We start from the raw sequence: 55,082 nt of genomic DNA on the forward strand, positions 1-55,082 counted from the left end.
CAGTGAGGGCAGCCCTGTGTCGTGACGACCGCCACAGCGACGTCCTGTCACACTTCGCGCGGTCGCGGGGTCGTTGTGGTGTACGGATGCTGCGGTGACGCGGCATGGGTCCAGATGTGAGGACGGGTAATGGGACCGCGGATCAATCTGTTCGCGAACGAGTTTGCCAACAAGGTGTCCAAGCGGATTGCGGGGGTTGGGCAGGCGGTGCATGGGTCGACGCTGGCGCGGGCGACGCTGCATCTGGTGGAGATCAGGGTTAGTCAGATCAATGGGTGCGGGTTTTGTGTTGACATGCATACCAAGGAGGCGGCTGCGGCGGGGGAAACATCGGTGCGGCTGAACTTGGTTGCGGCGTGGCGGGAAGCCACGGTCTTCACCGATGCTGAGCGGGCCGCGTTGGCGCTTGCTGAAGAGGGAACTCGGCTGGCGGATGTGCACTCGGGAGTCACGGAGGACACCTGGGCCGCAGTGCGCAAGTACTACGACGACGACCAGGTTGCCGCGCTGATCATGGGGATTGCGCTGATCAATGCGTTCAACCGGATGAACGTGATCGCGGGGACGCCGGCGGGGGATTACCAGCCGGGGATGTTCGGCTGAGGCCACGGACGGAGGGGGCGCGGGTGTCGACGGATCAGGGGTTGGTCAACAAGGCGGTTGTCCGGCGGCTTCATGACGCCGTCAACACCGGGGACGCGGGGCTGATCTCGAGGACGATCAACGAGGTTGTCCGGGGGGACGCGGTGCTCCACATACCGGCGCCCGTTGCGGCGTCGGGGGCGCGGGGGGTGGAGCAGGTGATGGCGGGGCTGCTGCGGGCGTATCCGGACCTGCACCTCGATGTCGAGGACCTGATCGCCGAAGGGGACAAGGTCGTCGGGCGGACGGTGGTGACCGGGACGCACAACGGGGAGTACTTGGGCCATGCGGCGACGGGGATCTCGGTCAGGTACAACGAGATCTTCGTCTTCCGGTTGGTCGACGGGCGGATCGCCGAGATCTGGGGAGTGGCCGATGTGCTGTCCCAGTTGAAACAGATCGGGGTGATCGCCGTCTGACGCGCCGGCGCGGGGGGAGGCGGGCAGGCAGCTGGGCTGCCTGCCCGCTTCGCGTTACTACTAGTTCCAGATCCGGTCGGGCTGAATCAAAGTGCACCCCCTGTTTCAGTGACGGTGATGTGGGCACCGCCTGCTCCCATCATCCACGGATTCGACGTATGGGGGTGGGTGGTCGGTTGCGTTGGCGGCCAAGGGTTGCGGGGTGTAGTGCTACCAGGACAGTTCGTGGCAACTGGACGGTGAGTCGCCCGACTCGAGTTGGAGGGTGGCGTGCTCGATGCGGTAGCGGGTCGCGAGGAGGTCTTGGGCGGAGCGCAGCACGGTGTCCTGGTCGGCGCCGGGGCACACGGTCAGGTGGGCGGAGGCGACCTCCATGCCCGAGGTGAGGGTCCAGACGTGCAGGTCGTGGACCTCGGTGACGCCGGCCAACTCGGCCAGGGTGCGGCTCAGCTCGTCCACGTCAACCCGCTCGGGGGCGTGCTGGAAGAGGATCCGCAGGGAGCGGCGGGCCAGGGTCCAGGTGCGGGGCAGGACGAACAGGCCGATCGCGACGCCGATCAGCGGGTCCGCGTACCGCCAGCCGAACAGCAGCGTCACCGCGCCGCTGAGCAGGACGCCGATCGAACCGATCAGATCCGCGATCACCTCGAGGTAGGCGCCGCGAATGTTCAGGCTCTCGGTGGATCCCTTGCGCAGCAACAGGAACGAGCAGACGTTGGCGCCGAGGCCGAGGGTGGCGGCGATCAGCACCGGCAGGCCGGGCACCTCGGGCGGGTCGGACAGCCGGGTCGCCGCCTCGATGATCACGTAGCCGGCCACGCCGAACAGCAGCACCGCGTTGGCCAGCGCGGCCAGCACCTCGGCCCGGTACAGGCCGAACGTGCGGTTGGGGCGGTCGGCGCCCCGGTTGGCGAACACGATCGCGGCCAGGGCCAGCCCGATACCGACCGTGTCGGTTAGCATGTGCGCGCCGTCGGAGATCAGCGCCAGCGACGAGGTGGCCAGGCCGACGGCGATCTCGACGACCATGAACACCGCTGCGATGACGAACGCGGCGGTCAGCGGGCGCACGTACCGGCCACCGGCACTGACCGGCGGCCCGTGCCCGTGCCCATGCCCGTGTCCCATCCGACGCCCTTCCCTGCGGTGCCGAGCCGACGGCCAAACATATAGTCATATGCGCATGAGTGCAATGACCGTCAGCCCTGGGTTACCCGAGTCGCCTGCCGGTCTATCCAGCGTCCCGCCGCCCGGGTGAACCTGGGCGAAATCCGGCTGGACATCGCGGCCAGCCGGGCCTCCGGGGTCACCGGGACCACCAGCTTGCGGTCCAGCACCGCGCGCAGCACCGCGGCGCCCACCCGGTCCGGGCCGTACCCGCGCAGCCGGTAACTCGCGGTGGCCCGCTCCCGGAGCACCCGCTCCTCCTCCGCCGACCGGCCGGCGAACCGGGCGGTGTTGGTGATGTCGGTGTGCACCACGCCCGGACAGATCGCGCTCACCCCGATCCCGGCCGGGCGCAGCTCGCCGTCCAGGCACTGGGCCAGCATCAGCACGCCGGCCTTGGTGGTCGAGTACGCCGGCAGGTTGGGCGTGGCGAAGTACCCGGCCATCGACGCGGTGATCACCACGTGCCCACCCTCGCCCCGGTCGACCATGGCCGGCACGAAGCAGCGCAGCGTGTTCACCACGCCCCACAGGTTGACCTCGAGCACCCGGCGCCAGTCCTGCGTGGAGGTCGCCAGGAACGGGCCGCTCACCCCGATGCCGGCGTTGGCCATGACCACGTCCGGCACCCCGTGCTCGGCCACCACCGCCTCGGCCAGCGCCCGGGTGGCCGCCTCGTCGCCGACGTCGAGCCGGTAGGCCAGTCCCGCCGAGCCGCGCGCGGCCACCTCCCCTGCGGTGTTCTCCGCGCGCTCGAGGTCGATGTCCACGCACAGCACGTCCGCCCCGGCGGAGGCGAAGGTCAGCGCGGTGGCCCGCCCGATCCCGCTGCCCGCACCGGTGATCAGCACCAGCCGGCCGGCCATCTGCCCGCCCGCCGCGCCGACCCGGGCCCTGGCCAGCTCCCGGGCGGCCGGCCGGCCCTCGACGTGGTCCACGAAGTCCGTGACGAACCGCGCCACGTCACCGGGCCTGTTGCGCACCGCCCAGTGCTCCGCGGCCAGCTCGCGCCGCCACAGCCGCTCGCACCACGGCTCGGCCGAGCGCAGCACGTCGGGCAGGCAGTACCGGTCCTGGGTCAGGGCCACCTGCTGCACCGGCACCCGGGTGACCGACGGGGCCGGCCGGCCGGCCCGGCTCAGCATGTTCGCCCGGTAGAGCCGCACCCCGTTGCGAGCGTCCCGGTAGGCGGCGTGGAACCGGGCCCTGGCCGGCGGCAGCAGCCAGAACAGCTCGGGCAGCAGCGGCACCTGGAACGCGGCCATGTACCAGGAGTGCCGCAGCTGGCGCAGCACCGCGCGGGCCCGGCGGGGATCGCGCAGGCCGGCGCGCAGCCAGCCCTCCAGGTGACCGAGACCCGGCCCGGAGATCGAGGTGAACGAGGCGAACAGCCCGGCGTGCGCCGGCTCGCCGACCACCGCCCAGGCCTGGATCGAGCCCCAGTCGTGGGCGACCAGGTGCACCGGGGCGGCCGGGCTGGTGGCCCCGATCACCGCGACCAGGTCGGCGGCCAGGTGCTCGATCCGGTACCCGCCGCGATCCGCCGGGGCGTCGGACTCCCCGTGGCCACGCACGTCGTAGCGCACCACCCGGAACCGGCCGGCCAAGGCCTCGGCCACCCCGTCCCAGACCGAGCTGTTGTCCGGATAGCCGTGCACCAGCAGGACCGTCGGCCCGTCCGGGGCGCCCGACACCCGCACCGCCAGCCGCAGCCCGTCCGACTCGACCCACCTGCGCTCCTCCGCCATGTGCCTATCCTGGCCCGATCCGTCGTCGGGCGCCCTTCTAGATATTTGTTCTAGAAACTGTTTACGATCCGGGCATGAGAACAGCAGTGATCACAGGGGCCAACCGGGGAATCGGATACGCGGTGGCGCGCCAGTTGGGCGCGCGGGACCAGCGCATCGTGCTGGTGTGCCGGGACCCCGCCCGGGGCGAGGACGCCCGCGCCGCCCTGGCCAGGAGCGGCGCCACGGTCGAACTGGTGCCCGGCGACCTCGGCACGGTGGCCACGGCGCGCACGGCGGCCGATCGCATCGCCGCCGCCTGCCCGCGGATCGACGTGCTGGTGCACAACGCCGGGATCTGGCCGACCCGGCCGGTGCGCACCGCGGATGGCCTCGAGCAGTCGTTCGTGACCAACCACCTGGCGCCGTTCCTGCTCAACCACGCGCTGGCACCGGCCCTGACCGCGACCGGCGGCCGGGTCGTGCAGGTCAGCGCCGGGCTGGCGGTCAAGGGCGTCGCCGATCCTGAGCGCACCCCCACCGGCGCGGACTTCCACCGGATCCGCACCTACTGCGACACCAAGCTGTGCAACCTGCTCATGGTGCCGCTGTTCGCGCGGCGCTGGGCGGACACCGGGATCACGATCAACGCGGTGCACCCCGGCGTGATCCGCACCGGGCTCGGCGACCCCGGCGGCGCGACCGGCCTGCTGCTCAAGGCCGTGAAGCTGCTCTGGAAGGACACCGAAACCGGGGCCCGTCCGGTGCTGCGGCTGGCCACCGACCCCGGGCTCGCCGGGGTGAGCGGCCGCTACTTCGACGTCGACACCGAGACCCCGCCGCCCGGCGATCCCGAGCCGGCCCAACGGCTCTGGGACCAGGCGCTGGAGCTGACCGGCCTGACCCGGCGCGATGTCGCCTAAGCAGTCCCGGGGCGAGCAGACCGCCCGCCGGCTGCTGGACGCGGCGCTCGAGGTGCACGAGCGGACCGGGCCGGCCGGGTTCACCGTGCCGGCGGTGACCGCGGCGAGCGGGATCAGCCTCGGCAGCCTCTACCACCACTTCGGCAGCTTCGACGGGCTGGCCGCCGCGCTGTACCAGCGGTGCATGGCCGAACTGCTCGACGCGATCGTGGCCGCGCTGGAGCGCAGCCGGACCGCGCGGACCGGCGTGCGCGCGGTGGTCCTTGCCTACCTGCGGTTCGTCGAGGAGCACCCGGCGCAGGCCCGGTTCATCCACGCCTCCGCGCACGCGGGCTACCTGCCGGCGCACGCGGCGGCGATCGCGGCCGCCAAGGCGCCGCGGATCGAGCGGATGCTCGCCTGGCTCGCCCCGCACGTGCGCGCCGGCCGGATCGTGGACCTGCCCGGCCCGCTGATCGAGATGCTGCTCATCGGGCCGGTCGCCGAGCTGTCCCGGCGCTGGCTGGCCGGCGCGCCCGACCTCGACCCGCGCACCGCCGCCCGGCTGCTGCCGGATCGCATCTGGCGCTCGGTCAGCGCATCGTGAGCCACATCGCGAGCTCGTCGCGGACCGCGCAGAGCGCCTCGGCGGGCGGGCCGAGATCGACCACGGACCGGCGCTGCCGCTCCAGCCGGGCGCTGCGGTACTTGGGAAAGGCGAACCGGATCGCGTGGTGCAGCACCTGGCAGTGGTGCAGCAGCAGCTGGGACAGCCTGCGCTCCAACGATTCCGGGTCGGCGTGCGGCGCGAAGTCGAGCGAGGCCGCCCATAACCGGTGGTACTCGTTGGCGACCCGGCCACCGGCCCGGGCCGCCGCGCCGTCCGGCTCACCGGGCACCGCGCAGGCGCGCAACGCCGCGACCGCCTCGTCCTGCAACGCGATCCCCCGGTCGGCGATGGCCAGCAGGGCCAGCAGGTCGCCCCGGGCCTGCTCGGGATGATCCGCGGCCGGCCGGTGCGGGTGCCTGCCCATGACGGTCCCCTCACCCGAGACATCCGATGGCTGAGGATAACCCCGCCGGTTACCGCAACGCGGCGATCAGGTCATCGAGTGCGGTCAGGTTGTGCGCGCTGACCACCGCGTCGCAGTGCGGCCAGGCGGCGGCCATGCCGCCGGCCAGCGGGCGGTAATCGGCCCGGGCGGTGCGCGGGTTGGCCCACACGATCCTGTGCGCCACCTTGGCCAGCGCCGCCATGGCCCGGCCGAGCGCCGCCGGATCGCCGGTCTCCCAGCCGTCCGAGACGATCAGCACCACCGCGCCCCGTGCCATGCCGCGCCGGCCGTACCGGCGGTTGAACTCGGCGAGCGAGTCGGCGATCCGGGTGCCGCCGGACCAGTCCGGGGCGATCCGGCCGGCCCGTTCCAGGGCAACCGACGGGCGCACCCGGGAAAGCTCCCTGGTCAGCCGGGTCAGCCGGGTGGCGAAGGTGAACACCTCCGCCCGCGCGCCGCCCGACGCGGAGTACAGCAGCCGCACGATCGCCCGGGCGTAGGGCTCCATCGAGCCGGAGATGTCGCACAGCACCACCAGCTTGCGCGGCTTGGCGCGGCGCGCCCGGCGGACGAGCAGCAGCGGGTGCCCGCCGGTGCGCCGGGCCCGGGACAGCGTGCCGCGCAGATCCACCCGGGAGCCGTGCGGCGCAACGCGTTCCCGGCGGGACCGGCGCGGCGGAGTGCTCAGCGTGAACCGGCGCATCAGCTCGGCGAGCTGGGCCAGCTCGTGCGGGGTCAGCTCGGCGAAGTCCCGGCCGGACAGCCGCTCGCCCGCGCTGGCCAGCACGTTGGTGCGCACCTCGCGGGGGGTCCCGCCGGCATCGGGCGCGGTGCCGCGGGCGTCCGGCCGGCCGCCACCGCGACCGGACGCCTCCGGCCCGACGCCCGGGGTCTGGCCGCGCTGGGCGGCCGGATCCACCAGCCCGCCGAACACGGCGGCGAACTCGGCCCGAAACGCCGGCAGCTGCTCCGGATCGCTGACCAGCGTGGCAAGGGCACAGTGGTAGAGGTCCCGGGTGGCGGCCGGGTCGAGCACGGTGACCGCGCGGGCGAACCGCTCGCAGCGGTCCGGGCCGGCCGGCAGCCCGGCCGCGCGCAGCCGGTCCCCGAACGCCGCGACCAGGTCCGCCAGGTCAGGCATCGGGCAGCGCCGCCAGGCCGGCCCGGTGCACGGTCTCGATGTCCTCCGGGTACTTGAGCACCGCGCCGAGGGTGCTGCCAATCGCCGCTTCGTCCAGTGTGGACAGACCGAGCACGTGCAGCGCGGTGGCCCAGTTGATCGCCTCGGCCACCCCCGGCGGCTTGGTCAGCGGCTGGCCGCGCAGCCGGTGCACCGCCACCGCCACCCGGTCGGCCAGCCAGCCGGCGGCGTCCGGCACCCGGGCCCGGATGATCGCCGCCACCCGGTCGGTCTCCGGATAGGCGATCCAGTGGTAGAGGCAGCGCCGCTTGAGTGCGTCGTGCAGATCCCTGGTGCGGTTGGAGGTGAGCAGCACCACCGGCGGGACCACGGCCCGCCGGGTGCCCAGTTCCGGGATGGTCACCGCGGCGTCGGCAAGCAGCTCGAGCAGGAACGCCTCGAACTCGTCGTCGGCCCGGTCCACCTCGTCGATCAGCAGCACCGCCGGTCGCGGTCCCGGGTGCGAGATCGCGGCCAGCAGCGGGCGGGGCAGCAGGTAGTCCGGGCCGAACAGGTCGGCGTCGCGCAGCGTCTCCCCGCGCGACTCGGCCAGCCGGATGGCAAGCAGCTGCCTCGGGTAGTTCCATTCGTAGAGCGCCTCGGCCGAGGACAGCCCTTCGTAGCACTGCAACCTGATCAGCGGTGTGTCCACAGTGGACGCGAGCGCACGTGCCGCCTCGGTCTTGCCGACCCCCGGCTCGCCCTCGAGCAGGATCGGCTGGCCCATCCGGACGGCCAGCAGCAGCGCGGTGGCCAGGGCGTCGCCGGCCAGGTAGCCGGCCGACGCCAGACCGGCGCGCAGCGCGCCCGCGTCGGGTAGCAACTCGGCCAGGTCACTCATCCGCGTGGCAGCTCGCATGCACCGGCTCGGGGGACGGCTCGGCGGCCTCCTCCCTCGGCCGGAGCGCGACCAGCTCGGCGTAGATCGACAGGGCGATCTCCGGCGCGGTCCGGGCACCGATGTCCAGACCGGCCGGGGTGCGCACCCGGTCGTGCTCCTCGTCGGTGAGGCCGAGCCCGGCCAGCACCGCGCCGCCGCGCCGCCGGCTCGCCACCAGCCCGATGTAGGGCACCCCGGCGTCCAGCGCGGCACGCAGCACCGGCTCCTCGTCGCGGCCGTGCGAGGCCACCACCACCGCCCCGACGTCCAGCGGCAGCGGCGCGTCCGGCCCGACCACCGGCCGCGCGTCGTGTCCGAGCACCCGGCCGATGTCGATCAGTGCGTGCGCCACCGGTGTGTCGCCGTACACCTGCACCAGCAGCGGCGGCAACATCGCCTCCAGGAAGATGTCCAGCGAACCGCCGGACAGGCAGTGGTTGTGCACGGTCACCAGGCCCTCGCTGACCGACTCGGCGACCTCGTCCGCGGTGATCCGCAGCAGCGTCGACTCGCCGGTCTCCAGCAGCCGCAACCCTTGCGTGCGCACGGTGGACTCGGCGCAGGTGCCGCCGACGAAGCCCTCGATGGTGCCGTCCGGCAGCACCAGCGCCCGGTCACCGGGCCGAGCGCTGGTCGGGCGCTCCGCCCGGACGACCGTGGCAAGCACGAACGGGGTCCGGCCGGACCGGAGCCCGTCCGCGCGCACCAGCAGATCCTCGCCGCCCATCAGCTGATCGCCAAATCTGTCCGAAGTGGACGACCCTGCACCGCCGACCACACCGCTGCCGGGGTGAGCGGCATGTCCGCGTGCGTCACGCCGAACGGCCGCAGCGCGTCGATCACCGCGTTGACCACCGCGGCCGGGGAGCCGACCGTCGCCGACTCACCGACCCCCTTGGCGCCGATCGGATGGTGCGGCGACGGGGTGACCGTCTCGCCCAGCTCCCAGGACGGGCACTCCATCGAGGTGGGCAGCAGGTAGTCCATGAACGACCCGCCGAGGCAGTTGCCGTCCTCGTCGAACGCGATCAGCTCCATCAGGGCCATCCCGACCCCGTCGGCGAGGCCGCCGTGCACCTGGCCCTCGACGATCGTCGGGTTGATCCGCACGCCGCAGTCGTCCACCGCGATGAACCGGCGCACCTTCACCTGACCGGTGCCGGTGTCCACGTCCACCACGCAGATGTAGGCGCCGAACGGGAAGGTGAGGTTTGGCGGGTTGTACACGCAGGTGGCGTCCAGATGGCCCTCGACGCCCTCCGGCAGTTCCAGGTTGGAATGCGCGGCAAGGGCGATCTCGGCCATCGTCTTGCCGGCCGTCGGATCGCCCTTGACGAACCAGCGCCCCTTCTCCCACTCCAGGTCGTCCGGGCTGGCCTCGAGCATCGCCGCGGCCACGATCTTGGCCCGGTCCCGAACCTTGCGGGCCACCACCGCGGCCGCCGCGCCGGACACCGGCGTGGAGCGGGATCCGTAGGTGCCCAACCCGAACGGGGTCTGGTCGGTGTCGCCGTGCACCACCTCGATGTCGTCCGGACTGATGCCCAGCTCCTCGGCCACGATCTGGGCGAACGTCGTCTCGTGGCCCTGCCCCTGGCTCTGTACCGAGATCCGCAGCACCGCCTTGCCGGTCGGGTGCACCCGCAGCTCCGCGCCGTCGGCCATACCCAGCCCGAGGATGTCCATCTGCCTGCGCGGGCCGGCACCGACCGCCTCGGTGAAGAAGCTGACCCCGATGCCCATGTACTCGCCGCGCTGCCGCTTCGCGGCCTGCTCGGCGCGCAACGCCTCGTAGCCGGCCATGTCCATGGCGAGCCGCATTGCCTTCGGGTAGTCGCCCGAGTCGTACTCCCAGCCGGTCGGGCAGGTGTACGGGAACTGCTCCGGCTGCAACAGGTTGCGGATCCGCAGCTCCGCCGGGTCCAGCTCCAGCCGGTACGCGAGCAGGTCCACCATCCGCTCGACCAGGTAGGCCGCCTCGGTCACCCGGAACGAGCAGGCGTAGGCCACCCCGCCGGGTGCCTTGTTGGTGTAGACGCCGGTCACCTCGCAGTAGGCCGCCTGCAGGTCGTAGGAACCGGTGAACACGTGGAAGAACCCCGCCGGGAAGCCGGTCGGCTGCGCGGTGCCGTTGAACGCCCCGTGATCGGCGATCACCTTGACCCGTAGGCCGAGGATCTTTCCGTCCGAAGTGGACGCGATCTCGCCGTGCATGTGGTAGTCCCGGGCGAAGGACGTGGTCATCAGGTTCTCCGACCGGTCCTCCATCCACTTCACCGGCTTGCCGGTGACGATCGAACCGACCACCGCGCACACGTAGCCCGGGTAGATCCCGACCTTGTTGCCGAACCCGCCGCCGATGTCCGGCGAGATGATCCTGATCTTGTGCTCCGGAATCCCGGCCACCATCGCGTACAGCGTGCGGTGTGCGTGCGGCGCCTGGGTGGTCGACCAGACGGTGAGCTTGCCGGTCACCGCGTCCATGTCCGCCACCGTGCCGCAGGTCTCCAGCGGGGCCGGGTGCACCCTCGGGTAGAGCACGTCCTGCTCGACGATCACGTCCGCCCGGGCGAAGGCGTCGTCGGTGCGCGCCGGATCGCCCGCCTCCCAGTCGAAGATGTGGTTGTCGGTGCAGTTCTCCTTGTCGTCCCGGATGATCGGGGCGTCCGGGTCGAGCGCCCGGCGCGCGTCCACCACCGCGGGCAGCGGCTCGTACTCCACGTCGATCAGGGCCAGCGCGTCCCGGGCCGCGTACCGGTCCTCGGCCACCACGAAGGCGACCTCCTGACCCTGGAAGCGCACCTTGTCGGTGGCCAGCACCGCCTGGGTGTCGTAGGAGATCGTGGGCATCCAGGCCAGCCCGAGCCCGGCCAGGGTCTCCCCGGTGATCACCGCGCGGACCTTCGGATGCGCCTCGGCGGCCGAGGTGTCGATCGAGACGATCCGGGCGTGCGCGAACGGGCTGCGCAGGATCGCGGCGTGCAGCATTCCGGGCAGCGTCACGTCGTCCACGTAGTTGCCCCGGCCCCGGATGAACCGGGCGTCCTCCTTGCGATGCATCCGGCCGAACCCCATCGGGGTCTCCGTGGTGGTCACGCCCGCACCTCCTCTTCGGCCGACGCCGGCGCCGCCTCGGCACCGCCGGAATGCTCGGCGGCCCAACGGATCGAGCGCACGATGTTCTCGTAACCGGTGCACCGGCACAGTTGCCCGGAGATCGCCTCGCGGATCTCCGCCTCGGACGGGTCGGGCAGCCGGTCGAGCAGCCAGCGGGCGGTCAGCATCATCCCCGGCGTGCAGAACCCGCACTGCAACCCGTGGCAGGCAACGAAACCCTGCTGCACGGGGTCCAACTCGGCGCCGCTGGCCAGGCCCTCGACCGTGGTCACCTCGTGCCCGTCGGCCATCACCGCGAGCACCGTGCACGACTTCACCGGCACTCCGTCCAGGTGCACGACGCACACTCCGCAGTTGGAGGTGTCGCAGCCCCAGTGCGTGCCGGTCAGCCGCAGCGTGTCGCGCAGGAAGTGCACGAGCAGCAGCCGGGGCTCGACGTCCTCGGTGTACTCCTGCCCGTTGACCGTCACCGTGATCTGCATGTCAGGCCTCCTCTCCGCGCGCCCGTGCCGCGGCCCGGCGCAGTGCCCTTGTGGTCAGCTCTCCGGCCAGATGGCGTTTGTAGTCAACGGGTCCGCGCTGGTCGGCCGCGGGATTGCAGTGCTCGGCGGCGATCCGGCCGGCCTCGGCGAACCGCTCGTCGCTGGCCTGCCCGCCGCGCAGGAAGTCCTCGGCCTCGGCGGCGACGAACCCGGTCGCGCCCACCGCGGTCAGGCCGATGCCCACCTCGGTGACCGTGTCGCCGACCAGGTTCAGCACCGCCCCGGCCGCGGCCACCGCCCAGTCCCCGACCCGGCGCTCGACCTTCTCGTAGGCGCTGGCGTGCGACCGGATCGGCACCCGCAGCTCCACCAACAGTTCGCCGTCGTCGAGCGCGGTCTGGTACGGCCCGACGAAGAACTCCCGCGCCGGGATCGTGCGCCGGCCGCCCGGCCCGACCGCCACCAGGTCGGCCCGCAGCGCCGCGAACGCCGCGGACAGGTCCTCGGACGGGTCGGCCTGGCACAGCGATCCGCCGACCGTGCCCCGGTTGCGGACCACCGGATCGGCGATCACCCGCTCCGCGTCGCGCAGGATCGGGAAGTGCTCGCCGGCCACCGCCGAGTGCAGCAACTCGGTGTGCCGGACCATCGCCCCGATCCGCAGCGCGTCGCCGTCGACGCTGATCCCGGCCAGCTCCACGAGGTCGTTGATGTCGATCAGCGCCTCGGGTTGGGCCAACCGCAGCTTCATCATGGGCAGCAGGCTGTGGCCACCGGCCACCACCCGCGATTCGGGACCGTACTGGGCAAGCAGCGTCAACGCGTGCTCGACGCTGGTCGCCTTCTCGTACTGGAACGGTGCTGGAACCTGCATGGGCGCGCTCCTGCCCGGCCCGGGCAGCGCGCCGCGCACCGGGCGGCCAGAGGTCACCGCACCGTGCCGTGCGGGAATCGTGCGCCCGGTCGGGGACCTGGGCAACAGGTCGTTAAGTCATTACTTATCCGCGATAGCGGAAGGGTTCACAATCTCGGGATGACGCTCACCCAGCTGGCCACGTTCGTCATGGTCGCCAAGCTGGGCTCGGTCAAGGCGGCGGCCCGGGCCCTCGCCGTGAGCGAGCCGGCCGTGTCCCAGGCGCTGTCCGCGCTGCGGCACCACCTGGAGGACCCGTTGATCGAACGGGTGGGCACCAGCATGCGGCTGACCACGGCCGGCAAGCGGCTGCTCCCGGTGGCCAGCCAGATGGTCCACCTCGGCCGGGACGCCGAGGCCGCGGTGCGCGCCGGGCAGGGCGCCGCCGAGCAGCTGCGCCTGGTGGGCAGCAGCACGGTCGCCGAGTTCGTGGCGCCGCCGCTGATCGACACGTTCCGCCGGGTGTGCGGGCGCCGGGTGGACACCTCGGCCGGGGTGGCGGCCAGCGAGGAGATGGCCGCCCTGGTGGAGAACCGGTTCGCCGACGTGGCCATCGGACCCAACCTGGCCGCGGTGCACCGCAACGAGCTGCAGAGCGTCGCCGTGTTCCGCACCCGGCTGGTGCTGGTGACCTCCCCCGGCGCCCACCCGCCGGGTCCGCCCGAGCTCTGGCCGTGGCTGGTGGACCAGTACGCCGCCGACCCGCACAGCGACTGCGGGGAACTGCTGCATCGGTTACACGTGGCCGAGTCCCGGGTGCGGGTCTTCCCCAACCAGACCGCGGCCTGGGCCGCCGCAGCGCAGGGCGCCGGGCTCGCCCCGGCCCTCGAGCACCTGGTCGCCGAGCAGCTCCGGCGGGGCGAGCTGGTCGTCGTGGACACGCCGGCCACGCCGGTGGAGACCACCTGGTACGCCACCGCCCTGCCGGCGGAACGCCGGTCCCCGGCCACCGACGCGTTCCTGCACTTCCTCGACACCGCTCCGGCGCTGCGGGTGATGCGCAACCCCGGCGCCGGCGTGCCGCCATCGGCGTTCCGGCCGCCGGTGTACGTCACCCTGTGGAGCTGAGGGAACGGAATCGCCGCGCGCCGCGTCCCTCCTTCGATAACCTGGCGCCCTCCGCCCATCCCTTGGGGGTTCGATGTCGCTGTACGGGGATCCCGACGAGCTGGACCGGATCGCCGGTCAGATCGAGCAGCGGGCCGCCGACGTGCGTACCCGCGGCGGTGAGATGGTCACCCGCGCCGACGCCATGCAGTGGCGCTCGGTCGCCGCGGACCGGTGCCGGGAGACCGTCGGCGGGGACCGGAAGAACCTGGACACGGTGGCCGGCCGGATGGACGAGGCGGCCGCGGTGCTGCGCGGGCACGCCCAGGAGGTCCGCGAGCTGCTCGCGTTGATCAAGCGGATCGAGGAGGCCGTGGTCGGCTGGTTCAACAGCGCCATCGACCGGTTCAACCGGGCCGTGGAGAACTTCCGCAACGCGGTGTCCGATGTGCTGGACTCGGTCGGCAACTTCCTCGGCTTCGGCGGCGGCGAGGCGCCGCAGCCGCCCACCCCGCCGTGGCAGAACTGGCCGCACCAGCCGGGCAACCTGCCGGCCAGCGGCGACCGGGCCTGGCTCGACGTCGGCCGGTTCATGCAGGGCCAGGGGGTGCTGCGGTGACGGCACCCGGCTCGACCGCGCCGCACCGGTTGCGGCTGACCGCCGCCGAGTACGCCTGGCTGGTCGAGCGGCTCGGGCTGGCCATGCCGCCCGGCTGGGAGCCGGTGGAGCCGGCCGGCTCATCCGCACCGGCCGGGCTGGCCGAGAAGGGCGTGCTCGTCGACGGCGAGGTGCACCCGTCGGTGGCGATGAACCTGCGGATCCTGGCCGGCCCGCAGGTCATGCTGGACACCACCGCCAGCATCGGCGCGGCCGGGCTGCACAGCCTGCACGCGATCGCCGGAGCGCTCGGCGCGTCCCTGTTCCAGCTCGGCGACGGCGCCGTGGAGCTGTCCCTGTTCGCCGCGAGCGACCTGGGCGGCGAGCTGGTCCGGGCGGTGCCGCCGGAGGCGGAGCCGGAGATCGGCACCGCGCTCGGCGAGGGCGCCGGGACCGACCCGCCGCACGGCCGGGTACCGGTGGCCGCGCTGCACGAGCTGGGGGTGGCCGAGCTGCTGCGCGGCGCCGACCCGGACGCGCCGGCCGAGGTGCTCGCCCAGCTGCGGCTGCCGGCGGCCGAGGCGGAGCTGGCCGCCGACGTGGCCAACCGGACCAACGGCGGGCTGGTCTGCCAGGTCACCGCGCGGGTGGCGCAGGACGTGCGCAGTGCCCGGGTGGCCTGGCTGCACGCCGGCGACGGCTGGCTGGGCCTGCGGCCGGACGCGCAGCGCCGGGTGCTGCTCGAGCCGGTCGCCCGCGCCGATCTCGGCGTCTGGGTGGCCCCCTACGTCGCGGAGGCGGTGTCGAATGGGTAGCCCCGGACCGGGCGTCACCGACATCCGGGTCGGCGGTGGCGCCGGCGGCACCGAGGCCAGGTTCGAGGACCTGGCCGCCATGGGCGACCTGACCGACGACGTGGCCGCCGACACCCTCGGCATCGCCATGTCCAGCCACCGGTACCTGGTCGACCCGAACGTGGTGGCCTCCGCGGTGCTCAACCCGGCCGGCGTGGCCCGGTTCGAAGCGGCCATGCTCGGCGCGCTGGACGGGCCGACCGGGCTCACCGCCACCTCGGCCGCGATCGGCCTGCGCGGGATCGCGCTGCGCGCCACCTCCGCGGCTTACCAGGAGGTCGACCAGCTCAGCGCCAGGGCGCTGGACGCGATCCGGTGGATGGAGGGCGCGGTCGTCACCTCCAGCCCGGCCACCGCGGCGCCCACGGCGCTGATCGGCGGCGGCGCGCTGGCCGCCGACGTCTACCTCAACTACGACGGCGACTGGCAGCGGTACCTGGTCGAGCACCCCGGCATGGTGGATCAGCTGATCGGCATGTCCCCCGGCATGCTCAGCTCGCTCGGCCTGCCCACCGACCTGGCCACCCTGATGGATCTCACCGCCGCGGCCTACCCGGACGGCGAGCCCCGGGTCACCGACGGCGGCGTGGACGGTGCCGCGGGGACCCCACCGCGGAACCTCGGCGACATCATGGAGGGTCTGGACCACCGCAACGGCACCGATCCCAATATCGACGTGCGCCGGGTGGTCGGCCCGGATGGCCGGGTCGCGTACATCGTGGACATCCCCGGTACCCGGGTGTGGAATCTGCCCGGCCAGGACGGCGGCAGCGCCAACGACTTCGGCACCAACATCGACGCCATGGCCGGCAACGAAACCGTGCTGCAGAAGGGCATCGAGGAGGCCATGCGACGGGCGGGCGTCGGCCCGAACGATCCGGTCATGCTGGTCGGGCACAGCCAGGGCGGGATCGTCGCCGCCCGCGCCGCCGGGGATTTCGCCGCCTCCGGCCAGTACAACGTGACCCACGTGGTCACCGCCGGCTCCCCGGTCGGCCGCATCCCGGTCCCGGACGGCATCCAGATGCTGTCCCTGGAGAACAGCGGCGACATCGTCCCGCACCTCGACGCCGCCGAGAACCCGGGCTCGGACAACCGCACCACGGTGATCTTCGACAACCAGACCGGCACGGTCGGCGGCAACCACGCCATCGGCGGCAACTACACCGAAGCCGCCCGCCAGCTCGACACCAGCACCGACCCGTCGGTGCAACGCTTCCGGGACAGCGCCGGCGTGTTCATCGGCGGCGTCAGCGTGGAAACCCACCAGTACACGGTCGAACGCCGGTGAGATCGCTGTACTGCGCCCTGTTCCTGCTGCTGCTCACCGCATGCGGCGAACAGGGGGTCAGCTTCGACGCCGAGGTCGACGAGCTCGGCAAGCACATCGTCGACGCCGTCAAGGCGGACGCCGCGGTCTCCGACGCCTCGTACCGCTACGAGCACGGCCTCGACCGCGGCCAGCACCTGCACATCACCGCCACCGTCACCGACCCGGCGCGGTCCGACCAGGTCGTCGACACCGCCGCCAAGACCTTCTGGCAGTCCCCGGCCCGGGTCTACCACCTCACCGTCACCGTCCAGGACGCCTCCGGCGCCACCCTCAGCACCAGGAACATCGAGGACGCCGCCTCCTTCGACCGCCCCGAGATGGAACGCAGCTACGGCCCCCGGCCAGGCCGGTGAACTCCCCGTTCAGCCGTCGACCAGGAGGCCGCGCAGGGGGCCCTGGAGGCGGCCGGCGCGGCGGGAGATGCCGGGCAGGAGGGTGAGCCGGTGGGTGCGCCGGGCGCCGGAGGTGGTGCGGTCGGCCTGATCCTCCGCGGTGGGGCGCCAGATGGTGTCGACCACGTCGGTCGGGTCGCCGTCGATCTCGGAGCGGGGCCGCTGCAGGTGTTCCGACCACAGGCGCAACCGGGTGTCGCGGGCGAGGGCGGCGTCGTCGGTGACGATATTGACCTCGGTGTCGTTGAACAGGGAGTGCTCGTTGAGGTTGGCCGAGCCGATGGTGAGCCACTCGTCGTCCACGATGGCGGTCTTGGCGTGCACGTAGACGGTGGCGCTGCGGTCGCCGTCGTGGGCGGTGATCGTGGTGGCGAGCAGGCGGCGGCCGCCGTCGTCGGCCTCGACCAGCCGGCCGAGCTGGCCGCGGGTGGTGTCGGCGCCGTTGCTGGGCTTGCGGGGCAGGACGAGGACGACGCGGAACCGGTCGTCCGGCGGGTCGCGCAGCTTGTCGATCAGGATCTCGGCGATCTCGGGAGACCAGAGGAACTGGTTCTCCAGGTAGATCAGGTGCTGGGCGGAGCACAACGCGCGCCGGTAGACGTCCAGGATTGAGAAGTCGCCGTGCGGGGCGAACTCGTAGGTCCGCTCCGGAACGGTGCGGACCAGTTGGACCCGGCTGAACGCGGTCGGCCGCGGCGGTTCGGGCGCGGGGAGGGCGTCGCCGGTCACCTCGTTCCAGCGGGCCCGGAAGTGCTCGGCGACGTCGGCGACGGCCGGGCCGGTGACCCTGGTCGTCACGTCGTGCCAGCCGAGGGGCCGGTCGGCCGGGTGGTCCCGGCTGTCGTGCCGGTCGCCCTGCAGCGCAGTGAAGTCAAGGCCGCCGACGAACGCGGTGGTGTCGTCGACGATCACCAGTTTCTCGTGGTGACAGTGCATCGTGCGCTCCCGGGTGTCCAGCACGCAGCGCACCGCACTGTCCCTTGTGAACTCCGCCCGCGCCGTGCGCACTCGCTTGCGGGTCGGCTCGAACACCGGCACCGGCGGGCCACCCCACAGCAGCAGCCGGACCGGCACCCGGCGCGCGGTCTGCGCCAGCAGCTCGCGCAGGGTCGGCGCGCCGGGCTCGCGGGTCAGCCGGAAGTCGGGGCTGGCGTGCCAGTTGGCGATGTGCACCGACGATTCGGCCCCCTCGATCGCGGCGCGGATGGCCGGCAGCGCCTCCTCGCCGTCGATCAGCACGTCCACCCGGTTGCCGTCCCGGACCGGGGCCCGATCGGAGAACCACCCGGTGGCGCCGGGTTCGAGGGCCGTGCGCCAGCCCAGCCGGGTGAGCCGCCGCCGGTGGTGTTGGCACAGCACCCGCTCCAACCCGTCGCCGACACGTTCGTCCACCTTGTCCACCAACGCCCGAACTGTCGCCACCCCTCCATCCCACAACAGATCACCAGTTTCCGCCCGATGCGGTTACGCTCAGGATCCGTTCCGTGGCCTAGCGAAAGGGGAACCGCATGCGGTCCGACATCCTGCGGGCACATCTGGACCGGCGCAAGGTCCTCGGCCTCGGCGCGGCGGCCACCGTGGCCGCCGCGGTGGCGCCCGCGGCCGCGACCCCGGCAGCCGCCGAGGGGCAGCCCGGCGGCCAGGGGCAGTTCAGCGACGCCATGTTCACCCCGGACGAGGTGGCCGGTTGGGCCGAGCGCACCGCGCGCCGGTACGGCCGCGACGACCAGCGCGGCACGTTCAACGAGATCAACCCGCAGACCACCCGCCGCGCCCTCGACCTGCTCGAGCGCGGCGGCCCGGTGCGCACGTACAACCTGGGCGAGCTGCTGTCCGACGACTTCCCGGCGTTTCCGTCCACCCCGCCCCGGACGCTGCGGCAGCGGCTGCTGGTCAACGGCTACCAGCCGCGCGGCGAGTTCGTCCCGGTCGCCGAGTACGACCCGAGGACCCACCCGTCGGCCGGCATCCTCGGCTCCCCCACCCCGCTCGGCCCGAACGCGCTGTCCTTCCACGAGGAGCGGTTCCCGCACAGCGGCACGTACCAGGTCGCCACGCAACTGGACAACCTCGGCCACATCGGCGTCGGCGAGGTCTACTACAACGGCAACCGCGGACCGGACATCGCCACCCCGCGCGGGCTTTCCCGGCTCGGCAACGAGAACATGGGTCCGGTCGTCACCCGCGCGGTGATCTACGACATCGTCGGCCTCAAGCTGGCCACCGGTGCCCGCGGCGACCTGTTCCGCTCGCCGGTCAACGACGAGTGGGTGCTGCGCGACAACTACCGGATCACCCTGGAGGACATGCGCACCGCATTGCGCCGCCAGGGCGTGCGCCGCGAGCCCGGCGCCGGCGACGTGGCGGTCTTCCGCACCGGCTGGACCCACCTGCTCAACCGGGCGGGCTTCGACGACCCGGCCGACCCGAGCAACGCCCGCTACCTGGCCGCCGAACCCGGCATCTTCCTGCGCGAGGCGCGCTATCTCGCCGACCGCCGGGTGGCCATCGCGGCCAGCGACACCTGGGGTCTTGAGGTGCTGGATCCCGCCGTCACGGCCGGAAACCTGTTCCCGGTGCACCAGGTGCTGATCGTGCAGAACGGCGTGCGGGTGGGCGAGGGAGTGCGCACGGAAAGCCTGGTGCGCGACGGGGTGTTCGAGTTCGTCTACATCGTGACGCCGCAGTTCCACGTCGGATCGACGGCGGGGAACACTCCGCCTGCCGGGCTGGCGGTGACCGGCCGGCACATATAAAATGACATTTCGCTTTTCAACGCCTAGGTAATTACATTACGTCGCGAGATCACTTCGTTGTGCAACATCCCCAACCCTGGGGATTCTCCTGATACGAATTGATCGCCGGCTTCCTAGGCTCCCTCCATGACGAATGTCGAGCCGGATGGCGCCAATCTTGCCGAGTTGGTGGAGCGAGCCAAGCGTGGGGACCGGGCGGCCTGGCAGGTCATTGTCGAACGCTTCGACGACTCCATGCGCCGGGTCGTCCTCGCCCACGGTGTGGACCGGGTGACCTGCGCCGACGTCGTGCAGCAGGCCTGGCTGTCCGCGGTGGCGAACCTGGCCGCGCTGCGCTCGGCGGCGGCGCTGGGGGCGTGGCTGCGCAGCATCGCCCGGCACGAGTGCCGGCGGATGCTCAAGGCCAGGAACCGGGAGGCCATCCACCTGCTCGACCTGCGTCGCTATCCGGACGACGAGGATCAGCAGGTCCGGATCCGCGACGATGCGCCCGGCCCGGAGGATGAACTGCTGCGCACCGAGCAGCGCAAGTTGCTGCGGCTGGCCTGGCGGGCGCTGCCCGAGCGGGACCGCAGCCTGCTCACTCTTCTGCTGGCTGAACCGCGCCGCCCCTATGCGGAGATATCGCGCCATATCGGTGTCCCGATTGGCAGTATCGGACCCACAAGGGCGAGGTGCCTGACTCGATTGCGTAACGAACTGAAGACGCTCGGCGTGCACGACAGCTGGGTGGCCGCGTAATCGGATGTGCCCGGTCGAAATCGCGTCTAGACTGCCGACATGCTCGTCGGCAGAGCTACCGAAATCGCGTACCTCGATGATCTGATAGCCGGAGCCCGAGTCGGAAAGGCCGGGGTCCTGGTACTGCGCGGCGAGGCCGGGATCGGGAAAACCGCGCTCCTCTCCAATATCGCCGCCGACGATTTCACCGTCCTGCGGACCCAGGGCCACGAGGTCGAGTCCCATGTGTCCTTCGGCGGGCTGGCCACCCTGCTCGAACCCGTCGCCCGGCACCTGCCCGAGCTGCCGGACGCCCAGGCGGCCGCGCTGGCCGGCGCGCTGCGGCTCAAGCCGGCCACCGGCGGCGACCGGCTCGGCGTCGGCACCGCCACGCTCGGCCTGATCGCCAGGGCCGCCGAGCGCGCCCCGGTGCTGCTGACCGTGGACGACGCGCACTGGCTGGACCTGCCCTCGCTCGAGGCGATCGTGTTCGCCAGCCGACGGCTGCACGCCGAGCGGGCCGCCGTGGTGATCGCGGCCCGGACGGCCGACGACACCGATCCGGATGTGGCCGCCTGGCTGGACTCGCTGCCCAACCTGGCCGTGTCCGGGCTGAGCGAGCGGGACGCCGTCGAGCTGCTCGACCGGCACGCGCCCCCGCTCGGCCCGCAGCTGCGGCGCCGGCACCTGGCCGAGACCATGGGCAACCCGCTGGCCCTGCTGGAGCTGACCGCACAGCTCGACGTCGACTCGCTCGGTTTCCCGGTCGAGCCGGTGGCCATCGGCCGCCGGCTCGAGCAGGCGTTCGGTCAACGGCTGGCCAACTGTCCGATGTCGACCCGCAGGGCGCTGCTGCTGCTGGCGGTGTGCGGCGGCGAGACCGACGCGCTGCGGCCGCTGCTCGAGGCGCAGGGCCTGTCCACGGCCGCGCTCGAGCCGGCCGAGATCGCCGGGCTGGTGACCGCGGGCGCGGGCGAGGTCGCCTTCCGGCACCCGCTGATGCGTGCGGCGGTCTACCAGCTGGCCACCCCGGGCGAGCGCCGGGAGGCACACCGGGCGATCGCGCTGGTCATGGCCGCACTGGGCACCCCCCGTGCGGCCGACCGCGAGGTCTGGCACCTGGCCGCGGCGACCACGCTGCCGGACGAGCAGGTGGCCGGGCGGCTGGAGCGGGCGGCGCGGTCGGCGGCCGAGCGGCGCAGCTACTCCACGGCGATGGAGATGTACGACGTGGCCGCCCGGCTGTCCCCGGCGGGCGACAGCCGGGCCCGCCGGATGCTGTCCGCCGCCGAGCTGTCCATGCAGGCCGGCCGCACCCACGCCGGGTTGTCCATTCTGGACCGGATGCAGGCCGAGACGGCCGACCAGGCGCTGCTCACCCAGGCGGTGCATGTGCGCTGCCGGATCGAGATGTGGGGCGGCAAGCCGGTGGTGGCCCGGGACCGGCTGCTCGACGAGGGCCTGCTGCTTGCCGCCGGGGAGCCGATCTGGAAGGCGGTGATGCTGTCCCACGCGTCGCTGCTCACCGTGATGCTCGGCGAGCTGGCCTCGGCGGTTTCCACCTCGGCCACCGCCGTCGAGCTGGTCGGGAACCTGCCCGACCAGATGATCATGCAGGTGCTGCTGGTGCACGCGCTGGCGCTGGCCGCGCACGGCGAGACCAGGGCGGCCCGCCCGCTGCTCGACCGGTGCCGGCCGTTCCTGCGCGACTACGACCCGCTGTCGGCCGACCAGTCGCTGCTGATCGCCGCGCTGGCGTTCGAGGCGGTCGAGCAGCCGGCCGAGGCCCAGCAGTGGTACCGGCGCGCGGTCGAGGCGGCCCGGGAGGCCGGCGCGGTCGGGCTGCTGCCGTTCCAGCTCAGCGCGCTGGCCCTGGCCCAGTGGCGCGAGGGGGCGTGGCCGGCGGCCCTGTCCACCGCGGCCGAGGCGGCCAACCTGGCCGAGGAGACCGGCTGGCGCACCGAGATCCCGAACAGCCTGGTGGCGCTGGCCATGGTCGAGGCCGGGCTGGGCCGGGAGAACGAGTGCCGGGCGCACGCCGCCCGGGCGGTGCAGATCGCCACCGCCACCGGCGCCCGGATCATCGACATCAAGGCCGACATCGCGCTGGCGCTGCTTGAGCTGGGCGCCGGCCGGCCGGAGGCCGCGGCCCGCCGGCTGGAGCGGGTGGCCGCGTTCGCCGCCGCCAACGACCTCGGCGATCCGCTGCTGCTCGGCTGGGCGGCCGACGCGGTGGAGGCCGGGGTGCGGGGCGGCCGGCCGAAGCTGGCCGACGAGGCGCTCGCCGTGCTGCAGGCCGAGGCGCACCGGTCCGGGCGGCCGACCGCGCTGGCCCGGGCGGCCCGCGGCCGGGCCCTGCTCGCCGACGACCCGCGCGCGGCCGAGGCGGCCATCGACGAGGCGCTCGCGCACCACGCCATGGCCGACTGGCCGTTCGAGGAGGCCAGGACCCGGCTGGTGCACGGGGAGTTGCTGCGCCGGGACCGCAAGCGCGCCAGGGCCCGCGCGGCGCTGGAACGCAGCGCGGACATGTTCGAGCGGCTGGGCGCGGTGGAGTTCGCCAACCGGGCCGGCGACGAGCTGCGCGCGGTCGGCGGCTCGACCCGGCCCCGCTCGGCGACGACCGGGACCGACCTGACCCCGCAGGAGACCAACGTGGCCCTGGTGGTGGCCGGCGGCGCGACCAACGCCGAGGCGGCCGCCCGGCTGTTCCTGTCCGAGAAGACGATCGAGTACCACCTGTCGAGCGTGTACCGCAAGCTCGGCATCCGGTCCCGCAGCCAACTGGCCCGCGCGGTCACGCCGTGAGCGGACCTGCCCGCGAACCAGCGTCGTCGGCCGAGCCGGCCAGCGCGCCGCGGATGCCGGTCAGCCAGCCGCCGATGTCCGCCCGGGTGGCCTCGACCGCGTCGGGGGGCAGGAGCACGTGGCCGCACCCCTGGACCACGTGCACCCGCCCACCCGTCCCCCGGATCAGCGCGTGAAAGAAGGCGAGCTGGCGGGGCAGGTCCACCAGCCGGTCCCGGGCGCCGAACCAGATCCCCAGCGGCCCGGGCAGCGGCTGGAAGATCCCGGCCAGGTCGCCGCGCAGCCAGCTCATCCGGCGGCGCAGGTCGCCGACCGCCATCCGGCCGAGCGCGGCGAAGAAGGCGGCGCCGGTCCCGGGCGCCGGTCCGAACACGAACCGGGACGCCGTCGGCGTGGTCGCCGCGTAGAGCGCCTGCGGGGTCACCGCGAACGCCGCGGCGGCCAGCCGCAGCCGCACCGGCGGCAGCCCGGTGAACGGGCTGACCAGCACGCTGCCCCGGGCCGGCGCCGCCACCAGCGGCGCGACCGAACCCAGCAGCAGGTTGCCGAACGACTGGCCCCACCAGGTCACCGGCGCCCGGCCGAGGCAGCGGTCCAGCAGCCCGGCGATCGTGTCCACCAGCGCGCCGAAGAACCGGTGCCGCTCGCCCGAGTAGTCCACCAGCACCAGCCGCCCGCCGCCGGGTTCGGCCAGCGCCACCGGACCGGCCAGGTGCAGGCAGCTCTCCCCGCTGCCCTCCATGCCGGGCAGCAGCACGACCGGCGGGCCGGAGCCGGTGGCCAGCAGCCGGACCCCGCCGGCCCGGCCCAACTCCTGCCAGCGCGCCGGGCCGGTCATTTTCGATTCACCGCCGCGCGCAGCCAGGCCGGGGTGGCCCGGGGTTGTGGCGCCTTGAGATAGGTGTCGGCCAGCCGGCCGAGGAAGAAGCCGAGGAACCGGGACAGCGCACCCAACCGGTCCGCCCGCATGCTGGCCAGCTGGCGGAGCAGGCCGGCCGGGGACAGGCGCAGGATGCCGGCGGCCAGCTCGCTGCCGTCCGGGTCGAGCACGATGGTGTGCAGCGTCGTGGTGTCCCGCCACAGGTCCGGCCCGGTGTCGTGGTGGACGAACTTCTCCCCGCGCAGCAACAGCTCCCGGCCGTCTGCGGCCGGCACGATCAGCTCGTAGATCATGCGCAGATCCCCGATCGCCTTCTCCACCAACAGGTTGACCGTGCCGGACCGGATCGGCAGCGTTCCGCCGAGCGCCGGGCAGACCACCGTGCCGTGCACCCGGCCGCGGTGCTCCGGGTCGGCGGCGAACTCCTCGACGTCGGCGATGGTGATCTCCAGCCGCAGCTCGCACGGGGTGGCCGGCTGCTCCGGTTCGGCCAGCCGCAGGCTCCCGGACATCCGCTCCCGGAACGAGATTCCGGCGGCTACCGGCGGGGTTCCGTTGCCGGCGACGGTTCCGCAGCCGTTTCCGGAGAAGCCGTTGGTGAGCAACGGGATTCCGCGCTCGCGGCACCACCGGCGGGCGTCCGCGACCCCCAGCTCGACCGCCCGGCGCACCTGGGAGTTGCGCAACACGAGGAGGTAGTGCATCGGCACCTCGGCGGCCAGCATCCGCACGGTGACCCGGTGCGGGTAGTGCCCGGGGCGGTTCTCGTCGATCGCCCGGTTGCTCTCCTCGATCCGGCGCAGCCCGGCCCGCAGCTCGGCGTTGGCCATCGCCTCGATCATCTGGAAGTAGCCGTTGACGAAGCCGCCGCGCCAGATCCCGCCGGTGCCGACCGTCCACACCACCCACAGTTCGGTGGCCCCGCGGCGGATCGCCTCCTCCAGGTTGGAGTCGGTGGCGAACACCGCGTCGATGTAGGTGTCCGAGCCGACCCGGACCGGGTCGAACCACCACGGCAGGGACACCGCGGACACCAGCAGATCCTCGGTCAGCTCGGCCGGGCCGACCGCGCGGTGCTCGTGCGCGGTGAAGTTGTAGACGTCGAACACCGCCTCCCGGGCCGAGGTGCGGATCGCGTGCCAGTCGAGGCCGAACGCCGGGAAGATCTTCCGGCGCAGCCCGCGGCCGGACAGCATGGCCGGGGCGAACGGCCCGCGCCGCAGCAGTCCACGGCTCACGCTGGCGGCGGCGAGTGGCTTGTAGTCGCGCCAGGCGTCGGCGATCTGCCGGCCGGTGTAACCCTGGCTCCACATCGCGAGGTTGAGCGTCCCGCCGCTGGACCCGGTGGCCAGCTGCATGTCCATGCCGGCCTCGTCCAGCCATACCTGCAGCACCCCCGCCTGGTAGGCGACCTTGAGGCCGCCACCGGCCAGGATCAGCGCCCGGCGCACGGTCGCGGTCATCCGACGGCCTCCAGGGTGGGCGGCCGGCGGCGGCCGGCGCCGAGCCGCTCGGTCATCCGCCCGGCGAACCGCTCGGCCAGCGCCGCGATGGTCAGCCCCGGGTTGGCGCCGACCGGGCCGGGCAGCACGGATCCGTCGGCGACGAACAGTCCACTGTGGCCGAACGACTCGCCGTGGTCGTCCACGACGCCGCGGCGCTTGTCCACGGCCATCGGGCAACCGCCGAGCGGGTGCACGGTGATCAGCCGGCGGAGCAGCCGGGTCGGGTTCATCGTCAACTCGCCGCCGAGCTCCTCGGCCACCGCGGCCATGGTCGCGGTCAGCCGGTCCAGATAGGTCCGGGAGGTCGCCTCGCACCAGTCCACGTCCAGCCAGCCGCCGCGCAGCCGCAGCCGCCCGTCCGGCACGTCCCGGCCCATGCCGAGCAGCGGCAGCATCCCGGCGGCGCGCTGCCCGGCGCCGAACAGCGCGCCGACCTCCGCGCCGATCCGGCTGTTCGGCGCGCCGGACAGGCCGGCGAGCACCCGACCGACCGCGGCCCGTGCCACCCGCTTGGCCGTGCCGGCCGCCCCGGTGGTCTCGACCAGCCAGTCCACGAACGCCGGGTATCCGCCGTCCTGCAGGTAGAAGCCGCGCCCCTCGCCGCCGTCCAGCGCGTCCGGCACCCGGATCGTGCTGGTGATCACCGGGCCGCTGGACGGGTCGAGCCGGTCCGGGCTGGACCGGACGAACCCGAGCAGGTCGCCGTTGCCGCTGAACCGGGTGCCCAGCGCCGGGCCGAGTGCGGGCAACCGGTCCCGGTTGCGCAGCAGCAGGTACGTGCTGCCGAGCGCGCCGGCGGCCAGCACCACGACCCGGGCCCGCACGGTGCGCACCGCAAGCCGGGAGGTGTCCAACCGCACCCCCTCGTTCTCCGGTTCGTGGCGCACGTAGCCGACCTCGAACCCGCCGCCCGGCAGGGGCGTCACGGTGCGCACCTCGCACCGGTCCCGCAGATCCGCACCGGCCCGGTCGGCCATGCTCAGGTAGGTGTAGTCCAGGGTGTTCTTGCTGCCGAAGTTGCAGCCGAAGTTGCACTCGCCGCACAGCTGACAGGTGTGCCGGACGGCGCCGTGCAGGTTCGGTTCCGCCCCGGCGATCGGGTCGCCGGGATGCTGTCCCTTGCCGGCGAACGACACGGCCAGCGGCGGCCGGAACCAGTCCAGCCGCAGCCGCTTCGCCGCCTGCCGCAGGGCCACCGTCTTCGGCGTGCCGTCCGCGTGCGGGTACGGGTTGGCCCGCGCGCCGAGGACCTCCTCGGCCAGGTCGTAGCAGGGATCGAGGTCGGCCCTCGTCACCGGCCAGGACTCGTACCCGCCGCTGGGTGCGCCGTCGTCGACGAACCAGCGCTCGTCCTTGCGCAGCAACACGTTGGCGTAGATCAGCGAGCCGCCGCCGAGCCCGCTGGACACGACCGCCTCGAGGTGCCGGAACGACCAGAAGTCGAACAGGCCCTGCAGCCCCTCGCTCGGATCCCACATCGCCCTGGCCAGTTCGGCCGGCCGCCGGGCGAACGATCCCGGCGGGTAGCGCCGGCCACGTTCCAGCAGGACGACGGCATGCCCCTGCTCCGCCATCCGGCAGGCGGCGACCGACCCGCCGAAACCGGATCCCACCACCACCGCGTCGACCCTCTCCGTCATGCATGACAGGAGTCCTGCCGGCGGGCATGTGATACATGCGGCAGACTCTCGAACCGTGCGGTTCAACGAGTTGATGGGCGGCCTGGACTACCCGATGTTCATCGTGACCGTGACCGACGGTGACCAGCTTGCGGGTTGCCTGGTCGGGTTCGCGGCACAGTGCAGCATCGAGCCGGCCCGGTTCATGGTGTGGTTGTCCAAGAAGAACCACACCTACCAGGTGGCGTCGGCGGCCGAGGTGCTCGCGGTGCACGTGCCGACCCAGGCGAACCTGGACCTGGCCACGTTGTTCGGCACCCGGACCGGTTTCGACGTCGACAAGTTCGACCGGTGCGCGTGGCGGACCGGTCCCGGTGGCGTCCCGGTGCTGACCGACTGCCAGCAGTGGTTCACCGGCCGGGTGCTCAGCCGGTTCGACACCGGCGACCACGAGGGCCTGCTGCTCGCCCCGGACGCGGTCGGCCCCGCCACCGGGCTCGGCCAGCTAGGCTTCCAGCAGGTCAAGCATCTCGACGCGGGCAACGAGGCAGGTTGACACGATGATCTTCATTACCGCCAAGTTCCGGGTACGTCCCGAGGACGCCGACCGCTGGCCGGAGATCAGCGCGGAGTTCACCGCCGCCACCCGGGCCGAACCCGGCTGTCTCTGGTTCGACTGGTCCCGCAGCCTCGACGACCCCACCGAGTACGTCCTGGTCGAGGCGTTCCACGACGGTGACGCCGGCGCCGCCCACGTGCAGTCCGACCACTTCCGCGCCGCGCAGCAGACCCTCCCCCGGCACCTCGCCGAAACCCCCCGCATCATCAACTTCGCCGTCCCCCAGGACGACTGGTCCCGGCTCGGCGAGTTGGCCGTACCGGAATAGCAGGGAGCACGCGATGACCGAGGAGAACCCCGAGACCACGCCGACCGGTGATTACACCGAGGGTGGGGTGCCGAGTTTCGACTACGTGCGGGACCGGATCGAGGGGCGGTTCGCGACGTCGGTGGGGGCGGAGGAGCTGGCCGAGAAGACCAGTTCGGAGCTGGACGAGCAGCTGGCCGAGCGGGACCGGGCGGGGCGGGAGAAACTGGACGAGATTCGGCGGGCGATGCGGGGGGACCAGTAACGGCAGTGGCCCGGAAGGGCGGCCTTTGGGGCAATGGGGGACGGGGATGAACCCGGGGTGGAAAGCGGTCGTGTGGGGAGTGTGCCGGCAGTGGGCCGGTAGCACGATCATTGGGGAGACAAAGTGCGAAAAGTGAGCATGGGGCTGGTTGCCGCGGTTGCCGCCGTGGGATTCGCCGCGGGGGCGGTGCCGGCGAGTGGCGGGCCGGAGTCGGATCAGCGGGGGGTGCCGGAGCAGCTTCGGGTGCCGGACGGGAACCGGCGGATCGCGACCATGCCGGCGCGAGGGGTGCAGACCTACCAGTGCACGGCCGGGGCGTGGGTGTTCCTGCAGCCGGACGCGATCCTCGAGTTCCGTGGCCGGGCGCAGGTGCTGCACACCCGAGGCCCGGTGTGGACGTCGGTGCGGGACGGCAGCTCGGTGCCGGCGGCCGCGGTGGCCAACGCGCCGGTCGCCGGGGCGATCCCGCAGCTTCTGTTGCAGGCCAACGGTCATCGCGGACCGGGGCTGCTGGCCGAGGTGACCTACATCCAGCGCCTGAACACCACCGGCGGGCTGGCGCCGGCGGGGACGTGCACCGACGGGGCCACCGCGTCGGTCCAGTACACCGCTGACTACACGTTCTGGGTGGCGGCCGGCTGAGGCCGGCGCTCCCGCCGGGGCGACCAACCCGCCCCGGCGGGAGCGGCCGCGGGTCAGGAGGCCTCGACGACGGTCTTGATCCGGTTGGCGAAGTCCGGAGCGTCCTTGCGGGCCGCGCTGAGGGCGAAGCCGGCGAGCAGCTTGCCGAGACCGTGCCCCTCGAGCACGTTGAACACGCGCAGCCGGGTCTTTCCGTCCGAAGTGGACTCGAGATCGTAACCGCCCTGGCTGGCCGTGACCAGGTTCTTCGACTGCTCGGCCCAGCGGATCCGGCTCGGCGACTCGAGTTCGGTGATCTTGAACTCCCGCTTGGTCTTCACGCCGGCATCCTTGACGGTGCTGGCGAACACGGTGCCGACCGCGGTCGGACCGTCCGGTGTCTTGGCGATCTCCAACACCCGCGGGCTGAACTTCGGGTCGTTCGTACCATCGGCCAGAAAGGCGAAAACCTCGTCGATGGGTCGGTCGATGTCCACCGTCGCCTCGAACTGACCGGCCATATGCGCTCCTTTTCCGTCGGCCCCCTGTTGTCGTTCGGGGGCACTATTCCAGATCAAGAGCGCACGAGTGCGGATTAGCGACGCAGGATCTTGTCGAACAGGTGGGAGACGGCGTCGTCCGCCTGCATGGCTTGGCTGCGGACGCCGGCGAGGGCTTCGGAGGCGACGGTTTCGCTGGACTCGCGGACGATGGCCGGGAGGTCGACCGAGTCGATGACCTCCTGGGCGATGGTCGGCAGGTCCAGGCGGGAGATCACCTCGTCGACGTCGAGGCCCTCGGCCAGCAGGTTGAGGTCGAGGTGCTCCTGGATCATCCTGGTGAGGTCCGAGATGGTCAGCACCCGCAGCACGACCCAGCGCAGCACCACGTCGGCGGCGTGCTCGAGGTCGGCCTGCGCCTCCCGGCCGCGCCGGTCGAGGGCCGTGGTGAGCCAGTCCGGGACGCCGGCCCGGGCGAGGGCCAGCGCGGGTCGGACCGCCCAGCGGGCAAGGTCCACCGCGCCGGCCGCCGCGCCGAGCAGGACCGTTGGCGAGGGCACCTCAGGACGTCACGGGCCGGGGTGGGCGGCTGGTCCGGGCGGCGGCGTCGCTCTCCGTGCCGCGTCCGGCCGCGATGCCGACCAGGATCCCGGTCACGCCGTAGACCGCCAGCGCCAGACCGACCAGCCAGGTCAGCGCCACCAGGGTGGCCTCAGGGAAGGCGAGCAGGATGATGCCGAGCGCCATGCTGATCACGCCGGAGAAGATCCCCCAGCCGCCACCGCCGGTGAACCCGTGCACCACCTCGATCACGCCGCCGACCACCCAGGTCAGCCCGAGCAGCAGGGCGAGCACCGCGACGGTCTGGAACGGTCCGCGCAGGCAGAGGATGCCCACCACGATCATCAGCAGACCGAGCAGGGCGAGCAGCACCCGGCCCCAGCCGCTGGCGTCGTCGACGGCGAACGCCGAGACGATCCAGAAGACGCCGCCGATGAACAGCTGCACGCCGAACAGCACGGCCAGCACGAGCAGGGTGGGTTCGGGCCAGATCAGCACGACGACACCGAACACCAGCGTGAGCACCCCGAAGGTGATCCGCCAGGCACGGGACCGGCCGACCGAGGCCAGGGTCTCCGCCGCCGCATAGGTGGGGTCAGCCGAGCTCGGATCGGAGTGGGTCATGGAACACTCCCTTGGCGATGGGTTGGGCTCGGATAGAAGCTGCTCCGGCCCGGTCCGCCGCTCTTCCCCTCAAGCGGGTGAAATGGTCGTCCGCTGTGGACGCCCTCCCGCCGTTTCCCCATTTCATCACGCACGGGCGAAGTGCTCCGGCTGCGCCGGGTCCACTGTTCTGCTACCGGCCGATTCCGGCCCGAACCGCGAGGAGGTGCGCGCCGGTGCCGCAGCACTACGAGTTCCGGGTGTCGGGGCGGGTGTCGGACCGCGCGCAGGTCGCGATGGAAGAGTTCTCCGAGATGAAAATCGTGCCAGCACCGCCGGAGACCATCATCTACGGCGAGGTGACCGACCAGTCGCACCTGCACGGGATTCTGACGTTCCTGGAGAACCTGGGCCTGCACATCGTCTCCGTGCACGAGTTGCCGGAGCGGGCCGAGCGGCCGGAACGATCGGACTGAACCGGGTATCTGAACCGGTCACCGACCGGTCACCTCAGGAAGGTGACGAAGCCTCAGGCATGGTTCGGTTTCGGGGTGAGCGGCTGGCGGAAAACGAAGTGCAGCACAGCCGTCACCACCGTGACGCACAGCGCGGCCAGCAGATCCCACCAGAAGTTGTCGATCGAAAGCGCATCCGACCACCGGGCGGTCAGCGCGAAGATGACCGCGTTGATGACGAGCGTGAACAGGCCGAGGGTCAGCAACAGCAGCGGTATGGTCAGCAACCGGAGCAGGGTCCCCAGCGTCACGTTGATCAGTGCGAACAGCGCCGCGATCCACAGCAGGGACAGCAGACCGCCGTGGATGTGCACTCCGGGAAGCAACGCGGCGACCAGTCCGATCGCGACGGCGAGCAGCACCCAGTGCAGCAACAGGCGTTTGAGCACGGTCTCTCCTCAGGCCTCGGCCGGTTCCGGTTCTTGCGTGGAGTCCGGCCCGGCTTCCGGTTTCGGCTCGGCCTTCGCCTTCGCCGCCGCGCGCTCGGCCTTCCGTTCCGCCTTCTCCGCCTTCCGCTCCGCTCGCGGCGGCGGGCGTTGCACACCGAGCAGCGCGTCGGCCCACCGGGCGCCGGGGTCGACATCCACCAGCAGCGCCTTGGCCAGCAGGGTGAGCGGGATGGCCAGGATCGCGCCGAGCGCGCCGATCAGCCAGGCCCAGAACAGCAGCGCCAGGAACGCGATCGTCGAGGAGAGGCCGACCGCGTTGCCGACGAACCGGGGCTGGATCAGTGACTGGCACACGAAGTTGAACACGATGTAGACCGCGATCACCGCCAACATCAGGCCCGGGCCGCCACCGAGCAGCCCCAGCAGGGCCGGCGGGATCACCCCGATGATGAAGCCGACGTTCGGAATGTAGTTGGTGATGAAGGAAAGTAGCCCCCAGGTGACCGGCAGCGGAATCCCCAGCAGCGCCAGGGCGATCGTGTCGAGCACGGCGACCATCAACCCGAAAACCGTCGAGACGACCATGTAGCTGCGCGTGCCGTGGACGAACTCGCCGAGCGCGTCGGCGATTCGCGGGCGGTCCGCCGCGATCACCCGCAGCCGGGCCGTGGCGGAGGTCGTCTCGAAGCTGAGAAACAGCAACAGGGAGAACAGGAACACGAGGTTCGACAGGATTCCGCCCACCGTGCCGAGCAACGACCCGAGCAGGTCGGCGAGCTTGGTCAGGTCGACCGAGTTGGCCACCGAGTCCACCTGCTCGGCGTCGACCCCAAGTTGGGCGAGGAAATCCCGGACCCCGCCGAGCAGTTCGTCGGCCCGCTCGGCGTATTCCGGCACCACGCTGGCCAGCCGGGCCACCGACACGATGATCACCAGGAACAGGCTGGCCAGGATCGCGTACACGGCGAGGATCAGCGTCGCCACGGCCAGCCAGCGCGGCGTGCCGTGGCGCAACAGCCAACTCTGCAGCGGGCTGACCGAGATGACGATGACGAGCGCGAGGAACACCGGCCCGATCAGCCAGGCCGCCGCCCAGATCCCCGCGCCGGTGATGACGGCGGCGGAAAGGCCGAGCAGGATGACGAGTCCCCGGGGCAGCGGAGCGCGGCCCGGTGGTTCGTGCACCAGCTCGGCCTCGGTCACCGAGGTGTTCCCTGACGCCATTCGTCATCCGACGGCGGGACGGCGCCCTGCGGCCGCTGCTCGCGCGGCGGCGGCACCTGTCCCCACTGTTGCCCTCCGGCCGGCGGCGGTACCTGGCCCCACTGCTGCTGCCCGGCCGGCGGAACCTGACGGCGCGGGCGTTGCCGGGCACTGCGGGCGACGCCGGGCAGGATGATCGTGATCGTGAGGCCGACCACCATGTTGATCCCGGCCGTGGCGACCTTGCTCGACATCTCGGCGTCGAGGGTCAGTGGCAGCAGCACCGCGACCGTGGTGAGCAGCAGCATGATCCAGGTGAAGAACGAGGCGTACCGGGGCGTGGTCACGGAAAGCAGCTGCAGCAGTCCGGTGGCGAACAGGGTGCCGACCGCGGCGCTCAGCGCGTAGGTGAACGTGTTCGCGTTGCCCCACACGCCATCGCCCTTCGGCGCGAGCACGGGGATGTCCAGAACACCACGGACGAACAGGATGCCGACCACCGCGACCAGGGCGGTGACCAGTGCGGCGATCGATGCGCCTGCCCAGAGCCGGCCGGGGTCCAGCCGGATCAGCGGCGGCGGCGCGGACTGTTGCTCGTTCACCGGATATCACCACCAGTCTCGGGATGTGACCGGGTTTGCAGGACCCGGCGTTCCAACCGTTCCAACAGCAGCGGGCAGACCATCAACACCGCCAGCACGATCACGATGGACATCACCTATCGCCCCAGGATCTGGGCCTTTTGAGCTTCGAACTCGGCCGCGGACAGCACGCCGGCCTGGTGCAGCTCGGCCAACCGTTCCAGCCGGCCGAGTTGCTCGTCGGTGATCCCGCCCGGCGCCTGCTGCGCGGCATAGCCCTGCGGCGGGTAGGCCTGCTGCTCGGCGTAGGCATCCTGTTCGGCGGCCCGGCGTTCCTGGCCCCGGGACACCGCGCCGCTGACCGCGGTCGCCGTGCCGGCGATCACGGCGGTGCGGCCCACGGTGCGGATCAGGCCGGGGCCGCGGCGCAGTCCGGCTCGTCCAACGAACATCTCGTTGCCTCCTCAGACTTCGCTCATGGCGTGTTTCAGCGCGGCCTCGAACACCTCGTTCGGGATTCGCTCGTGCGCGACCACCCGGCCGTTGGCATTGGTCACCGCCTCGATGAACCGGCTGGCCCAGCTGTTCTCCCAGACCAGCACCGCGGCGGAGCTGTCCGGCGCGAGCTCCTCGGCCGCCAGCTCAAGGTCCTCCTGGCTGACCAGGCCGTTGATCTCGCCGTCGAGCCGGTGGAAGATGGCCGCCTCGTCGGGATCGAGCGCGGCCAGCTCGACGGCCTCGGCCGTCCCGTCGGCGTCCTTCTTGACGAAGATCAGGTCGACGATCCGGATCACGCCGGTGCTGACCAGTTCGTGGAGTGCCGGCACGATCTCACCGCTGAACTTGTTGCCGGGAAACTCGAAGATGGCGTATTCGAGTGGGCCACGGGGCATGGCGGACCTGCCTTCGCACGGTTGACTTGGCCGTCGCGGCACACGCTCCCAGCCGCCCGCCCGGCCCCGGGTCCTCCGCAGCGGGTGATGTCCACCCAGCTCAGACCGGTTGGTACAGCCTCGCCCCGGATAGGTGAAGTGCCCGACCCGCGCCGTCCGGACGCTGGCACGGTCAGACCCGCCGCACCGTGGGAGGCCCACCGTGACCGAGCCGCTCAACCCCGCCGAGCGCGCCGAGCTGGAACGGCTGCGCGGCGAGGTGGAGGCGCTGCGCACCGCCGGGGGCAGACACCGGCTGCACTGGAGGTCGGTGGTGTCCGCGGTGCTCATCGTGGTCGGCTGCCTGCTGGCTCCGGTGGCCGTGGCCACCATCTGGGTGCACAACCAGGTCTCCGACACCGACCGGTTCGTGGCCACCACCGCACCGCTGATCGAGGAACCGACGGTGCAGGCGGCGATCACCAACCGGGTCACCGACACCGTGTTCACCTACGTGAACATCCCCGACCTGGTCAACGAGGCGGTGGACGGCCTGGTCGAGCTGGGCCTGCCGGAGCAGGTCGCCGACCGGCTGCGCGGCCTGATCGGGCCGCTGACCACGGCGGTGCAAGGCTTCGTCCGGGGCAAGGTGGCCGAACTGGTGTCCAGTCCGGGGTTCCAGGAGGCCTGGCGGGAGACCGTGCGGCTGACCCACGACGCGTCCACCAAGGTGCTCGCCGGCGAGGCCTCGGCGATCGAGATCCGCGGGCAGGACGTGACCCTGGACCTGGGCGCGTTCATCAACCTGGCCAAACAGCAGCTCTCCGACGCCGGTTTCACCATCGTGAACCGGCTGCCCGACGTGCACCCGCGGATCACCATCACCAGCGCCGAGGACCTGGTGCGGGCGCAGAACGCCTACTCCGCGCTGGACAGCCTGGCGTCCTGGCTGCCCTGGGTCACGCTGGCGTTGCTCGCGCTCGGCGTCTACGTGGCCCGCCACCACCGGCGCGCCCTGCTGTCCGCCGGGCTCGGCGTCGCGGCGAGCATGGTGCTGCTGGCCGCCGTGCTCCTCGTGGCCCGCAGCTCGCTGATCAACTCCGTGCCCGGGACCGCGGTCGCCCCGGCCGCGGCCAGCTACGACATCCTGGTCCGGTTCCTGCGCGACGGCCTGCGCCTGGTGTTCGTGGTCGGACTGGTGGTGGCCCTCGGCGCGTTCCTCACCGGGCCCTCGGTGACGGCGGTGCGGGTGCGCGGCGCCGGCCGGACGTCCATGACCTGGCTGCGCGAGCGCGGCGCGAAGGCCGGCCTGCGCACCGGCCCGGTCGGCGGCTGGGTGCACCAGTACCGGTCGTTGCTGCGGGGCGCGGCGCTCGCGGTGGCCGTGCTCGTCTTCATCTTCCTCGACCAGCCAAGCGGGTTCGCCGTGCTGATCATCTCGCTGGTGCTCGTGGTGCTGCTCGGCGTGATCCAACTGCTCGACCAGCCGCCCGGCCCGGGCACCGATGCGGCCCGGACCGCCTCTTGATCACCCGTCACGGGTGACGCCGGTGCCCGCGGGACGGTCCTAGCGTCGGCGAAACGCCGGCGCCGAGCCGGTGCCGACGCAGGCAGAGAGAAGGACTGCGATGGTTTCCTACGATTCCGAGCAGCAGCAGGGCAAGCCCGTCTCCGGATGGGCGATCGGCGGTATCACCTTCGCTGCGACGATCATGTTGATGGTCGGCGTTTTCCAGGCGATTGCCGGTCTGGTTGCGCTCTTCGACGACCAGTTCTACGTGGTCGGTGATAACTACACCTTCAAGTTCGACATCACCGCGTGGGGCTGGATTCATCTCATTCTGGGCATCGGCCTTGCGATCGCCGGCTACGGCCTGTTCACCAGGGCCACCTGGGCCGGAATCGTGGCGATGACGCTGGCCGTGCTGAGCGGGATCGCGAACTTCTTCTTCATCCCGTACTACCCGATCTGGTCGCTGGTGATCATCGCTCTCGACGTCTGGGTGATCTGGTCGCTGACCCGGCCATACGCGATAAAGACCTGACCCAGGGGGCCGCGGCCGGACGGCCGGTCGCGGCACCTCACCCCGCTTGTGTGAGGAAGTCCGGAGTCGCCGGTGGAGAGGCTCCGGAATGGTACGACCACCGATCTACGGAGGATCCAACAATGGCGACCTTGACGGTCTGGAAGTTCGACAATCCGACGGCGGCCGACGACACCGTCAGAACTCTGGAGATGCTGGCCAAGCAGGAGCTGATCAACCTCCACGACGCGGCAACGGTCTCCTGGCCGACGGACCGGAAGAAGCCGAAGACCCGCCAACTGCGCAACATGGCCGGCATCGGCGCGATGGGTGGCATGTTCTGGGGAATGCTGTTCGGCCTGATCTTCTTCGTTCCGTTCCTGGGTGCCGCCGTCGGCGCGGCCGCGGGCGCGCTCGGCGGGGCACTGACCGACGTCGGCATCGACGACGACTTCATCAAGGCGGTGCGGGACCAGGTCACGCCGGGCACCTCGGCGCTGTTCCTGCTGTCCAGCGGCGCGGTCGCGGACAAGGTCCAGCCGGCGATCGCCGAGCACAACCCGCACCTGATCCAGTCCAACCTGACCGCGGAGCAGGAGAAGGCGCTGCGCGAGATGCTCGGCGAGTAGCCGTGCACGTCACCGTGGACGGGGTACCTGCCACAGGCTGATCTGCCGCATGATCATGATCAGCGGCACCGCGGAGGACGCGACCAGCAGACATCCGACGCTCTCCGTGATCACCGCCGTGTGCAGCCCCGCCACGGTGTCCGCGTTCTCCCAGAGCCGGCCGGAGAGCCTGTTGGCCAGGGAGCCGCCCAGGAACAGTCCCCACCACAGGTTGACCAGCCGGGCTCCGGGGACGCTCTGCAGATCGAAGAGGTCGGGGTGGTTGTCCGGCCGGCTCGCCCGGTGCACCTGGTCGACCACGCCGCGCGGAACGAAGAACCAGGCGATCGGCAACCACCCGGTGATGATCCAGTGCATGCGCCACCTGTGCGGCGCCGGGCACAGCAGCTCGGCGTTGCGCCGGGCCCGCCACAGCCACACCGTGAACACGACGCCTGCGGCGAGCAACGAGAGCACCGAAGCCCAGGAGGTCGCCACGACGAGGCTGTCCGCGTCGTCCAGGTCGGCGAGGGTGACGCTGTCCTCGCCCGCGATGTAATCCCGCACCAGTCCGTATCCGTGCCAGGTGGCCGCCGATGCCACGACGGCGGTGACGATGTGGAGTCCGATGAGGACCGCGGCCGCGTAGCCGGCGCCGGCCACGGGACGCAGCCGCACGGGCGCGCCGACGTTCTCTTGCTCGATCAAGGCCCATCCCCCAGTCGCTGAAAACGTGAAGCCGTATCCTCGACCCGCCGGACCGCCTTGGGCAAGAGTGATTTTCGGCGCAGTACCGGACTCAACGGCCGGCGCGCACTCCGGCCAGCTCCGCGGCGGCTCGGGCGCTGCCCCAGGACAGGCTGACGCCGTTGCCGCCGTGGCCGTAGTTGTGCACGACCAGGGCGGCGCCGAGCCGCTCGGCCTCGACCCGGACCGCCGGGCGGACCGGGCGCAGGCCGGTGACCGTCTCGATCACCTCGGCGTCGCGCAGCCGGGGCTCCACCCGCCGGCAGCGTTCGACGATCCGCTCGGTGAGGTCCGGGTCGGGGGTGGTGTCCCAGCGGTCCGGGATCCGGATCCCGCCGCACACCACCCGATGCGGCTGCGGGAAGAAGCTCACCCATTCCGGCGCCATGGTCAGCTCGAGGAACAGCCGGTCGAGGCCGGGGTTGGTGAGCATGACGTGCTGGCCGAACACCGGGCGCACCTCGGGGTCGCCGGCCAGTTCGCGGGCGCCGAGACCGGAGCAGTTGAGCACCACCGGCGCCTCGGCGGCCGCCTCGGCGAGCGATGCCACGGTGCGCTGCTCGAGCACGCCGCCGGCCGCGGCCAGCCGGCGCTCCAGGTAGGGCAGGTAGCGCGGCATGTCGGCGAGCGGCATCCGCGACCGGAAGCCGGTGCGGAAACCGGCCGGCAGCTCGTCCGGGGTGGCCGGGCGCAGCTCGGGGATCAGCCGGGCCTCCGGCGGCAACTCGCCGCCGAGCGCGTCGCCGACGGTCAGCACCGGCACCAGCCGCACGCCGGTCTCCGGATCCTCGGCGAGCTCGGTGAACTCGTGCAACGACCACTCGGTCCAGCGCAGCGTCTGCGCCGCCGGCTCCAGCATGGACGGCCCCCACATCGCCCCGGCGACCACCGAGGTGGTGGCGAGCGGCGGCCGGTCGGTCCACACCCGCACCGTCCGCCCGGCCTCGGCCAGGCAGATGGCCGTGGTCAACCCGATGACCCCGGCGCCGACCACCACGACCTGATCATCTCCGGGACGCGCCACGACCCCACCCTATGCTGGCCGTTGACCGACGACGTGCTCTTTCCCCCGGAGGAGACAGCGGTGAACGTGACGGGACGGGTTGCCATCGTGACCGGCGGCGCGGGCGGCATCGGCGGCGCGCTCGCCGCCCGGCTGGCCGCCGAGGACGCACGGGTGCTGGTGGCCGACATCGATGCCGCGGCCGCGTCGGAGGTGGCCGCGGCGATCAACCGGACGCATCCCGGCCACGCCGTCGCCGCCGGCGGCGACGTGTCCGCGCACGACTGCATCCGCGACCTGATCGCCCGCGCCGAGGCCGCGTTCGGGCCGGTCGAGCTGTACTTCGCCAACGCGGGCATCACCGGCCGCGGCGGCCTCGCGGCCACCGAGGACCTCTGGGATCAGGCCATCGAGGTCAACGTGCGCGCGCACGTCCGCGCCGCCCAACTGCTGCTGCCCGGCTGGGTGGAACGCGGCGAGGGCTACTTCGTCAGCACCGCGTCGGCCGCCGGCCTGCTCACCCAGATCGGCTCACCGGTCTACTCGGTCACCAAGCACGCCGCCGTCGCCTTCGCCGAGTGGCTCTCGGTCACCTACGGCGACGCGGGCATCCGGGTCAGCTGCCTGTGCCCGATGGGCGTCAACACCAAACTGCTGCACGCGGGCGAGGAGTCCGGCGACCCGCTCGGCATCGCCGCCACCCGGGCCGTCACGTCGGCCGGCGACGTCCTCGAACCCGACGTGGTCGCCGGCATCGTCCTGGAAGCCATGGCCGACGAGCGCTTCCTGATCCTGCCGCACGAACGCGTTCTGGAGATGTACCGGCAGAAGGCCTCCGACTACGACCGCTGGCTGCGCGGCATGCGCCGCTACCAGGCCCGCCTGCTCGCCGGGGAGTGAGCTACTCCGGCTGGCGCAGGACGATCTCGTGGACGTGGGCGTCGCGGGTGGCGGTGACGGCGGTGTGCACGACCTCGGCGACCGATTCGGGGCGCAGGTAGCGCTCGGGTTGGTAGGGGGCGCCTTCGAAGTCGCGGACCGAGCGTTGCATGTCGGTGGCGGTGCGGCCGGGGTGGATGGAGGTGACCCGGAGTCCGTGCGGGGACTCTTCGGCGCGCAGGACGTCGGCGTAGGCGCGCAGGGCGAACTTGCTCGCCGCGTAGACCCCCCAGGTCGGGTTGGCGCGTAGGCCGGAACCCGAGTTGATCAGGACCACGTGGCCGCGGGCGGCGCGCAGCGCCGGAAGCAGCAGCCGGGTCAGCTCGGCGACCGCGATCACGTTGACGGCGAACGTCTCGCGCCACTGGGCTTCGGTGGCGTCGGCCAGCGGACCGAGCCGGGCCACGCCCGCGGAGTGCACCAGCACGTCCAGCGGGGGCACGCTGGCGGCGGCCTCGGCAAGGGCCGCGGCATCGGTCAGCTCGACCGGCCATGGCCGGGCCGAGGGCAACGCCGACGCGACCGCGGCCAGGGCGCCGGCGTCCCGGCCGCCGAGCAACAGATCATGGCTGCCGGCAAGGCGGTGCGCGATGGCGGCCCCGATGCCCCGGGACGCCCCGGTGACCAGAGCCAGTGGCCGGTCGGTCATGCCGACACCGTAGACCGCGCACCGAGATCGGCCCCGCCGGCTGCCCGTTCGGGCGTACCGGGAGTGTCCGGCCCGGTTGGACAGTGGACCTACAGCGGCCGGGCCCGCGGCCACCGACGTCAAGGGGAACAACCATGCCCACCACCCTGCGCCAGGGGTCGCACGGCCCCGAGGTCGAACGGCTCCAGCGACTGCTGCACGAGCGCGGCTACTACGGCGGCGCGATCGACGGCGACTTCGGCTGGCGCACCCATGTCGCGGTCACGAAGTACCAGGACGACGCCGGCCTGCGCAATGACGGGACGGTCGGCCCGGACACCTGGCGCAGCCTGGAAGGGCTCAGTGGCTCGCAGACCGGGCTGCGCGCCGACGAGCACGTCGACGACTACGTGGCCAGCGCCTACGGCACGATGCACAGCTCGATGGCGCCGCGCGACCGGCTGGACCGGCTGATGAGCGCGGCGATCCAGGAGCTGACCGAGCTGGGCGTGCCGCAGCCGTCCTACGACTTCGACCCGGGCCTGTCCGGCACCAGCACGCTCGCCGAGTTCCGCTCCACCAACCAGTGGCACGTCGCGGTCAACCCGGACCAGTTCGCGGAGGCCTACGTCGAGACCCTCAACGAGCAGCAGCTCGGCGAGGTGGCGAACACGATCTACCACGAGAGCCGGCACGCCGAGCTGACCTTCCGCGAGGCGCGGGCCCAGGCCGGGCTCGGGCAGGACGCCGACGCGCTGGTGGCATCGATGAGCATTCCGCGCTATATCGCCGAATACGCGGTCGCCACCGCGATCACCCAGTCCACCGCGGACGGCGCGACCGACGAGGCGCTGGCCGGCTACGAGAGCTTCTACGGCAGCGGCGCCGCGGAGACGCAGAACGTCTACAACAGCGGGCAGTACGAGCCGTACCGCCGGCTGCCCGAGGAGGCCGACGCGTTCGAGACCGGCCGCAACATCGAGGACCAGTGGCGCGAGTACGGCGGCATCCGCGGCTCGATCCGGCGCGGCGACACCGGCGAGCACGTCAGCTACCTGCAGCGCGGGCTCACCCACACCGGCCACTACCACGGCACGATCGACGGCGACTTCGGCATCGCCACCGAGATGGCCGTGCAGGCCTTCCAGCGCGAGCACTCGCTGACCGACGACGGCGTGTGCGGCGAGAAGACCTGGGAGATGCTGGCCCGGGTCTACGCCGAGTAGCTCGCCCGCCGGTCCTAGGAGGCCAGGGCCTCGACGAGGTCCGGCCGGGCCGGGGTGGTCGCCGGCTCGAGCCGGGGGTTGCTGGTGAGGATGTCGGTGTACAGCTCGCGCAGCCGGGGCTGCGGCGGCACGCCCAGTTCCTCGCGCAGCGCGGCGCGGTGCCGGTGGAAGGTGTCCAGAGCCTCGGCGCGCCGGCCGTTGCGGTGCAGGGCGAGCATGAGCTGGGTGGCGAACACGTCGTTGGTGGGATGCCGGCAGACCAGCGCGGCCAGCTCGCTGATCAGCTCGTGGTGCCGGCCCAGCTGCAGGTCGGCCCAGATGCGCTGGCCGAGCACCTCGAGCCGGGTGGCCTCCAGGTCCCGGATCGCCGGGTGCAGCAGGGGTCCGCGCACCACGTCCGGCAGGGCGAGGCCGCGCCACATGTCCAGCGCGGCGCGCAGCTGCGCGGCGGCCAGCCGGTACTCCTCGCGGTCCAGCGTTGCGGCGCCCACCCGGGCCCGGTCGTGGAACACGTCCAGGTCCAGCTCGCCGGACCGCACCTCGAGGCGGTACGCGCGGTCCAGCGTGACCAGCCGCTGGCGCGGGGCACCGGGAGTCGGCCCGTCGCCCGGCCGGTCACACAGCAGACGGCGCAACCGCATGATGTAGGAGTGCACCGACGCGACCGCGGTGGGCGTCGGGTTGCCGTCCCACAGCTCGTCCATGAACTGCCCCATGGACACCACATGACCGGGGTTGAGCAGGAGCAGGGCGACCATCTGCCGTTGCTTGGGAGCGGACGGTGCCAGGTCGGCGCCCCGCTGGTGGACCGTGAGCGGTCCGAGCACATTGAACTCCATCACTCTCTCCATCACGCTCAGCTGTACCGACCCGGCGCGATCACGCCGTCCGGGTCGAGCATTTCCTTCAGTCGCCGAACAAATCGCCGGGCGGCGGGATCCGGGCTGAGCCGGTCCATCCAGCCCGCGTGGTCCACGTCGAGCCGGTACGGGACGAAGCCCGCCTCGGTGAACAGCCCGTACATCAGTTCCAGGGCGCGGTGGGCGCGCTCCACCGACGGGGCGTCCGGCTCGAAGCGCATCGTCACCACGAAGTCGACCAGATCCGGACCGAGCAGGTTCTGCGTTGTGCCGCAACGGATCCCGCTGTTCTCGTGCACCCGGTCGAGCAGTTCGTGGGCGTGTGCGACGGCCGCGCCGGACAACGGCACCATGGGCAGGAAGAACAGGAACCCGCCGCCCCACCGGTCCACCTCCGCGCCCGGCCGGCGCATCTTCGCCCGGAACAGCACGTCGTCGGTGTCCGGCACGCCGGCGTAGCTCCGCTCGACCAGCGTGGCCACCTCGTGGTTGTCCCCACCGGGATCCGCGCTGTCGGTGTCGGAGATCTCCGAGAACAGCCCGGTTGCCGCCGCCTCGGCGGTGACCAGCGCGGACAGCGCGTCGACCGCCGCAGCGGTGCCCTCGACACAGACGTGCGCCAGGAACTTCCCCTCGGTGCCCCGGTACGGCCGGGCCGCGACCGGGTTGTACACCTTGGGAACCCCGCGCGCGAGACCCTGGGCCACCCAGCGGCGCAGCACGTCCATCACCGCGGCCAGGCGCTCCGGCGCGAAGTTGAGCCGCACCACCCGGACCGCCTCCGGCCTCGGCGGCAACCGAACCGCCGCCGCGGTCACCACGCCGAGGTTGGACTGCACGAACATGCCGAGCGGGTCCGGACCGAGACCGTGCGGGTAGACCGGCGCCGGCCGGTCCGGGTCGGGCCACCAGCCGACCCGGATCAGCTCTCCGTCCGGCAGCACGACTTCCAGCCCGAGCAGGTCGTCCACCCGCTGCGACCGGAGTCCGACGCCGCGGTCAAGCACGTTGCCGACCACGCTGGTGTGCATGGAGGAGGCGGTCAGGTTCACCGTCCGCTCGGTACCGAGCAACCGGTGCGCCAGCCGGCCCTGGGTCACCCCGGGCTCGACCACCGCCCAGCCACCGGTCAGGTCGATGCCGCGAATCCGGTCCAGACCGCTCAGGTCGAGAACGACCGCGTTGTCCGTGGCCGGTTCGCGCGACCCGAGCCCCCAGTTGCGGCCGGTGCTCACCGGGTGCAGCGCGCCGGAATGCGGGGATGTGGCGAAGATCTCGATGACCTGACGCACCTCGTCGGCACCGCGCGGCCGGATCACACCGAGCACGTTCCGCGCGCGGAACCGGCCCACGTTCGGTCCGAGGCGCAGCGGTGCGGCATCCGGACTGATCACCCGGTCGGCACCCACCACGCGGGCGGCGGCGTCGAGCACGGACCGGTGCGTCCCACCATTCGCGACCACCGCAAAGTTTTCGGCTTCGATCTGGTTGAGCACGTCCATCGGGGCACCTCCACTGACCTCACGGTAGAACGGCGAAGATGCCTGGGGTGCCGGTAAAGCGCATGTGCTGTGCGCAATTCGCGCATCGGGACCGGACGCGCTCAGCCGCAGCAGTCCGGCAGCACACTGTGCGGGTCGGCAATCTCGGTGCCGTGCTGGCGCAACTTGCGGAAATCCCGCGGGGTCAACCCGTACCGCTGCCGGAACAGCCGGCTGATCTGGGATCCGTCCACCAGGCCCCAGCGCTCGCCGAGGGCGGCGACGGTCAGGTGGTCGTTGGCGGGGTTGTTCAGGTCGGCGAGCAGACCGGCGAGCCGCTCGTCCCGGATCCACCTGGCCGGGCTGGCGCCCTGCGCGGCGAAGAGAACCTGCAGGTAGCGCAGGGAGACGTTGTGCCGTTTGGCGAGCATGGCCGGGCTGAGCGCGGGGTCGCTCAGGTTCTCCCGCGCGAAGGTCTGCACCCGTAGCATCAGCATCTGGCGCGCCGCAAGGGGATCGTGATCCGCGCCACTGCGCAACCGGTCGGCGAACAGCGTGGTGATGAGCCCGCCGATGGTGGCGCCCAGCGGCTCGGCCACCACCGGATCCCAGTTCTCCAGCTGCGTTCCCAACGTCTCAAGGGTCTGACTGACCAGCACGGCAAGGCTCGCCGTGCTCGGCCACGGGTCGGCGGTCAGCTTGCTTGTGACACCGGGGTTCAGGCCGATCAGGCGGTGCGGGAAGCGCAGCGCAACCATCTGAAAGGGTTCGGGCATCTCGAGTGCGTACGAACGGCTGCTGTCGAACGTGACCACGTCGCCCGGAGTGACGACCGCGTGCCCGCCGTCCTGGCTGACCTCGGCCCGGCCCTGTAAAGGCGCTGTGACGTAGACATGGCCGTCGTCCTCCGAGGCCCGGCGGCGCGACAGGAATACCGCATGGGGATCAGCGGAGATCAGCGAAATCCGAAAGTTGCCGATTGCAGAGGTCAGTATCGTTCCGCTCGCAAACGCGTCCCGATCGACGGTCACCTGAAGCGCCTCGCCGCAGGCGTCTCGCACCTGCTCCCGCCACCTGTCGAAACGCCGATCTGGCCTGCCTGAATCCGTGGTGCGATTCTGCACGACCGATCGGCTGGCCATAAGCTTCTACCCCCGCAATGCGACATTCCCGGTTTGCGCCTGCGTCAGAACTCGATCCTACGACGCTCACTCCGCGCTCGCTTGACACGCTACCCCGCGCCCTGTCCGATACGCTGGGTAGTGGCGTAGCATGGCCGACATGCGGCCTGCCACGCTGCGTGACGAAGTCGGGCGGGGCAGACGACGTGGACCGGTGCACAAATACGCAACTCCTCAAGCGCGTAATGACCAGTCCCGAGGGCTATACCAGAGATAGCCTCAAGTCGTGATTGAGACATCAGACCGCTCGTCACAATCGGCGGACTCGGTTGCCGGCGCCGGGGGGCCGGCCGGCAACGGGCGCGACCGGCGCTCAGGCGTTACGCATGATTGCCGAGGTGAAACGCAATGTCAACGCCTATGACCATCGGAGTAGTCGGAGGTGGTGCCTCCGCAGTGTGTCTACTCGACACATTGGCCGAGCGGAAGGATATGCCGCGCGGCCACATTACGGTCTTCGAACCGTCGTCCCATTTGTGGCGGGGCCGGCCCTACCAGGCCGATCTGGACGTCATTCGGGTCAACGCCCCACCCGGGGACATGTCGGTGCGTGCCGGGTCCCCGAACCACTTCCAGAACTGGCTCGACTCAACCGGAACCCGGTCCGGCCATTATGGCCGGTACTGGGATCCCTTGGCGGGCATGGCGTTCGTACCGCGTGGCGTGTACGGCGACTATCTCGAGCAGACCGCCCGCTCGGCCATGACCAGGCTGATCGACCGGGGCTGGCGGGTCGAACTGGTCCGCGACCGGGTACTGGACGCGGTACCCACGGCCGGCGGCCTGACCGTGACCACCGAGCGCGGCCACATGTCCTATGTGGACTATGCGGTGCTCTGCTTCGGTGGCAACGGTCCGGAGGACCTGTACTCGCTGACCGGATCCAACCGGTACATCGCCGATCCGTACCCGGCCATGCGAACCATGCGCGACATCCCGGCGGATGCCACCGTCGGCGTGATCGGCAGCGGGCTGACCGCCGTGGACATCGTCCGGGTGCTTGCCCGCTCCGGTCATCGCGGCCGGATCCGGTTGCTGTCCCGCCGGGGCGTGCTGCCCAGCGTGCGGCAGCGGCCGATTCCGCACGGGCTGCTGCATTTCACCCCGGTCCGGTTCCGTGCGGCCGCCGCCCGCGGGGAGAACACCTCCCTTGCCGAGCTGACCGGCATCATGGGCGCCGAGCTGACCGCGGCCGGCGAGAACCCGGACACGGTCCACGCGGAGATCACCGCGGTGGAGCGGGAGGAACCGGCCACCCGGCTGCGCCGCCAGCTCGCCGGCGTCACGTCGCGCCGGATGGGCCTGCGGATCCTGCAGCAGGCGGTACCGGAGGCCGGGCCGGACGTATGGCCGCTGCTGCCGGACGCCGAGCAGGACCGGGTGCTGGACCGGCACCACCGCACGATGATGAGCCTGTGCTGCCCGATGTCCCCGGCCAGCGCCCAGGTGCTGCTCGGCCTGATCCGCTCCGGGCAGCTGGAGCTGGTACGCGACCTGCGCGACATCGAGGTCAAGGGCGACCGGTTCACCGTGCACACCGCGACCGGTGCGCTGCGGGCCGACTACGTGATCAACGCGGTGAACTGCCGGCTGCGTAGTCATCCCGCGGGCGCGACACCGCTGATCCGGTCGCTGGTGGCGGCCGACCTGGCCGAGCCGCACCCGCACGGCGGGGTGCGGGTCGAGCGGGCCACCAGCCGGCTGACCGTGCGGAACCGGCCGGACAGCCGGCTGCACGCGCTCGGCGACCCGGCGGCCGGCTCGCTGTTCTTCACGTTCGGCATCCAGTCGCTTGTGGACCGGTCGGTGGACATCGTCGGCTCGATCCGCACCGACCTGGCGTCCCGGGCCAGCCGGCTGACCAACGTGCGCGTGCTGCGCCGCCGGTACGCCGAACCGGTGCAGCTGTCCGCGTGAGTATCCACGAAGGGGAGATTCATCCGTGAGTGCAAGCACATTAGCCCAGCCGGAGCGGCCGGCGTACCTGGCCGACACGCACACCGGCCTGCCGATGCCGAGCCGCCCGGTCTTCGACGACCCGGCCGACGAACGGCGGCACCGCAAGCAGCGGCTGGCCGCGGCGCTGCGCCTGTTCGGCAAGTACGAGTTCGACGAGGGCATCTCCGGGCACATCTCGGTACGAGATCCGGAGCACCCGGACCGGTTCTGGGTCAACCCGTTCGGGGTCTCGTTCAACCGGGTCAAGGTCCGCGACCTGATCTGCGTGGACCACACCGGCACCGTGGTCGACGGCAGGTTTCCGGTCAACCCCAGCGCGTTCGTCATCCACTCGGCGATCCACCGGCGGACTCCGCGCGCCGACGCGGCCGCGCACGCACACACTCCACACGTACGCGCCCTCGGTTCGCTGCACCGGTTGCTCGAGCCGCTCGACCAGGAGTCCGCGGCGTTCTACCAGGACCAGGTGCTCTACACCGACTACCGGGGTCCGTCCATCTCCGCCGAGCAGGGCGAGGACATCGCCGAGAAACTCGGCGAACGGCGGGCGATCCTGTTGGCGCACCACGGTCTGATCACGGTCGGCGCCACCATCGAGGAGGCGGTGCACTGGTTTTTCAGCTACGACGGCTGCGCGCACACGCAGTTGCTGGCGATGGCGGCGGGCCGGCCGCGCGCGCTGCGTCCGGCACAGGCCAGGGCCGCCAAGGACGGCTTCGGCGACGAGCAGCTCGGCTGGTTCAGCTTCCAGCTGCGATATCAGGAGATCACCGAGGAACAGCCGGACCTGCTCGAGGAGTAGCCGGCACCCTCGGCGACGAGAGGGGTGCGGAGTCATGGCGGAGCGCGACAGGCTGGCGACCGTGGCCGTGGTCGGGGTCGGCCTGATCGGCAGGTCGATCGCGTTCGCCTTACGAGCACAGGGAATCCGGGTGCTGCTCAGCGACAGCAACCGGCGGGCGGTGGACGACGCGGTGCGCCGGGGAGCCGGCGAGCGGCTGGCCGACACCACGTCGCCGGCCGACCTGTCGGTCATCGCGGTGCCGCCGGGCGCGGTGCCGAGCACGCTGCGGCACGCCCAGTCCCGCCGGATGGCCCCGGTGTACACCGACGTGTCGGGGGTCAAGGTGGCTCCGGTGCGGGCGGCCCGCGCGCTGGGCTGTGACCTGACCGCGTTCGTGCCCGGGCATCCGATCGCCGAGGAGACCGCACCGGCGCACGCCGCCCGGCCGGACCTGTTCCGCGGCCGCGGCTGGGTGCTGTGCCCGCAGGAGGACACCCGGTCCGACGCGGTCACCCTGGTGCGCCGGCTGATCGAGCTGTGCGGGGCGATCCCGGTGCTGATGGAGGCCGATACCCACGACCGGATCGCGGCGCTCATCTCGCACGTGCCGTACCTGGTGGCGAGCGCACTGGCCGGGTCGCTGGCCGACGCCCCGCCCGAGGTGCTCTGGCTGGGCAGCGCGGCCGGGCCGGACGTGACCGGTCCGGCGGCCGGCGATCCGGCCGTGGGCGCGGAGATCCTCAGCCAGAACGCCACCTGGGTGTCCAATGTGCTCTCCGACATCGCGGCCAACCTGGTCGACGTCTGCGCGGCACTGCAACTGGCCGGCGCGGGCGACGACTCCTTCCTCGGCGACGTGGCCGCACTGCTGCACCGCGGCCACACCGGCCGGCGCCGGCTGGCCGGCGCCGAACGTCCCCACGACGAAGACGGGAGCGAAGAATGAGAACGAACATGGGCGTCCTCGGTCCGCTGGTGCTCGACCGCGCCGGCCGGTCCCGGGTGCCGAGCGCACCGAAACCACGCCAACTGCTTGCCCTGCTGATGATCCACGCGAACCAGATGGTGCGGGCCAGCGACTGCCTGGTCGAGCTGTGGGACACCCAGCCGCCCAAGAGCGCCATGTCCACGCTGCAGACCTACGTGCTGCACCTGCGCCGGGCGTTCGAGGAGGACGACGAGGACGGCGCACCCGGTCCGGAGCTGCGCACCATGAACCAGGGCTACCAGCTCTGCGTGCCCCGGCGCGAGCTGGACCAGTTCGCGTTCCAGGACCTGACCCGGCAGGGCGGGGATGCCGCCCGGGCCGGCGACCACCGGCGCGCCTCCGCGCTGTTCGGCCAGGCGCTGCGGTTGTGGCGTGGTCCGGCGCTGGCCGACGTGCGGCCCGGACCGCTCAGCCTGCCGCCGCTGGTGGAGCTGGAGGAGACCCGCAAGTACGTGCTGGAGCGGCGGATCGAGGCGGACCTGCGACTCGGCCGGCACCACCAGCTGCTCACCGAGCTGGACCGGCTGACCAGAGCGGCGCCGACGCACGAGAACCTGCACGGGCAGTACATGCTCGCGCTGTACCGGGCCGGCCAGCAGAACCGCGCGCTGACCGTGTACCGCCGGCTTTCCCGGACCCTGGAAGAGGATCTGGGCTTCGAGCCGGGCACCCGGATCCAGCGGCTGCACCGGGCCGTCGCGGCCGGGCACCCGGCGCTCGGCGCACCTAGCCGACCCTGAGCACCTCGTCGAGCACCCGGCGCACGGCCACGGCCATCGCCGCCGGGTCGCCGTCCTCGGGCCGCAGCACCAGCTCCGGCGCCCGCGGTGCCTCGTACGGATCGTCGATGCCGGTGAACCCGGTGATCTCGCCGGCCCGGGCCCGCTGGTACATGCCCTTGGGATCGCGGGCCTCGCACACCTCGAGCGGCACGTCCAGGTGAACCTCCATGAAGGACAGTCCGGCCGCCTCGTGTGCGGCCCGCGCCCGGTCCCGCCCGTCCCGGTACGGGCTGATCAGCGACACCACGGCAACCATTCCCACGCCGGCGAACAGCTTCGCCACCTCACCGACCCGCCGGACGTTCTCCTCCCGGTCCGCCCGGCCGAACCCGAGGTCGGCGTTGAGCCCGTGCCGCAGGTTGTCCCCGTCGAGCAGGTAGGCCGGCCGGCCGGCGGCCACCAGCTCCCGCTCGAGCGCCGCCGCCACGCTCGACTTGCCGGAGGCGGACAGCCCGGTGAACCACACCGTTGCGCCGCAGGCCGGACGGTCCTGTGTGGACACCGAACCGTGGTGCCACACCACGCCCGAGCCGGTCAGGCTGGGACCGATGATCATCCCGGCTCCAACGGTGTCGTTGGTCGCCTCGTCCACCAGCACGAAGCTGCCGGTCGCCCGGTTGCGCCGGTACGGGTCGAACAGCAGCGGCTGCCCGGTGCGCAGCCGGATCCGGCCGATCTCGTTGAGCGCCAACGAGTCCGCGGCCCGGTCCCGGTGCAGCGTGTTCACGTCCATCCGGTAGTCGACGGCCTCGACGGTCGTCACGGTCGAGCGGGTGGTGTGCAGCAGCCGGTAACGCCGGCCGACGGACAGCTTCGACCGGTCGGCGAGCCAGCACAGCAGCGCGTCGACCTCGCTGGCCACCTGCGGCCGGTTGTTGGGCCGGCACAGTAGATCGCCGCGGCCCACGTCCAGTTCGCCGGCCAACCGCACGCTGACCGCCTGCGGCGGCGCGGCCTCGGCCAGCTCCGCGGCGCCCGGCCCGAACACCTGCTCGACCGTCGTGCTGTGCCCGGCGGGCAGCACCACGACCTCGTCACCCGGCCGGAACACCCCGCCGGCAACGGTTCCGGCGTAGCGGCGCGGCTGGTTCGGCTCGCGGACCACGTACTGCACCGGCAGCCGGGCGTCGATCAGGTTGCGGTCGGAGGAGGTGTGCGTCTCCTCGAGCCGGCGCAGCAACGAAGTGCCCTCGTACCACGGCATGCTGGCGGTCCGGTGCACCACGTTGTCCCCGGACAGCGCGGACACCGGCACGAACGACAGGTCCGGCACGTCCAGCTTCGCGCTGAACTCGCCGAACTCCGCGCAGATCTCCTCGAACCGGTCCCGGGACCAGTCGACCAGGTCCATCTTGTTCACGCACAGCACCACGTGCCGAATGCCGAGCAGGCTGGCGATCAGCGCGTGCCGGCGGGACTGCTCGGTGACCCCGTTGCGCGCGTCCACCAGGATCAGCGCCAGGTCCGCTGTGGACGCACCGGTCACCATGTTGCGGGTGTACTGGATGTGCCCAGGGCAGTCGGCGATGATGAACTTGCGCACCGGCGAGCTGAAGTACCGGTAGGCCACGTCGATGGTGATGCCCTGGGCCCGTTCGGCGCGCAGGCCGTCGGTGACCAGCGCCAGATCCGGCCCCACGTCGCCGGATCGCTCCAGCGCGGCGAGCTGGTCGTCGAACAATGCCTTGGAGTCGAACAGCAACCGCCCGACCAGCGTCGACTTACCGTCGTCAACGCTGCCCGCGGTGACCAGTCGAAGCAGCCCGGCCACTAGAAGTACCCCTCTTTCTTCCGATCCTCCATGCCGGTCTCGGAGATCCGGTCGTCCGCCCGGGTGGCGCCGCGCTCGGAGAGCCGGCTGCCGGCCAACTCGGCGATCACCCCGGCAACCGTGCCGGCCGTCGACTCCACACAGCCGGTGCAGGTGGCGTCGCCGACCGTGCGGAACCGCACCCGGGCCTCGAACGCCTCCTCGCCGGGCTGCCGCCGCACGTGCTGGGAGTCGGCCAGCAGCATCCCGTCCCGCTCGAACACCTTCCGGCGGTGCGCGAAGTACAGCGCGGGCAGGTCGATGTCCTCGGCCGCGATGTAGCGCCAGATGTCCAGCTCGGTCCAGTTGGACAGCGGGAACACCCGGATGTGCTCACCCGGCCGGTGCCGGCCGTTGTACAGGTTCCACAGCTCGGGTCGCTGGCCGCGCGGGTCCCACTGGCCGAACTCGTCGCGGAAGCTGAACACGCGTTCCTTGGCGCGGGCCTTCTCCTCGTCCCGGCGGGCCCCGCCGAACACGGCGTCGAACCGGCCGTCGGCAAGGGCCCGCAGCAGCGCCGTGGTCTGCAGCCGGTTGCGGCTGGCTCCCGGGCCGGTCGGCTCGACCGAGCGCCCGGCGTCGATGTCGTCCTGCACCCGGGAGACCAGCAGCCGCAGGCCCAACCGGCGCACGGTGTCGTCGCGGTAGCGCAGCACCTCGGTGAAGTTGTGCCCGGTATCCACGTGCAGCACCGGAAACGGTAGCCCGGCCGGCGCAAACGCCTTGACCGCGAGATGCAACATCACCGCGGAGTCCTTGCCACCGGAGAACAGCAGCACCGGCCGGTCGAACGTGGCGGCCACCTCCCTGATGATGTGCACCGACTCGGCCTCGAGAGTGCGCAGGTCATCCAGGTCGTGGCGGGTTGTAGCGGCGGTCATCCACCCTCCAGCGGCAAAATGCTCAGCCGATTCGTACAGGAATGACAAACCCGTGGTACGGGTCCTCATTCGATCGTTCCAAAGCGCGCTAATCTGCTGGCAGAGCCGACCTCTTCCGCGTTGTTAGGCGCGGTGCAAACACCCCTGTTAGCCTTCCTGATATGAGGCCTGCGGCAACCAGCGCCTTCGAGACGCTCGCCGCCGAGGTGGACGGGCCGGTCTACCTGCCCGGAACCTCGGAGTACGCCGAGGAGATCGACGGTTTCGACCGGTCGGTGCGGCACCGCCCGACGGTCGTGGTGGGAGCGACAAGCGCAGCGGACGTGGTGGCGGCGGTGCGGTTCGCCCGGGACAACGACCTGGGCGTCGCGGTGCAGAACACCGGGCACGGCGTGGCATTGCCCGCCGACAAGGCGGTGTTCATCTCCACCAGACGGATGACCGGGCACGAGGTCGACGCCCGGGCCAGGACCGCGCGCATCGAGGCCGGCGTGACCTGGGACGACGTGGTGGACAGCGCCGCGAAGCACGGGCTGGCCCCGCTGAACGGCTCGGCGCCGTTCGTCGGCGCCACGTCGTACACGCTCGGCGGCGGAGTCGGTGTGCTGGCCAGGAAGTACGGCTACGCCGCCGATCACGTGCGCTGGCTCGACGTGGTGACCGCCGATGGCGAACTGTTGCGTGCCAGCGAATCCGAGCACCCGGACCTGTTCTGGGCGCTACGCGGCGGAAAGGGCAACTTCGGTGTGGTCACCGCGATGGCGGTGGAGCTGTTCGAGGTGTCCCGGCTCTACGGCGGCGGGCTGTTCTTCCCCGCCGAGTCCACCCCGCGGGTGCTGCACACCTACCGCGAATGGGTGACCGGCGTGCCCGAGGACATGAGCACGTCGTTCGTCATGATCCCGTTCCCGGAACTGGACTTCGTGCCGGAGCCGTTGCGCGGCAAGTTCGCCACGCACATCCGGGTGGCCTACCTCGGGTCGGCCGAGGAGGGTGCCCGGCTGATCCAGCCGCTGCGCGACGTCGGGCCGCGGTTGCTGGACACCGTCGAGGAGATGCCGTACAGCAAGGTCGGAACGATTCACAACGACCCGCCGACGGCCGGGTCCTACTACATCAACACCTTCCAGCTCACCGGGTTGGAGGCCGGCACCGTGGACACGGTGCTCGAGCTGGCCGGTCCGGACGCCGACGGCACGGTCATGGTGGAGATCCGCCAACTCGGCGGCGCGTTGGCCCGGCCGCCGAAGGTGCCGAACGCGGTGGCCCACCGGGACGACGTGCCGTTCCAGGTGTACGCGGCGTCGGTGCTCGGCAACGGCCAGGACGACGTGGTGCTGACCGCGCACGCCCGGCTGGTGGACCGGCTGAGCCGGTGGGACAGCGGCCACCGCATGCTCAACTTCATGGCCGGGATCGCCCACACCGACCCGTCGGACGTGCGCGACGCGTTCACCGACGAGGCCTATACCCGGCTGGTCGCGCTGAAGACCAGGTACGACCCGGGGAACATGTTCCGGTTCAACCACAATATTCCCCCGGCGCCCGGGAAGCAGCGGCGGTAACCGTCCACTCGGGACGGCTCAGCGCTGCGGCAGGGTCTCCCGGACCTTCCTGGGCAGTCCGGCGACCACCCGATCGTAGGCGTGCTCGACCATGTCGCGCAGCTCGCCGTCCGGCACGGTTCCGTCCAGCAGCACGGTGTTCCAGTGCTTCTTGTTGACGTGGTAGCCCTCGGTCACGGCCGGGAACTGGGCGCGCAGCTCCAGCGCCAGGCTGGGCTCACACTTCAGGGTGATCTGCGGCGGGTCGGTTTCCGGCTGCAGAATGGCGAACGACTTGTCCGCGACCTTGTACACCGTCGCGTCCGGGCCGTACGGGTGGTCCTCGGTGACCTTCGGAAAGCTCTTGGCCAGCTGGGAAACCTTGGTGACCTTCCGTGGCGTCATGCCGATTATTCTACCGCCGCAACGGGTGCCGGGTGCACGCCGACAACCAGTGGGTGACAACCCCGGAACTTGCCGGGAAACCGGTTGTTCGGCCGGGTCAGGCCCAGGGTCAGCAGCAGCGGTCCGTTGCGCAGCAATGAGTCCCGGGCGTGCCGGGCGACATCATCCGGTAGCGCGCCGTCCTCGGCCCGCGCCAGCAACGGCCCCGACGTGTCCACGTCCGGCACGATCCAGTCGAACTCCTCGCCGGTGGCGTCGCTGAACGCGAACCGCAGGAACACCCGGCCGCGGGTGGCCCGTCTGGTGAATACCCGGTGCAGGTCGGCGTACACCATCCCGAGCGAGCGTTGCCCGCCGAGCGCCTCGTGCACGCCGCGGTCCACGTACCGGTCCGTCCACTCGCGACAGCGGGCCGCGGACCAGTGCTCCGCCGGGCGCGGCTCGGCGCACAGCTCGCGGTCCTCGGGCCGCGGGTCGGCCACCGTCGGTTCACCCAGGTCGACCGCGGTCCACCGGTTGTACCGCCACGGCGAGCCGGTCCGGTCCCGCACCTGCTCCAGCGGCACCGGCTCGGGCCGCACCCACTGCCCGTCCGCGGTCAGCGCCCCCACGCACGCGTGCGTGTCGGACTGCTGGGTGACGGCCATCGGCAGCACCGCGTGCGGCTCAGGCACGGGTGGCTTCCAGGATGCGCAGCGACCCGGACACCGGGATGGTCCGCCGGACCTGTAGCCCGGCCCGCTCGATCAGCTCGCGGTAGTCGCGCTCGGTGCGGTCCTGCCCGCCGCACAGCACGGTCAGCAGCAGGCCGCGGAACAGGTCCTCCTCGTCGGAGTCCTCGTCGATCACGCCCTCGAGCACCAGCAGCGTGGAGTCCGGGCGCATCGCGTCCCGGATCCGGCTCAGGATGCGCACGATGTCGTCGCCGTCCCAGTCGTGCAGCGCCCGCTTGATCAGGTAGAGATCGGCCTGCTCCGGCACCTTGTCGAAGAAGTCGCCGGCCACCAGCTCGTAGCGGCCGGCCACCCCGGCCGCGCCGAGCAGCCGCTCGGCCAGCGGGATGATCTCGTCGCGCTCCAGCAGTGTGCCGTGCACGCCAGGATGCGCGGCCAGGATCGCGCCAAGCAGGCTGCCGAGCCCGCCGGCAACGTCGACGATCCGCGGGAACCGGGAGAAGTCGTAGACCCGGGCGACCTCGGCGCTCTCCTCCTCCGACACCGAGCTCATCGCCGCGTTGAACCGCTCCTTGGCGTCCGGGTC

59 protein-coding genes (1 of these 59 running past the window's edge) are annotated in these 55,082 nt (G+C 71.8%); 27 read left to right on the forward strand and 32 right to left on the reverse strand.

The genetic code is table 11. From position 1 onward, the window contains the following. Positions 1–129: 129 nt before the first annotated feature. Complete coding sequence (locus VFV67_RS22800; protein ID WP_326472649.1) at positions 130–603, forward strand: carboxymuconolactone decarboxylase family protein; 474 nt, start codon at positions 130–132, stop codon at positions 601–603. A gap of 23 nt (positions 604–626) precedes the next feature. Further along, positions 627–1,061 (forward strand): ester cyclase, encoded by a 435-nt coding sequence (locus tag VFV67_RS22805; protein ID WP_326472650.1) that lies wholly within the window; start codon positions 627–629, stop codon positions 1,059–1,061. 210 nt (positions 1,062–1,271) lie between these two features. Here VFV67_RS22805 and VFV67_RS22810 read toward each other — a convergent pair whose 3' ends face one another. Continuing rightward, the gene (locus VFV67_RS22810; protein WP_326472651.1) at positions 1,272–2,189 is read right to left on the reverse strand and encodes a cation diffusion facilitator family transporter; all 918 of its coding nucleotides are present in this window, start codon (positions 2,187–2,189) and stop codon (positions 1,272–1,274) included. A 71-nt stretch (positions 2,190–2,260) separates the two neighbouring features. Further along, entirely contained in the window at positions 2,261–3,976 is a 1,716-nt protein-coding gene (locus VFV67_RS22815) for an SDR family oxidoreductase (RefSeq protein ID WP_326472652.1), read from the reverse strand. A 74-nt stretch (positions 3,977–4,050) separates the two neighbouring features. On the opposite strand from VFV67_RS22815, the gene VFV67_RS22820 reads away from it, so the two are divergent. Together VFV67_RS22820 and VFV67_RS22825 are read left to right on the forward strand one after the other, a co-directional pair. Then, a complete protein-coding gene (locus VFV67_RS22820) occupies positions 4,051–4,878 on the forward strand; it encodes an SDR family NAD(P)-dependent oxidoreductase (RefSeq protein ID WP_326472653.1) in 828 nt (275 codons plus the stop codon). Then, on the forward strand, positions 4,868–5,464 hold the full coding sequence (locus VFV67_RS22825; RefSeq protein WP_326472654.1) for a TetR/AcrR family transcriptional regulator: 597 nt from the start codon (positions 4,868–4,870) through the stop codon (positions 5,462–5,464). Before VFV67_RS22820 ends, VFV67_RS22825 begins: the two co-directional genes overlap by 11 nt. Here the strand turns inward: VFV67_RS22825 and VFV67_RS22830 are convergent. Genes VFV67_RS22830 through VFV67_RS22860 form a run of 7 tightly spaced genes read right to left on the reverse strand, consistent with a single transcriptional unit; the run spans position 5,451 to position 12,445 of the window. After that, on the reverse strand, positions 5,451–5,891 hold the full coding sequence (locus tag VFV67_RS22830; RefSeq protein WP_326472655.1) for a hypothetical protein: 441 nt from the start codon (positions 5,889–5,891) through the stop codon (positions 5,451–5,453). The genes VFV67_RS22825 and VFV67_RS22830 overlap by 14 nt on opposite strands. Before the next feature lie 49 nt (positions 5,892–5,940). Further along, positions 5,941–7,053, reverse strand: coding sequence for a vWA domain-containing protein (locus VFV67_RS22835; protein ID WP_326472656.1), 1,113 nt, complete (start codon positions 7,051–7,053; stop codon positions 5,941–5,943). After that, positions 7,046–7,933 (reverse strand): MoxR family ATPase, encoded by an 888-nt coding sequence (locus tag VFV67_RS22840; protein WP_326472657.1) that lies wholly within the window; start codon positions 7,931–7,933, stop codon positions 7,046–7,048. Before VFV67_RS22840 ends, VFV67_RS22835 begins: the two co-directional genes overlap by 8 nt. Further along, on the reverse strand, positions 7,926–8,699 hold the full coding sequence (locus VFV67_RS22845; RefSeq protein WP_326472658.1) for an XdhC family protein: 774 nt from the start codon (positions 8,697–8,699) through the stop codon (positions 7,926–7,928). The genes VFV67_RS22840 and VFV67_RS22845 overlap by 8 nt, the downstream gene beginning before the upstream one ends. Beyond that, complete coding sequence (locus VFV67_RS22850; protein ID WP_326472735.1) at positions 8,699–11,047, reverse strand: aerobic carbon-monoxide dehydrogenase large subunit; 2,349 nt, start codon at positions 11,045–11,047, stop codon at positions 8,699–8,701. The genes VFV67_RS22845 and VFV67_RS22850 overlap by 1 nt, the downstream gene beginning before the upstream one ends. A gap of 17 nt (positions 11,048–11,064) precedes the next feature. Continuing rightward, positions 11,065–11,571, reverse strand: coding sequence for a (2Fe-2S)-binding protein (locus VFV67_RS22855; protein WP_326472659.1), 507 nt, complete (start codon positions 11,569–11,571; stop codon positions 11,065–11,067). Position 11,572: 1 nt separating this feature from the next. After that, entirely contained in the window at positions 11,573–12,445 is an 873-nt protein-coding gene (locus VFV67_RS22860; RefSeq protein WP_326472660.1) for a xanthine dehydrogenase family protein subunit M, read from the reverse strand. A gap of 159 nt (positions 12,446–12,604) precedes the next feature. Here VFV67_RS22860 and VFV67_RS22865 point away from each other — a divergent pair, with 159 nt between their 5' ends. The 5 genes from VFV67_RS22865 to VFV67_RS22885 all read left to right on the forward strand — a co-directional run bounded on the left by VFV67_RS22865 (position 12,605) and on the right by VFV67_RS22885 (position 16,669). Next, the gene (locus tag VFV67_RS22865) at positions 12,605–13,552 is read left to right on the forward strand and encodes a LysR family transcriptional regulator (RefSeq protein ID WP_326472661.1); all 948 of its coding nucleotides are present in this window, start codon (positions 12,605–12,607) and stop codon (positions 13,550–13,552) included. A gap of 73 nt (positions 13,553–13,625) precedes the next feature. Continuing rightward, the gene (locus VFV67_RS22870) at positions 13,626–14,150 is read left to right on the forward strand and encodes a hypothetical protein (RefSeq protein WP_326472662.1); all 525 of its coding nucleotides are present in this window, start codon (positions 13,626–13,628) and stop codon (positions 14,148–14,150) included. Beyond that, complete coding sequence (locus tag VFV67_RS22875; RefSeq protein WP_326472663.1) at positions 14,147–14,944, forward strand: hypothetical protein; 798 nt, start codon at positions 14,147–14,149, stop codon at positions 14,942–14,944. The genes VFV67_RS22870 and VFV67_RS22875 overlap by 4 nt, the downstream gene beginning before the upstream one ends. Then, entirely contained in the window at positions 14,937–16,274 is a 1,338-nt protein-coding gene (locus VFV67_RS22880) for an alpha/beta hydrolase (protein WP_326472664.1), read from the forward strand. Before VFV67_RS22875 ends, VFV67_RS22880 begins: the two co-directional genes overlap by 8 nt. Further along, positions 16,271–16,669: a hypothetical protein gene (locus VFV67_RS22885; protein ID WP_326472665.1), complete on the forward strand. Its 399-nt coding sequence runs from the start codon at positions 16,271–16,273 to the stop codon at positions 16,667–16,669. The genes VFV67_RS22880 and VFV67_RS22885 overlap by 4 nt, the downstream gene beginning before the upstream one ends. 9 nt (positions 16,670–16,678) lie before the next feature. On the opposite strand, the gene VFV67_RS22890 is transcribed toward VFV67_RS22885, so the two are convergent. After that, positions 16,679–18,130 (reverse strand): phospholipase D family protein, encoded by a 1,452-nt coding sequence (locus tag VFV67_RS22890; RefSeq protein WP_326472666.1) that lies wholly within the window; start codon positions 18,128–18,130, stop codon positions 16,679–16,681. Between the two features lie 86 nt (positions 18,131–18,216). Here VFV67_RS22890 and VFV67_RS22895 point away from each other — a divergent pair, with 86 nt between their 5' ends. From VFV67_RS22895 to VFV67_RS22905, 3 genes are all read left to right on the forward strand, one after another. Then, the gene (locus tag VFV67_RS22895; RefSeq protein ID WP_326472667.1) at positions 18,217–19,464 is read left to right on the forward strand and encodes a cyclase family protein; all 1,248 of its coding nucleotides are present in this window, start codon (positions 18,217–18,219) and stop codon (positions 19,462–19,464) included. A gap of 126 nt (positions 19,465–19,590) precedes the next feature. After that, on the forward strand, positions 19,591–20,205 hold the full coding sequence (locus VFV67_RS22900) for a sigma-70 family RNA polymerase sigma factor (protein WP_326472668.1): 615 nt from the start codon (positions 19,591–19,593) through the stop codon (positions 20,203–20,205). Positions 20,206–20,244: 39 nt separating this feature from the next. After that, positions 20,245–22,992, forward strand: a complete 2,748-nt coding sequence (locus tag VFV67_RS22905) for an AAA family ATPase (RefSeq protein WP_326472669.1) — start codon at positions 20,245–20,247, stop codon at positions 22,990–22,992. On the opposite strand, the gene VFV67_RS22910 is transcribed toward VFV67_RS22905, so the two are convergent. Genes VFV67_RS22910 through VFV67_RS22920 form a run of 3 tightly spaced genes read right to left on the reverse strand, consistent with a single transcriptional unit; the run spans position 22,982 to position 27,017 of the window. Next, positions 22,982–23,830, reverse strand: coding sequence for a hypothetical protein (locus VFV67_RS22910; protein WP_326472670.1), 849 nt, complete (start codon positions 23,828–23,830; stop codon positions 22,982–22,984). The two genes, VFV67_RS22905 and VFV67_RS22910, sit on opposite strands and share 11 nt — an antisense overlap. Next, positions 23,827–25,335: a patatin-like phospholipase family protein gene (locus tag VFV67_RS22915; protein ID WP_326472671.1), complete on the reverse strand. Its 1,509-nt coding sequence runs from the start codon at positions 25,333–25,335 to the stop codon at positions 23,827–23,829. Before VFV67_RS22915 ends, VFV67_RS22910 begins: the two co-directional genes overlap by 4 nt. Next, positions 25,332–27,017, reverse strand: a complete 1,686-nt coding sequence (locus tag VFV67_RS22920; protein ID WP_326472672.1) for a GMC oxidoreductase — start codon at positions 27,015–27,017, stop codon at positions 25,332–25,334. Before VFV67_RS22920 ends, VFV67_RS22915 begins: the two co-directional genes overlap by 4 nt. Before the next feature lie 55 nt (positions 27,018–27,072). Here VFV67_RS22920 and VFV67_RS22925 point away from each other — a divergent pair, with 55 nt between their 5' ends. The 4 genes from VFV67_RS22925 (at position 27,073) to VFV67_RS22940 (ending at position 28,769) form a co-directional block, all read left to right on the forward strand. Beyond that, positions 27,073–27,552: a flavin reductase family protein gene (locus tag VFV67_RS22925; RefSeq protein WP_326472673.1), complete on the forward strand. Its 480-nt coding sequence runs from the start codon at positions 27,073–27,075 to the stop codon at positions 27,550–27,552. Between the two features lie 4 nt (positions 27,553–27,556). Beyond that, the gene (locus tag VFV67_RS22930; protein ID WP_326472674.1) at positions 27,557–27,883 is read left to right on the forward strand and encodes a putative quinol monooxygenase; all 327 of its coding nucleotides are present in this window, start codon (positions 27,557–27,559) and stop codon (positions 27,881–27,883) included. A 13-nt stretch (positions 27,884–27,896) separates the two neighbouring features. Further along, a complete protein-coding gene (locus VFV67_RS22935) occupies positions 27,897–28,127 on the forward strand; it encodes a hypothetical protein (RefSeq protein WP_326472675.1) in 231 nt (76 codons plus the stop codon). Between the two features lie 123 nt (positions 28,128–28,250). Continuing rightward, positions 28,251–28,769: a DUF3455 domain-containing protein gene (locus VFV67_RS22940; RefSeq protein ID WP_326472676.1), complete on the forward strand. Its 519-nt coding sequence runs from the start codon at positions 28,251–28,253 to the stop codon at positions 28,767–28,769. Between the two features lie 53 nt (positions 28,770–28,822). Here VFV67_RS22940 and VFV67_RS22945 read toward each other — a convergent pair whose 3' ends face one another. The 3 genes from VFV67_RS22945 to VFV67_RS22955 all read right to left on the reverse strand — a co-directional run bounded on the left by VFV67_RS22945 (position 28,823) and on the right by VFV67_RS22955 (position 30,433). Then, positions 28,823–29,269, reverse strand: coding sequence for an SRPBCC family protein (locus tag VFV67_RS22945; RefSeq protein WP_326472677.1), 447 nt, complete (start codon positions 29,267–29,269; stop codon positions 28,823–28,825). 74 nt (positions 29,270–29,343) lie between these two features. Next, entirely contained in the window at positions 29,344–29,808 is a 465-nt protein-coding gene (locus VFV67_RS22950; protein WP_326472678.1) for a hypothetical protein, read from the reverse strand. A 1-nt stretch (position 29,809) separates the two neighbouring features. Then, complete coding sequence (locus VFV67_RS22955) at positions 29,810–30,433, reverse strand: HdeD family acid-resistance protein (protein WP_326472679.1); 624 nt, start codon at positions 30,431–30,433, stop codon at positions 29,810–29,812. A 215-nt stretch (positions 30,434–30,648) separates the two neighbouring features. On the opposite strand from VFV67_RS22955, the gene VFV67_RS22960 reads away from it, so the two are divergent. Beyond that, the gene (locus tag VFV67_RS22960; RefSeq protein ID WP_326472680.1) at positions 30,649–30,888 is read left to right on the forward strand and encodes a hypothetical protein; all 240 of its coding nucleotides are present in this window, start codon (positions 30,649–30,651) and stop codon (positions 30,886–30,888) included. A 53-nt stretch (positions 30,889–30,941) separates the two neighbouring features. Here the strand turns inward: VFV67_RS22960 and VFV67_RS22965 are convergent, their stop codons facing one another. The 5 genes from VFV67_RS22965 to VFV67_RS22985 all read right to left on the reverse strand — a co-directional run bounded on the left by VFV67_RS22965 (position 30,942) and on the right by VFV67_RS22985 (position 33,993). Next, complete coding sequence (locus tag VFV67_RS22965; RefSeq protein ID WP_326472681.1) at positions 30,942–31,316, reverse strand: phage holin family protein; 375 nt, start codon at positions 31,314–31,316, stop codon at positions 30,942–30,944. Between the two features lie 9 nt (positions 31,317–31,325). Next, positions 31,326–32,519, reverse strand: a complete 1,194-nt coding sequence (locus VFV67_RS22970; protein ID WP_326472682.1) for an AI-2E family transporter — start codon at positions 32,517–32,519, stop codon at positions 31,326–31,328. Next, positions 32,516–33,121 carry a DUF6069 family protein gene (locus tag VFV67_RS22975; protein ID WP_326472683.1) on the reverse strand — a complete coding sequence of 202 codons (606 nt, stop codon included), beginning with the start codon at positions 33,119–33,121 and terminating at the stop codon, positions 32,516–32,518. Before VFV67_RS22975 ends, VFV67_RS22970 begins: the two co-directional genes overlap by 4 nt. Before the next feature lie 116 nt (positions 33,122–33,237). Beyond that, positions 33,238–33,552, reverse strand: a complete 315-nt coding sequence (locus VFV67_RS22980; RefSeq protein WP_326472684.1) for an SHOCT domain-containing protein — start codon at positions 33,550–33,552, stop codon at positions 33,238–33,240. Positions 33,553–33,564: 12 nt separating this feature from the next. Further along, positions 33,565–33,993 carry a DUF6325 family protein gene (locus VFV67_RS22985; RefSeq protein ID WP_326472685.1) on the reverse strand — a complete coding sequence of 143 codons (429 nt, stop codon included), beginning with the start codon at positions 33,991–33,993 and terminating at the stop codon, positions 33,565–33,567. Positions 33,994–34,195: 202 nt separating this feature from the next. Here VFV67_RS22985 and VFV67_RS22990 point away from each other — a divergent pair, with 202 nt between their 5' ends. The 3 genes from VFV67_RS22990 (at position 34,196) to VFV67_RS23000 (ending at position 36,625) form a co-directional block, all read left to right on the forward strand. After that, entirely contained in the window at positions 34,196–35,500 is a 1,305-nt protein-coding gene (locus tag VFV67_RS22990; protein ID WP_326472686.1) for a hypothetical protein, read from the forward strand. Positions 35,501–35,570: 70 nt separating this feature from the next. Beyond that, positions 35,571–36,017: a DUF7144 family membrane protein gene (locus VFV67_RS22995; RefSeq protein WP_326472687.1), complete on the forward strand. Its 447-nt coding sequence runs from the start codon at positions 35,571–35,573 to the stop codon at positions 36,015–36,017. 122 nt (positions 36,018–36,139) lie between these two features. Next, positions 36,140–36,625, forward strand: coding sequence for a DUF1269 domain-containing protein (locus VFV67_RS23000; RefSeq protein WP_326472688.1), 486 nt, complete (start codon positions 36,140–36,142; stop codon positions 36,623–36,625). Positions 36,626–36,634: 9 nt separating this feature from the next. Here the strand turns inward: VFV67_RS23000 and VFV67_RS23005 are convergent, their stop codons facing one another. Next, positions 36,635–37,312, reverse strand: a complete 678-nt coding sequence (locus tag VFV67_RS23005; RefSeq protein ID WP_326472689.1) for a DUF4328 domain-containing protein — start codon at positions 37,310–37,312, stop codon at positions 36,635–36,637. 91 nt (positions 37,313–37,403) lie between these two features. Continuing rightward, positions 37,404–38,375, reverse strand: a complete 972-nt coding sequence (locus VFV67_RS23010) for an FAD-dependent oxidoreductase (protein ID WP_326472690.1) — start codon at positions 38,373–38,375, stop codon at positions 37,404–37,406. Positions 38,376–38,435: 60 nt separating this feature from the next. Here VFV67_RS23010 and VFV67_RS23015 point away from each other — a divergent pair, with 60 nt between their 5' ends. Then, a complete protein-coding gene (locus VFV67_RS23015; protein ID WP_326472691.1) occupies positions 38,436–39,254 on the forward strand; it encodes an SDR family oxidoreductase in 819 nt (272 codons plus the stop codon). 1 nt (position 39,255) lies between these two features. On the opposite strand, the gene VFV67_RS23020 is transcribed toward VFV67_RS23015, so the two are convergent. Next, positions 39,256–39,942, reverse strand: coding sequence for an SDR family oxidoreductase (locus tag VFV67_RS23020; protein ID WP_326472692.1), 687 nt, complete (start codon positions 39,940–39,942; stop codon positions 39,256–39,258). Positions 39,943–40,076: 134 nt separating this feature from the next. Between VFV67_RS23020 and VFV67_RS23025 the strand changes: the two genes are divergently transcribed. Further along, positions 40,077–41,147, forward strand: coding sequence for a peptidoglycan-binding domain-containing protein (locus tag VFV67_RS23025; protein WP_326472693.1), 1,071 nt, complete (start codon positions 40,077–40,079; stop codon positions 41,145–41,147). Between the two features lie 14 nt (positions 41,148–41,161). Here the strand turns inward: VFV67_RS23025 and VFV67_RS23030 are convergent, their stop codons facing one another. The 3 genes from VFV67_RS23030 to VFV67_RS23040 all read right to left on the reverse strand — a co-directional run bounded on the left by VFV67_RS23030 (position 41,162) and on the right by VFV67_RS23040 (position 44,630). Continuing rightward, positions 41,162–41,986 (reverse strand): AfsR/SARP family transcriptional regulator, encoded by an 825-nt coding sequence (locus tag VFV67_RS23030; protein ID WP_326472694.1) that lies wholly within the window; start codon positions 41,984–41,986, stop codon positions 41,162–41,164. Between the two features lie 17 nt (positions 41,987–42,003). Then, positions 42,004–43,509 (reverse strand): FAD-binding oxidoreductase, encoded by a 1,506-nt coding sequence (locus VFV67_RS23035; RefSeq protein WP_326472695.1) that lies wholly within the window; start codon positions 43,507–43,509, stop codon positions 42,004–42,006. A 101-nt stretch (positions 43,510–43,610) separates the two neighbouring features. Then, a complete protein-coding gene (locus VFV67_RS23040; RefSeq protein ID WP_326472696.1) occupies positions 43,611–44,630 on the reverse strand; it encodes a helix-turn-helix domain-containing protein in 1,020 nt (339 codons plus the stop codon). Positions 44,631–45,029: 399 nt separating this feature from the next. Between VFV67_RS23040 and VFV67_RS23045 the strand changes: the two genes are divergently transcribed. From VFV67_RS23045 to VFV67_RS23060, 4 genes are read left to right on the forward strand one after another with little or no spacing between them, the layout of a single operon-like run. Continuing rightward, the gene (locus tag VFV67_RS23045; RefSeq protein ID WP_326472697.1) at positions 45,030–46,586 is read left to right on the forward strand and encodes an FAD/NAD(P)-binding protein; all 1,557 of its coding nucleotides are present in this window, start codon (positions 45,030–45,032) and stop codon (positions 46,584–46,586) included. A gap of 25 nt (positions 46,587–46,611) precedes the next feature. After that, the gene (locus VFV67_RS23050) at positions 46,612–47,430 is read left to right on the forward strand and encodes a class II aldolase/adducin family protein (protein ID WP_326472698.1); all 819 of its coding nucleotides are present in this window, start codon (positions 46,612–46,614) and stop codon (positions 47,428–47,430) included. Positions 47,431–47,464: 34 nt separating this feature from the next. Further along, positions 47,465–48,358, forward strand: a complete 894-nt coding sequence (locus VFV67_RS23055) for a prephenate dehydrogenase (protein ID WP_326472699.1) — start codon at positions 47,465–47,467, stop codon at positions 48,356–48,358. Beyond that, positions 48,355–49,140 (forward strand): AfsR/SARP family transcriptional regulator, encoded by a 786-nt coding sequence (locus VFV67_RS23060; protein WP_326472700.1) that lies wholly within the window; start codon positions 48,355–48,357, stop codon positions 49,138–49,140. The genes VFV67_RS23055 and VFV67_RS23060 overlap by 4 nt, the downstream gene beginning before the upstream one ends. Here VFV67_RS23060 and cysC read toward each other — a convergent pair. Together cysC and cysD are read right to left on the reverse strand one after the other, a co-directional pair. Further along, entirely contained in the window at positions 49,127–50,953 is a 1,827-nt protein-coding gene (gene cysC, locus VFV67_RS23065) for an adenylyl-sulfate kinase (RefSeq protein ID WP_326472701.1), read from the reverse strand. The genes VFV67_RS23060 and cysC overlap by 14 nt on opposite strands. Beyond that, positions 50,953–51,873, reverse strand: coding sequence for a sulfate adenylyltransferase subunit CysD (cysD, locus tag VFV67_RS23070; protein ID WP_326472702.1), 921 nt, complete (start codon positions 51,871–51,873; stop codon positions 50,953–50,955). Before cysD ends, cysC begins: the two co-directional genes overlap by 1 nt. A gap of 161 nt (positions 51,874–52,034) precedes the next feature. Between cysD and VFV67_RS23075 the strand changes: the two genes are divergently transcribed. Next, positions 52,035–53,438: an FAD-binding oxidoreductase gene (locus VFV67_RS23075; RefSeq protein WP_326472703.1), complete on the forward strand. Its 1,404-nt coding sequence runs from the start codon at positions 52,035–52,037 to the stop codon at positions 53,436–53,438. Between the two features lie 18 nt (positions 53,439–53,456). On the opposite strand, the gene VFV67_RS23080 is transcribed toward VFV67_RS23075, so the two are convergent. The 3 genes in view from VFV67_RS23080 to VFV67_RS23090 are tightly spaced (at most 5 nt apart) and all read right to left on the reverse strand, a layout consistent with a single transcriptional unit that may run on beyond the window. After that, positions 53,457–53,822: an MmcQ/YjbR family DNA-binding protein gene (locus VFV67_RS23080; RefSeq protein ID WP_326472704.1), complete on the reverse strand. Its 366-nt coding sequence runs from the start codon at positions 53,820–53,822 to the stop codon at positions 53,457–53,459. A 5-nt stretch (positions 53,823–53,827) separates the two neighbouring features. After that, the gene (locus tag VFV67_RS23085) at positions 53,828–54,496 is read right to left on the reverse strand and encodes a hypothetical protein (protein WP_326472705.1); all 669 of its coding nucleotides are present in this window, start codon (positions 54,494–54,496) and stop codon (positions 53,828–53,830) included. After that, positions 54,489–55,082, reverse strand: partial view of a methyltransferase gene (locus VFV67_RS23090; protein ID WP_326472706.1) — the 3' portion only. Its footprint extends 432 nt past the window's final position; 594 of the gene's 1,026 nt are visible here — the last part of the coding sequence; its start codon lies off the right edge, out of view; it ends in the stop codon at positions 54,489–54,491. The genes VFV67_RS23085 and VFV67_RS23090 overlap by 8 nt, the downstream gene beginning before the upstream one ends.

The sequence above is a fragment of the Actinophytocola sp. genome (assembly GCF_035762905.1).
In the GTDB taxonomy this organism is placed as follows: domain Bacteria; phylum Actinomycetota; class Actinomycetes; order Mycobacteriales; family Pseudonocardiaceae; genus DASYTH01.

Coding starts and splice junctions, on each gene's coding strand:
- VFV67_RS22800 (WP_326472649.1), top strand. CDS start 130: ATGGGACCGCGGATCAATCTGTTCGCGAACGAGTTTGCCAACAAGGTG.
- VFV67_RS22810 (WP_326472651.1), bottom strand. CDS start 2,189: ATGGGACACGGGCATGGGCACGGGCACGGGCCGCCGGTCAGTGCCGGT.
- VFV67_RS22815 (WP_326472652.1), bottom strand. CDS start 3,976: ATGGCGGAGGAGCGCAGGTGGGTCGAGTCGGACGGGCTGCGGCTGGCG.
- VFV67_RS22820 (WP_326472653.1), top strand. CDS start 4,051: ATGAGAACAGCAGTGATCACAGGGGCCAACCGGGGAATCGGATACGCG.
- VFV67_RS22825 (WP_326472654.1), top strand. CDS start 4,868: ATGTCGCCTAAGCAGTCCCGGGGCGAGCAGACCGCCCGCCGGCTGCTG.
- VFV67_RS22830 (WP_326472655.1), bottom strand. CDS start 5,891: ATGGGCAGGCACCCGCACCGGCCGGCCGCGGATCATCCCGAGCAGGCC.
- VFV67_RS22835 (WP_326472656.1), bottom strand. CDS start 7,053: ATGCCTGACCTGGCGGACCTGGTCGCGGCGTTCGGGGACCGGCTGCGC.
- VFV67_RS22840 (WP_326472657.1), bottom strand. CDS start 7,933: ATGAGTGACCTGGCCGAGTTGCTACCCGACGCGGGCGCGCTGCGCGCC.
- VFV67_RS22845 (WP_326472658.1), bottom strand. CDS start 8,699: ATGGGCGGCGAGGATCTGCTGGTGCGCGCGGACGGGCTCCGGTCCGGC.
- VFV67_RS22850 (WP_326472735.1), bottom strand. CDS start 11,047: ATGGGGTTCGGCCGGATGCATCGCAAGGAGGACGCCCGGTTCATCCGG.
- VFV67_RS22855 (WP_326472659.1), bottom strand. CDS start 11,571: ATGCAGATCACGGTGACGGTCAACGGGCAGGAGTACACCGAGGACGTC.
- VFV67_RS22860 (WP_326472660.1), bottom strand. CDS start 12,445: ATGCAGGTTCCAGCACCGTTCCAGTACGAGAAGGCGACCAGCGTCGAG.
- VFV67_RS22865 (WP_326472661.1), top strand. CDS start 12,605: ATGACGCTCACCCAGCTGGCCACGTTCGTCATGGTCGCCAAGCTGGGC.
- VFV67_RS22870 (WP_326472662.1), top strand. CDS start 13,626: ATGTCGCTGTACGGGGATCCCGACGAGCTGGACCGGATCGCCGGTCAG.
- VFV67_RS22880 (WP_326472664.1), top strand. CDS start 14,937: ATGGGTAGCCCCGGACCGGGCGTCACCGACATCCGGGTCGGCGGTGGC.
- VFV67_RS22895 (WP_326472667.1), top strand. CDS start 18,217: ATGCGGTCCGACATCCTGCGGGCACATCTGGACCGGCGCAAGGTCCTC.
- VFV67_RS22900 (WP_326472668.1), top strand. CDS start 19,591: ATGACGAATGTCGAGCCGGATGGCGCCAATCTTGCCGAGTTGGTGGAG.
- VFV67_RS22905 (WP_326472669.1), top strand. CDS start 20,245: ATGCTCGTCGGCAGAGCTACCGAAATCGCGTACCTCGATGATCTGATA.
- VFV67_RS22910 (WP_326472670.1), bottom strand. CDS start 23,830: ATGACCGGCCCGGCGCGCTGGCAGGAGTTGGGCCGGGCCGGCGGGGTC.
- VFV67_RS22915 (WP_326472671.1), bottom strand. CDS start 25,335: ATGACCGCGACCGTGCGCCGGGCGCTGATCCTGGCCGGTGGCGGCCTC.
- VFV67_RS22920 (WP_326472672.1), bottom strand. CDS start 27,017: ATGACGGAGAGGGTCGACGCGGTGGTGGTGGGATCCGGTTTCGGCGGG.
- VFV67_RS22930 (WP_326472674.1), top strand. CDS start 27,557: ATGATCTTCATTACCGCCAAGTTCCGGGTACGTCCCGAGGACGCCGAC.
- VFV67_RS22935 (WP_326472675.1), top strand. CDS start 27,897: ATGACCGAGGAGAACCCCGAGACCACGCCGACCGGTGATTACACCGAG.
- VFV67_RS22945 (WP_326472677.1), bottom strand. CDS start 29,269: ATGGCCGGTCAGTTCGAGGCGACGGTGGACATCGACCGACCCATCGAC.
- VFV67_RS22955 (WP_326472679.1), bottom strand. CDS start 30,433: ATGACCCACTCCGATCCGAGCTCGGCTGACCCCACCTATGCGGCGGCG.
- VFV67_RS22980 (WP_326472684.1), bottom strand. CDS start 33,552: ATGTTCGTTGGACGAGCCGGACTGCGCCGCGGCCCCGGCCTGATCCGC.
- VFV67_RS22985 (WP_326472685.1), bottom strand. CDS start 33,993: ATGCCCCGTGGCCCACTCGAATACGCCATCTTCGAGTTTCCCGGCAAC.
- VFV67_RS23000 (WP_326472688.1), top strand. CDS start 36,140: ATGGCGACCTTGACGGTCTGGAAGTTCGACAATCCGACGGCGGCCGAC.
- VFV67_RS23020 (WP_326472692.1), bottom strand. CDS start 39,942: ATGACCGACCGGCCACTGGCTCTGGTCACCGGGGCGTCCCGGGGCATC.
- VFV67_RS23025 (WP_326472693.1), top strand. CDS start 40,077: ATGCCCACCACCCTGCGCCAGGGGTCGCACGGCCCCGAGGTCGAACGG.
- VFV67_RS23030 (WP_326472694.1), bottom strand. CDS start 41,986: ATGGAGTTCAATGTGCTCGGACCGCTCACGGTCCACCAGCGGGGCGCC.
- VFV67_RS23035 (WP_326472695.1), bottom strand. CDS start 43,509: ATGGACGTGCTCAACCAGATCGAAGCCGAAAACTTTGCGGTGGTCGCG.
- VFV67_RS23040 (WP_326472696.1), bottom strand. CDS start 44,630: ATGGCCAGCCGATCGGTCGTGCAGAATCGCACCACGGATTCAGGCAGG.
- VFV67_RS23045 (WP_326472697.1), top strand. CDS start 45,030: ATGACCATCGGAGTAGTCGGAGGTGGTGCCTCCGCAGTGTGTCTACTC.
- VFV67_RS23055 (WP_326472699.1), top strand. CDS start 47,465: ATGGCGGAGCGCGACAGGCTGGCGACCGTGGCCGTGGTCGGGGTCGGC.
- VFV67_RS23060 (WP_326472700.1), top strand. CDS start 48,355: ATGAGAACGAACATGGGCGTCCTCGGTCCGCTGGTGCTCGACCGCGCC.
- cysD (WP_326472702.1), bottom strand. CDS start 51,873: ATGACCGCCGCTACAACCCGCCACGACCTGGATGACCTGCGCACTCTC.
- VFV67_RS23075 (WP_326472703.1), top strand. CDS start 52,035: ATGAGGCCTGCGGCAACCAGCGCCTTCGAGACGCTCGCCGCCGAGGTG.
- VFV67_RS23080 (WP_326472704.1), bottom strand. CDS start 53,822: ATGACGCCACGGAAGGTCACCAAGGTTTCCCAGCTGGCCAAGAGCTTT.